Source organism: Metabacillus herbersteinensis (assembly GCF_042433335.1).
Lineage (GTDB): Bacteria > Bacillota > Bacilli > Bacillales > Bacillaceae > Metabacillus > Metabacillus herbersteinensis.
Genome location: NZ_JBHLVO010000004.1, coordinates 1 through 57,671, shown reverse-complemented (window position 1 = coordinate 57,671; position 57,671 = coordinate 1). Strand labels below are relative to the sequence as shown.

Sequence of the window (57,671 nt, the reverse complement as noted above, 5' to 3'; positions counted from 1 at the left end):
TCTTCCTACAAACTCGTAAGCTTCTTCTAAATTATGAATGATTTCACTATCAGGCACTGGCTCGTTTAACTCGTTCATTAATGTACGGAAAAGGTCACGGTCTTCTGCTTTTCTAATGGCTGATAACTTCGTCCCTAAAATTTCAACTTCACACTCATCCAGTACACCACTTTCAGCGAGTTCGACAGCCAGATTTAAACCAGTTTGTCCTCCTAAAGTCGGAACTAGAGCATCTGGTCGCTCTTTTCGGATAATATTACTTAAAAATTCAACATTTAGAGGTTCAATATACACCTTATCGGCTATCTCTGTATCTGTCATAATTGTCGCAGGATTGGAGTTTACTAAAATAACCTCATAGCCTTCTTCTTTAAGTGCCAAACAGGCTTGAGTTCCTGCATAATCAAATTCCGCTGCTTGACCGATAACAATCGGTCCTGAACCGATTACGAGTATTTTCTGGATATCTAGACGTTTTGGCATTGTGTAACCCCTTCTTTCTTGTGAAGTTGAATCATATCTAGAAATTGATCAAATAATCCGTTGGCATCTTCAGGTCCCGGTGAAGCCTCTGGGTGATATTGGACAGTAAAAGCGGGCAATTCCTTGTGCTTTAATCCTTCAACGGTGTCATCGTTTAAAGCGATATGTGTTATTTCTAAGTTTGTCTCATAAACAGATGCATCTGTTACAGTGTACCCGTGATTTTGAGCAGTAATTGCGACTTTTCCAGTTGATAAGTCCTTCACTGGATGGTTTGAGCCCCGATGTCCGAATTTTAATTTTTCTGTATCTGCCCCACAAGCTAGTGCAAATAATTGATGGCCTAGGCAAATTCCGAATAAAGGTACTTCCCCAAGTATTCCTCTAATCATCTCAATTGCTTCTGGAACATCTTTTGGATCTCCAGGTCCATTAGAGAGCATAATGCCATCAGGACGAAGCTACAAAACTTCATTCGCTGTAACATTGTATGGAACAACGACGACATCACAATTCCGTTTATTTAATTCTCTTAAAATGCCGTGCTTCATTCCATAATCAACAAGCACAACTCTGTGTCCTCTCCCAGGGCTTGGGTAAGCGGTCTTAGTTGAAACCTTTCTAACTTGGTCAATGGGTAAGGTACGACCTTTAAGTTTCTCTACAATTTCACGAGGATCTTCATTAATACTGCATATTGCCCCTTTTAAAGCTCCATGTTTACGAATAATTCTTGTTAACTTACGTGTATCAATTCCTGCAATTCCTGGAATATCTTTTAGTTTAAAATACTCATCTAGCGTATATTCACTTCTCCAATTCGAGGGAAACTCACAGAATTCTTTGACAACAAATCCTTCTATAAACGGGATAATGGTTTCAAAATCATCACGGTTAATTCCATAGTTACCAATTAGCGGGTACGTTAAGGTAACAATTTGCCCACAGTAGGATGGATCTGATAAAATCTCTTGATAGCCTGTCATCCCTGTATTAAAAACGACTTCCCCGATTGTCTCTTTTTCACTACCAAACCCTTTTCCGATAAAAACTGTGCCATCTTCTAGTATTAATTGCTTTTTCATGCTGTAACTTCCCCTTTCTCCCAAACGATGTTTCCATTTACAATGGTTAGCGTAGGCCAGCCTTGGCAATCCCAGTTTGTAAAAGGTGTATTTTTACCTTTTGAAACAAAGGTGGACGGATCTATTTTAGTTTCAGTTTGAAGATCAATAATTGTTAGATCTGCTTTTTCACCTATTTGCAATTTTCCTTGCTGCAGTCCAAAAGCTTTTGCTGGTTTTACAGTTAAAAAGTCAACGATTTCCTTTAGCGTAAACTTATTTGTCAACACAAGATGTGTATATAGTAATGGGAAAGCTGTCTCCAAGCCAACAATTCCAAATGGAGCTAACTGCATGCCCTCATCTTTTTCTGTTGCCGTATGTGGGGCATGATCAGTGGCGATAAAATCAATTGTCCCATCTCTTAACCCTTCTAAAAGCGCGGCTTGATCACTTTTACTTCTTAAAGGCGGATTCATTTTATAATTTGGATCCAGTCCAGGAATATCATCTTCACACAATAAAAGATGATGTGGAGTGACCTCTGCAGTGACGTTAATTCCAGCACGCTTCGCATCACGAACGACTCTCACCGATTCCTTCGTACTAATATGGCATACATGATAATGACAGCCTGCTGCCTCAGCCAGTAAAACATCTCTGGCAATATGTACAGCTTCACACACAGATGGAATTCCGTTCAACTCATGTTTCTTGGAAAAATATCCCTCATGTACTGAACCTTTATTAATTAATGTATTTTCCTCACAATGCGCAACGATTGAGACACCTAATTCAGCTGCTACTTTCATCGCTTTTAGCATCATACCAGCTGATTGAACACCAACGCCATCATCTGTAAAGGCAAATGCACCAGCCTGTTTTAACTCTTCAAACTGTGTTAGTTCTTCGCCGAGTTGTCTTGTTGTAATTGCAGCATAGGGTAAAACATTCACGACTGCAGTTTCTTTTATTCTTTTTTGTAGCCACTGCATTTGCTCTTTTGAATCAGGGACAGGACGTGTGTTTGGCATCGGAGCAATTGTCGTAAAACCACCTTTTGCTGCGGCTAAACTTCCAGTTGCAATCGTTTCTTTATGTTCTCCACCAGGTTCGCGTAAATGAACATGTAAATCGATAAACCCAACTGAGATCAATTTCTGAGATACATCAATTTCTTTTGTATTTTCAGAGGATACTGTTTCTGCAATTTCAATGATCACATCGTTTTCGACTTTAACTTCTGCTTTCGTTAGCTCACCCTGATCGTTTAAAATAAGACCATTTTTAAGAACAAATGACATGATTCTTCTCCTCCAATTTTTGCTCGTTTTTTTGTAGCGCACGTTTTAGGACAGCCATTCTGACATACACACCGTTTTCCATTTGTTTAAAAATTCTTGACCGATCACATTCAATAAGTTCACTTGCAATTTCAACGTCGCGATTTACCGGAGCTGGATGCATGATAATTGCATGTTGCTTCATCATACTTTCACGTTGTTTTGTTAAACCAAATTGTTGTAAATAATTCTGCACACTGTTTGACTGGTCATGATGACGCTCATGCTGTATTCTCAAAAGCATTACGACATCAGAACTTGTTATCGCTTCATCCACAGGGGCGTATTCACCATAGGGGTTTGAAGCGTCTTGCCATTCGTCTGGACCAGCAAAAAGCACACGTGCACCCAGCCTTGATAAAACTTCTGCATTAGATCTAGCCACTCGGCTATGTCTGATATCGCCATGAATTGATACTGTTAATCCTTTAAAGTATCCAAACTCTTCTTTAATGGTTAGAAGATCTAACAATGACTGTGTTGGATGATTTCCGCATCCATCTCCAGCATTAATAATTGGAATGCCTACCTTGCCTTCTAATTCCTCAAAATACCGATCTTGTTCGTGTCGAATAACAACTGCGTTTGCCCCTATGGATTCTAGCGTCTTCACAGTATCATAAAGAGTTTCACCCTTTTGAACACTTGAATGCTCTGCTGAAAAATTCAACACGTGTAAACCTAGTTTTTTTTCTGCGACCTCGAAGCTAAATCGTGTTCGAGTACTAGGCTCGAAAAAGAGGTTTGTAACAAAGAGCATCGAATTTGATGTCCAGCCTCTTCCATCTTTGTACGCACCCGCATCTTCAAGAATTGTAAGGATTTCTTCATTTGAAAGCTGATTCATTGTGAGCAGATCCATCATATTTATCGCTCCTTTTTTTGGTTTATAAAAGAAAACACCCTAACTAAGATTGATTAGGGTGTAATAACGATAGCAAAGCAGCCTACAGCTTTGCTTGTTACACCCTTCCTGAGCCTCACTGGACTAGTATTAAAAGGTGACTATACAACTGAAGAATCTTTTCTTTAAATGGTTTCTGTTTCGGTCTGTTTATTAGCACCTGGAAGAACTAGGTTCAAAACGATCCCAATAATTGCCGAAAGTGCCATTCCTTGGAGCTCGAACCCTGGAACCTTTACTAGTGCTCCTCCTATTCCAATGACAAGGATGACAGAAGAGATAATTAAGTTTCGGTTATTTCCTAAGTCCACTTTACTATCAACCATCATTCTAAGACCCGATGAAGCAATAATTCCGAAGAGCAGGATTGAAACGCCTCCCATTACTGGAGTTGGAATTGAACTGATCAGTGCAGTGATTTTTCCAATAAATCCGAAGAGTATAGCTAGTACTGCTGCTCCACCGATAATAAACACGCTATAGACTCTTGTAATCGCAAGTACTCCGATATTTTCACCGTATGTTGTATTTGGTGGTCCACCAATCAAGGATGCGATGATTGTTGCAACACCATCACCTAGAATGGATCGATGTAAGCCTGGTTTTTGAATAAAATCTCTTCCTACCACTTTTCCTAATACAAGCTGATGTCCGATATGCTCAGATAGAGTGACAACTGCTACCGGTACCATAAGTAGAAAAATTTCAAGTGATAATGTTGGACTGTAATTGATAAAAGGAATGATAAAGTCCGGTTTTTCGAAAATTGGTGCTTTGATTACATTTGCGAAATTAACAAGTCCAATTGATAAAGCATAAAAGTAACCTCCTGCTATTCCTAGTAGAACTGGAATCAGGCTGAAAAATCCTTTTAAAAAGATCGAGCATCCGATGGTGATCGCTAGCGTGACAAGTGCCACTGAAAAGTATGTTAGACTGTATTCTCCATCAGGATTATTCATTGCCATATCAACCGCAACACTTGCTAAGCCCAGTCCAATTACGATTATTACAGGGCCAACAACAACTGGAGGCAACAGCTTCATTATCCATTTATAGCCAGCTCCTTTTATCAGGAGAGCTACAATTCCATATACGATACCCGCCATAAAGCTACCAACCATTGCTGCACCAGGGCCTTCGGCTGCCGTTGCAGCGATAATTGGTGCAATGAAAGCAAATGAGGAACCTAAGTAAGCAGGTACCTGACCTTTTGTTATCAGGATAAATGCCAGTGTACCCAAACCGCTTGAAACAAGTGCTACTGCTGGATCAAGACCAACAAGGAAAGGTACTAAGATCGTTGCGCCGAACATTGCGAATAAGTGTTGAAAGCTTAAGGTTAACCAAGTAAAAGGATTTGGTGTTTCATGTACATCAAGGATGATTGAGTTGTCTTTTTTCATTATGGTTTCCTCCATTGCTGATATTATCCCATTAAAAAACCTCTTTGTGAGTTGGCACAAAGAGGTACAAGAAGGTAAACCAATACCCTGATTTTTTGAATGGGTATTGTGCTTCTGTCCCCCTTTGCAGCCTCTCTGGACTGCTTTTAAAAAGGGTTACTTTATTCTTTTTTGAAGATTGATACTTGATCTAATCCATCAACCTCTTTGAGCTCGACAACAATTCTCTCTGAGCTAGCTGTAGGTACGTTCTTTCCAACAAAATCAGCTCGGATCGGAAGTTCACGATGTCCTCGATCGACTAAAACAGCAAGTTGAATTGATGCAGGCCTTCCGATGTCAACTAGAGCATCCATTGCTGCGCGTACGGTTCTACCTGTGTATAAAACATCATCAACTAAAATGACCTTTTGATTTGTTACATCCACGGGTATATCCGAGCCCTTCACAAGTGGTTCTTGATCATCTGTAACTTTAGACAAGTCATCACGGTATAAGGTAATATCGAGTTCACCAATTGAAATTTTCTTACCTTCAATTTGCTCAATTCTCTCGGCAAGCCTTTTAGCTAAGTAAATTCCTCTTGTTTTAATTCCGACTAATACGCTATCCTCAATTCCTTTGTTACGTTCAATTATTTCATGTGCAATTCTCGTTAAAGCGCGACGTATCGCCTGATCATCTAGAACAATCGCTTTTTCTTTTTGTGACATGACCAGCACCTCCTAAAACTGAAATGAAAAACCCTCTCACCGCATGCAGTGAGAGGGTAGATAGACATAGTAAAAGTGAACACGCCTATTAATAATTAGGCATGTGTCTAATCCGCTTCCTTCTCAGCCTCACGGGACTGTATTAAAGGTTCTTATTAACTTAACAATAGTATGTCAAAATAGTGTAGTGTTGTCAACGATTAATTTTGATTTGTTCCATTACATCCAAAAATTCAGTCGGTAATGGTGCTTCGAACTCTAAATACTCTTTGCTTCTAGGATGAATGAAACCTAAAACTCCAGCGTGCAAAGCTTGCCCATTAATGTCTAGAGTTTTCTTTGGACCATATTTTGGATCTCCAACGAGAGGAAAGCCGATGTATTTCATGTGGACACGAATTTGATGGGTACGCCCTGTTTCTAACTGACACTCGACAAAAGTAAAATCATTAAATCGTTCTAGAACTCGAAAGTGGGTAACTGCATCTTTACTACTCACGTTTGTGACCGTCATGCTTTGACGATCTTGTTTGTGACGTCCAATAGGTGCGTCAATCGTTCCATTGTCATGTAAAATCACACCATGAACGATTGCTTTGTACTTCCTTGTAACTGTTTTATTAACTAGCTGATTAACTAACGATTCATGTGCCATATCATTTTTTGCTACCATCAATAATCCAGATGTATCTTTGTCAATGCGGTGTACAATTCCAGGTCTTAAAATACCATTGATCCCAGAAAGATCCTTACAATGAGCCATCAAACCATTAACAAGCGTTCCATTTAAATGCCCTGGGGCAGGATGAACAACCATCCCTTTTGGTTTATTGACAATCAAGACATCAGCATCTTCATAATAAATATCTAGGTTCATCTCTTCAGCAACAACATCAAGGATTTCTGGATCAGGTATATTGACAACAATTGCATCATTTAATTGGCACTTATAATTTGTTTTAATTACTTTCTCGTTTACCTTTACTAATTGATCCTTTATCCATTGCTGAACTTGTGTGCGAGACCAATCATTTTCATAAGTTGAAAGAACTTTGTCAATTCTTTCCCCTTTTAACTCTTCACTTACTTGTATTTCAATGATGTTCATTTATGCTTGCTCCTTCTCTTGTTTCCCTTCACGTACCATTTGTATAAATAACAATCCAACACCTATGCACAAAGATGCATCTGCAATATTAAAAATTGGAAAGTCATATGAAAAAATGAATGTATTAATAAAATCTACAACTTCTTTACGAAATAAACGGTCGATGAAATTACCAATTGCTCCACCTAGCAGTAAGCCAAGTGATACGCCCATTAATACTTGCTGTTTCGTGTACTTTTGAATGTAATAAATGATTCCAACAATCACGATAGAAGTTATAATGTAAAAGAACCACATTTGGCCTTGTAAAATACCCCAAGCAGCTCCTTTATTACGATGAGATGTTATGTATAAGAAATTTTCAATAACAGTTATGCTTTCGCCAAGCTGCATTTCCTTTACAATCAACCATTTTGTTAATTGATCAAGTCCAATTACAATGGCAGCAATCACGTAATACAACACAATTTTCCCCAACTTTCTCTATGTTTAAGTAAAGTAAATCGTCCAAGCTTGAGTTTCAAAGCAAGTTTGGAATAATTTAGCGATAATATCGGTATTTTTTCACCTTTGAATTGTACCATATAAATCCTATATGGCGCTACTTCTCTCCGAATAGAAAAAAATCGAAGTAAAAATACTCGGAGTCCTACAGGATGTAGGTCAGAAAGGCGTTGCGACAGGACGTCGCGTTCTTGCCTGCCCCGAGGTCATTAGGCTGACCAAGGCGCCACGCGCTTTTTTTTAAAAGATAAGAAAGTATAAGTTTTTTGTATACTTAGTTTTTGTGTCTAGCGTAAGGCGCCATCGGTTCGAGGTCATAAGCCGATTAGCGGGCGCCTTGCGCTTTTCTTAACCATTTACTGCAAATGTTCCGTTTCAGTGTAGCTCACTCCCCCATAATACATGTGAGGAAGAGCTTTTTTTTCATAATGGTCTTGATAATAGAAGTCATAAATGCTTCTTGCAGTAGGTAGTACCTTTAGTTTATCTAAGGGAATTTGTTTCCCCGTTTCTTCACAAATCCCGTAAAGTCCACTGTCCATTTTTACTATTGCACGTTCCACATCTTGAAGTTCATCTTTCACATGATGCATAAATGTACTATTTTTTACTAACACTTCGTGATCGATTGACATTCCAAACATACAATGATCAAATAACCTTGTTCTTAATTCCTCACGCATCACTTGTAGCTCATATCGGATTGCATCAAAATGGTTATTCATGATGGACAACTCCTTATATCCTTCTCATGGTGTAACCATAGTGTATCCTAGTAAAAAGCACTCACACTGAAAAGAATTTTCCTGTCTTGGAACTTAGGAGAGAGACCATTGAAAAACCCACCTATATCAAGGTGGGTTCTTTACTTTATGCCGTTGTATAATGCTCTTTTACAATTGATGCACAGCGTGGGCAAAGTGTTGGATGATCTTTGTCTTGACCAACTTCTGGTGTAACAATCCAACAACGATCACATGTTTCGCCTTCTGCTTGTGTAACTACGATTTTCACCGTTTCAAGTGTTTGAGCATCTTGTGGTGCCGTATCAAAATCTCCTGAAATTTCAAAACCTGATACGATAAAGATTTGTTTCAAATCTTCAGAAACAGATTCAAGGAGCTCTCTTGCTTCTTTATTTGGATAAAGAGCAATTCTTGCAGTTAATGACTTCCCAATTACTTTTGTATTACGAGCAACTTCTAATGCTTTTAAAACTTCATCTCGTAAGGACATGAAAGCATCCCACTTTTTCTCTAATTGATCTGCGTTTGGTAGGACTTTACTTTCTGGCATGTCAATAAGCTGAACACTTTCTTCTTTTACTGATTCAATATGAGCCCAAACTTCATCAGCAGTATGCGGAAGAATAGGTGTAACAAGCTTAACTAGAGATAATAATGTGTCATATAGAACCGATTGAATTGCTCGGCGCTCTTTATGATCTGCAGACTCGATATATAAAACATCTTTTGCAAAATCTAAATAAAATGAGCTTAATTCAATCGTACAGAAGTTATGAACGGCATGATAAATTCCTGCAAATTCATAGTCTTCATACGCATTCTTCACACGATCTGTAAGTTTATTGAGCTTCACTAGCATATATTGATCAACTTCACGAAGCTCATCAAATGATAGTGTGTCTCTTTCTGGATTAAAATCAGATAAAGTGCCAAGTAAAAAGCGGAATGTGTTGCGAATTTTACGATACACTTCAGCTACTTGTTTCAAAATCGGATCTGAGACACGAACATCTGCTTGATAATCAACTGAAGCTACCCATAAACGTAAAATATCTCCACCAAGCTGATTCATTACTTTTGCAGGAATGACAACATTTCCAATTGACTTACTCATTTTACGTCCTTGGCCATCTAGAGCAAAACCATGACTAAGCACACCTTTATATGGAGCTTTCCCTGTTACTGCTACAGCTGTTGATAAAGAAGAGTTAAACCAGCCACGGTATTGATCAGATCCTTCAAGATAAAGATCGGCAGGTCTTTGAAGATCATCACGTTCTAGTAGTACAGCTTGATGTGATGAACCTGAATCAAACCAAACATCCATAATGTCATTTTCTTTTGTAAAGTTGCCGTTAGGGCTTCCCTCATGCGTAAAGCCATCAGGTAGAAGACTCTTTGCATCACGTTCAAACCAAATATTTGAACCATGTTCTCTGAAAAGAGCTGAAACATGATCAATGGTTTCATCAGTAATAATCGGCTCACCGTTTTCAGAATAAAATACTGGAATTGGCACTCCCCATGCACGCTGACGTGAAATACACCAATCTCCACGGTCACGAACCATGTTATACAGCCTTGTTTCTCCCCAAGCAGGAACCCACTTTGTTTCCTTAACAGCTGTTAAAAGATCTTCTCTAAAATCTTTAATTGAAGCAAACCATTGTGCAGTTGCACGGAAAATGGTCGGTTTTTTCGTTCTCCAATCATGTGGATACGAATGTGTAATAAAGCTTAGTTTCAGGAGTGCCCCAACTTCTTGTAATTTTTCAGAGATTGGTTTATTCGCTTCATCATAAAATAACCCTTCAAAACCTTCTGCCTCTTTTGTCATATATCCCTTTTCATCAACTGGACATAATACATCTAAGCCATATTTTTGCCCAATAATAAAGTCATCTTCACCATGTCCAGGTGCTGTATGAACACATCCAGTACCAGCTTCTGTTGTCACATGCTCACCAAGCATAACAAGTGAATCACGGTCATAAATAGGATGTTTAGCAACGACATTTTCTAGCTGGCTACCTTTTAATGTTCTACTTACCTTATACTGATCCCACTCCATTGTTTTTGCGACTGACTCAACTAAATCTGAAGCTAAAACAAATTTGTCGTCATTAACATCAACAACACTATATTCTAATTCAGGATGTACACAAATTCCAAGGTTTGCAGGAATTGTCCAAGGAGTCGTAGTCCAAATAACGATCTTTTCTCCATTTGTTAAAACGTTCTTTCCGTCTTTTACTGGAAAAGCAACGTAGATCGATGGAGAACGTTTATCATCATATTCAATTTCCGCTTCAGCTAAAGCAGATTCACTTGATGGAGACCAATAAACCGGTTTTAAGCCTTTATAGATATAGCCTTTTTTCGCCATCTCACCAAATACTTTAATTTGTTGTGCTTCATATTCAGGTTTTAGTGTTACGTATGGGTTCTCCCAATCACCTCGAACGCCCAGTCTTTTAAACTGTTCACGTTGATTTTTGATTTGCTCCCATGCATACTCCTCACAAAGCTTGCGGAATTCTGCAACCGACATTTCTTTACGTTTTACTTTTTTGTTTTTAGTTAGGGCAGTTTCAATTGGCAAGCCATGTGTGTCCCAACCTGGAACATATGGAGCACAAAAGCCACTCATTGATTTGTAGCGAACGATAAAATCTTTCAAAACTTTATTTAACGCATGACCCATATGGATGTCACCATTTGCATATGGAGGTCCATCATGTAAAACAAACAAAGGTCTGTTTTTAGTATGCTCCTGAACTTTTTGATAAATTTTCATTTCTTCCCATTTTTCTTGAAGTTGCGGCTCACGATTTGGCAAGTTTCCGCGCATCGGAAAGTCTGTTTTCGGCATAAGCAGCGTATCTTTATATTCCATTTTCATTCCTCCAATAAATTTATGAACACAAAAAACCTTCTCATCCCATAAGGGACGAGAAGGTTTATCTCGCGGTACCACCCTTTTAGACGATTAACTTCACTTAAAGCTAATTGTCCTCTCCAACATTCGTAACGAGAATGACACGTCTTCGCTTACTTACAAGTTCAGCAAGAAACTCAAGGGTGATTTTTATTCATTCATCTTATGCCGAGCTTTCACCACCCTCGACTCGCTAGAAATAAGAATTGAAAGAACTACTGTCCCTATCAATGTTTTTTCTAATTAAATTCGTATTTGTTTTCAGTATTATATGCGAAAAAAAGGAAGAAAGTCAAGTTTACGCTTTAGCTTCTTCTTCTTCTCCATAGATAGGATCTACTTCATATTGCATAAGGTGATCCCAATCATCATTTTTCAATAAATCAAGTTGTGCTTCGATAAGCATCTGAAATCTGGTACGGAACACTTTTGATTGCTTTTTAAGCTCTTCAATTTCCATCGCAATTTTTCTTGATTTCATTAAAGACTCGTTAATAATTCTGTCAGAATTCTTTTCTGCTTCTTTAACAATCAACTTCGCTTCTTTTTGAGCGTTGCGTTTAACATCTTCAGCAGCTTCTTGAGCGATTAAGATCGATTTATTTAACGTCTCTTCAATATTCGTAAAGTGACCTAATTTCTGAGACAGCTCAGAAACACGAGACTCAAGTTCTTTTTTTCACGGATTATCATTTCATAATCTTTTATGACTTGATCTAAAAACTCATTCACTTCATCTTCATCATATCCACGAAAGCCTTTGTTGAATTCTTTGTTATGAATATCTAACGGTGTTAAGGGCACGAATGCCACCTCCATTATGTAGTAAATTCTACAGTTCTATTCAATATTATAAATCATAATTCGACATCTTTGTAGAAAATCCTGCTAATTTATGAAATTATTTTTGTTTTGTTACATTAATTCTCCACTTGTCTTTCTTCGTTTTACCTTCAATTGTTACTAACTTGCTTCTGCCAAAACCTCTAACAGACAAGGTATCTCCCTCCCTACACTCGAATGATGTAGCTTCAACAGTTTTCCAATTCACCTTCACTAAACCATTTGAAATGAGTGGTTGAACTTTTTGTCGTGAGATGTTGTAGATTGCTGCAAGGATTACATCTAATCTTAGGGAGGCAACAGTCGTTGTTTGTTCAGATAATTCCTCTTTTAGAGTGATGATCTGTTCTAGATTAATTCGTTTCAATGCGATTTTCGAACGACCAACTTGGTTAAAATTCACAGTTAGGTAATCAGAGATTTCTTCTGAAACAATTAGTTGGATTCTTTGATCGTGAAATCTGATATCTCCAAACTTTGCTCGTTTTAGACCAATTGCCATTAAAGACCCTAAGATTTCTCTATGTTCGATGGTCACAAATTTACTAGCGTACTGAATTTCAAATCCCGCTAATCTATAATCTGGCGGGGCTGGGACGTAATATTCTGGGTAGAAGAGAGCGCGCTTTCGTTCTGAATCAACTGCACCTCCAGAGAACTTTACTCTTACCTCCGTGTTCTCGCCGATAATTGTTTGAACGATTTCTTGTTCTCGCGGGTCAAGAAAATCAATTAGTTTTGGCCCATATTGTGTTAAAACATCTTCTTTCCATTCTAATACTTGGTCAATGAAGTGTCTCTCTTCTTCCCGAAAATGCTGATATATTCCGTTCATCATACACAACTCCATTATTTGAAAAATAAAAAGAGGCTGACTCAAAATTTAGTGTCAAACCCCCTGAATTCATATTTAAACTGTCTAGAAAACCCTTAAGCAATCATTCCATACAATGCAAGTAAACCTGACTGTGCTAGTCTTAAAGTGATGATAGCCACGATTGGTGAGATGTCAATCATCCCAATAGAAGGAATGATTTTTCTAAAAGGGTCTAGATATGGTTCACAAATTTTTGCAAGGAATTGACCAAAGCTTGATTCGCGTGCATTTGGAAACCATGAAAGAAGGATAAATATGATAATCGCATACGAATAAAAAGACAATAATGTACTTAATACTTGATATATCGTATAAAGCATAGCTAGTCTACCACCTTTGATGTTCTTCTTCGGCTACTAGTTCCGAGATTGATCCTGATACATCGACATTATCAGGGGTACATAAAAATATATTCATACCAACACGTTGAATATCACCGCCAATTGCGTAAACAGTACCACTCAAAAAGTCGACAATGCGTTTGGCTTGATCTCTTTGGATGCTTTGTAAATTTACAACAACTGCTCGACGGCTTTTTAATTGATCGGCAATTTCTTGTGCTTCAGCATATACTCTAGGTTCACATAAAATAACTTTAGATGATTTTTTTACACTTTGCAAACTTACGACGTTTTGTTTTGAATGAGGTTTTTGAGTCATAGGTTCCTGTTCCTCAAAAATATCCTCTTGCTGCTGTTGTTCGTTCTCTACGTATTCATATTCCTCATCTTCTAGTGCGAAAAAGCTTTTAAATTTATTTTTAATACTCATGGTTAAACACCTCCGCTTTCATTTCCGACAAGAGACGTGCCAATTCGAATAAAGGTCGCACCCTCTTCAATTGCAATATGATAATCATTCGACATTCCCATTGATAACTCTTCACACGGTGCATAATTCAACCGAAGAGTTTGTACACTATTTTGCAGTTGTTTTAATTGTCTAAAACAGTCACGTATAACTTGTTCATTCTCAGTATTGGGTGCCATTGTCATCAATCCTACAATCTGAATATGTTCGTACTCTTTTAATTCATGAATAAAAGATAGTACACTCTCTGGTTTACACCCATGTTTCGAGTCCTCACCTGATACATTGACTTGAATAAAGCATTTCAGAGGTCGGTCGAGACGCTTATTTAGCTCTTTAGCAAGAGAAATTCTGTCTAACGAATGTATGTATGTAACTTTATCAATGATGTTTTTTACTTTTCGCGTCTGAAGGGAACCAATAAAGTGCCATTGCGCAGCATTGCCTATTTCTTGAACTTTCGCTTGAAGTCCTTCTTCCCTATTTTCGCCTAAGTGTGAAACGCCTGCGTTAATAGCCTCAAGCGCACGATTTACACTTACATATTTAGTCACTGCAATAATTTTTACATCGCTTGGATCTCTTCCAACTTTTCGACAAACGCTATCAATTCTGTTTCGTATATGTGCTAGATTTTCTTCTACATTCAAACCTCGTTAAGCCTCCCTTTTAACCCAACATAGCTTAACATTCGCCCTGTTTTACCCTGATCTCTTCGATGTGAGAAAAACAACTTATCTTCACAGCTTGTACACCAATTTGAGACAACAATATTTTTTTCTTTTATTCCTGCTTTAATAAGTAATTGCTTATTAAGTAATTTAAGATTTAATTGATATTGACCTTCTGATACAAGATTGTATGGTAAAAGTTCATTTTGTACTAGTGGTTTTACATGTGAGATTACATGGTCATCGACAATGTAGCAGCATTCACCAATCGCAGGACCAATAACTACTGAAATTTCTTCAGTAAGAACACCTTCATCAGTTTGCCATTTCCTCACCATTTCTCCAGCTATATCCTGCACCGTTCCTTTCCAGCCTGCATGCGCTAGACCAATTAAAGAACGTTCAGGAGCAACGAAATAGAGGGGAACACAATCAGCGTAACACAATGCTAACATCACATTTCTACTATCTGTGTATAAGCCATCACTTTTTAAAATACTATCTTGATAGGAGAAAGCTCCTTGACCTCGATCGTTTTTTGAAACCTTTTCAATTCGATTTGAATGAATTTGATCAGCGAATACCCAGCTTGACAACGGGAATGAAAGAGAATTAGCTAGGATCTCTCGATTTTTTATTACATCAATTGGCGAGTCGTGGACATGTAATCCCAAATTCAACGACTCAAAATGGCCTTTACTTTTTCCACCATGCTTTGATGTAAAACCGGCGACAATATTCTTATTCAATTCATTCCACGTATCTATTTTTAATGAACTGTTCCCACGATCTTGAAACGGTTCTTTAAGCATAAATCACTCAACCCTTTTTTCGACATTTGTTTTACATGTATCGCACTTATTTTACCACATCTTTCCCGTTACGTTTAGCATGAATGTTAAAATTATTCTGTAGTAGCCTCAATATTTCGGTTCATTCTTACCAAAATTACATCTTCGCCTATTTTTACAATGTTTCGCCAAGGTATGACGAATTCCTCGTCTTTCCCAAAAAAGCCCAGAACTCTACCTTGCCCTGAGATAATAATCGCTTGAATTTTCCCAGTTGTAACATTTATATCAAAATCCCCAATATTCCCCAACTTCTTCCCATCCGAAACATCAACAACATCCTTCGTCTGAAACTCCGAAATAAACATCATATCAAAACGTCCCCCTCTAAAAAAGTCTCTACTACAATCTATATGTCAAACAAGTACTCCATACTATAGTTATTTTTTTTTTGCAAAGCAAAAAAAAGCCTAGTTCACGTAAGTGAACCGGCTAGTTTTGGATGTTCTTGTTCATTTGTTTGATGGCAGCTTTTTCAAGACGTGAAACTTGGGCTTGTGAAATGCCAATTTCTTCGGCAACTTCCATTTGTGTTTTTCCTTGAAAGAACCGTTTTCTAAGTATTAGTTTTTCTCGGTCGTTTAGTCGTCGCATACCTTCTTTAAGTGCAAGTTCTTCAATCCAATTGATGTCTCGGTTTCGTTCATCACTTAACTGATCCATCACATAAATAGGATCCCCACCGTCATTATAGATGGGTTCAAAGAGTGAAACTGGATCTTGGATCGCATCAAGTGCAAAGACAATTTCTTCATGAGGAACATCTAGGACCTTTGCAATTTCTTCTGCAGTTGGCTCTTTTGATGTTTTACTCATAAGTTGCTCTCTCACTTGCAAAGCCTTGTAGGCGATATCTCGTAGTGAACGAGAAACTCGGATGGGATTGTTATCTCTTAAGTAACGACGGATTTCTCCAATAATCATTGGTACAGCATATGTTGAGAATTTGACGTTTTGGCCTAGATCAAAGTTATCAATCGATTTCATTAGTCCAATGCAGCCTACTTGGAACAAATCATCAACAAATTCTCCTCTGTTGTTAAATCGCTGGATTACACTGAGTACCAATCTTAAGTTGCCGTTAACCAGCTTTTCTCTAGCTGATAAGTCTCCGCCGCTTTGCATCTGTTTAAACAGTTTTCTCATTTCCTCATTCTTTAGAACTGGAAGTTTTGAAGTGTCTACCCCACAAATTTCGACTTTGTTTCTGGTCACATCTTTCCCTCCTAACAGGAGTTGCTGTACAGAGTTAAGTATCTCCTTAGGTGGGAAAAATATGCACAAGCCTTATGAAAGTATAGACCTCGAAAATCTTCATTTATTTCTATAAAATATGCGAAAAGGCATGTAAAACAACTGTTTTACATACCTTCTTTATTAAAATAATTTTTTTAAACGATACAGGTTGGCCCCTTAAGTTCATTACACCATCTTATTAAATTCTTTTTGAAGGCGCTTAATAATCCGCTTTTCAAGTCTTGAAATATAGGACTGTGAAATCCCTAACATATCTGCTACATCTTTTTGAGTTTTCTCTTCCCCACCGAGCAAGCCAAATCGAAGTTCCATGATTTGTTTTTCTCGCTCATTTAATTGTTGTAGTGCTTTTAATAATAACTTTCGATCAACATTGGCTTCTAAATCTTTTGTAATAATATCATCCTCTGTTCCTAATACGTCAGAAAGAAGAAGCTCATTACCATCCCAGTCAATATTCAATGGCTCATCAAAAGAAACTTCAGAGCGCAGCTTGTTGTTACGACGGAGATACATAAGGATTTCATTTTCAATACATCTTGACGCATAGGTTGCCAACTTAATTTTCTTTTCAGGATTAAATGTGTTAACTGCTTTAATAAGGCCAATCGTGCCAATACTTATCAAATCTTCTATATTGATTCCTGTGTTTTCAAATTTACGAGCAATGTACACAACGAGACGAAGATTTCGTTCAATTAAGATCGCACGTGCTGCCAAGTCTCCACTAGGTAGTTTATTTAATAAAACTTCTTCCTCATCCTTGGATAGAGGTGGTGGTAATGCTTCACTACCACCTATGTAATAAATTTCATCTGTTTTGATTCCTAGCTTAATCAATAACTTATACCATAAATAGGTTAAATGTAATTTTAATTTTTTCATTTTCCTCCCCCTTCTAAAAATAAAATCAACAGAGTAAGATAGTATTAACTTAGTTCTACGATCCAAACTTATGAAACGTGTTGGATAGAGGTGCCTTGAAGCATTTTCGGATGAACTATGCACTCATATTCATCATCTGTTGATAAAGTTGTACGGTTCAACCCTATAATTGTTTTATTCACTTTAATAAGTTCATTTTTTGTTTCAATCACTACTTCATCAGGTTTAAACCCTAACAAGAATTGATGATCCTGACCTACAACTCGGTACGGAATAATTCTTATCCTGTGTTCCCATGAGTGCCCTTTACCATTCTCATTCGTTAATGAACTCATAACATCCTTTTGTATAGCCTGCTTAAAAAGTTGTTCAGGAAGATGTTCTTCAATTTTTTGCGTGTCAATAATCATAACTGGACTTCTTGTTAAAGGATCATAAAGCTGATTTCCACTATCGATTAGACCTCGAACAATAAAATGAGTGTCATCCACTTTGATAGATACACTAACAAGTTGATCGAAGTGAATCTTTTTTGTCTCGATGCCTTCAAGTCGACTTCTAGAAAAAAACCATGCGATTGGAAAACCAATGACAACAAATAACCAACTTATTGGATCACCCAGACCGGTAGAATTGGTCATCATTACACCATTTAACAAAGTCATTTCGGCTTGTAAGAAATAGTGAGTACCAATCATAGCACCACCAACCATAAAGGTGACAAAATAAAAAACAAGTAAACTCTGAAAAAAGGAACGAAATCGTTTAAATCCAAAAGCGATCCACACCATCAACATAGAGACAATCATCTTTCCTATCGGATGGATAACTAAATATGAAAACGGGGTAAACATAAGAACGACAATACTTGAACCAACAATTGCTGCTAAACACAATCGTATCTTATAAACTTTCCTCTTTAAAACAATCGCAGTTAACAAGAGTAGTAACAAATCAAAGGAAAAGTTTAGAAACCAAATTACGTCTAAATAGATAGACACTCGAAACTCCCTTCCTTTGATTAATTATTTAAAGATACCTGCGGTTCTTTCTTTTGGGACATCGTAGATGAGCAAGCTTGTTAGAGTTTAGTATAAACTAGATACAATGGGGAAGTCTGTCACTTACTGCCGAGAGAACCGGGGAATTTTTGATAGATTTAAAGTAATTTTGTCGATAAAAAAAGCGCAAGCGCCTTGGTCAGCCCCGACATGCATAAGCCGATTCTAAATAGAAGGCGTTTTTTGCCTTCAATTTTAAAATTGACTTATGACCTCGAGGCAGTTACAACCGCGACGTCCTCTGTCTCATTGACTGCACTTGCACGTCCTGTGCGTCGGAGCTTGATTCAGTAACGCACACAAAATCTTAAATTAAATACTTTCCGATTCAAGAAAAAAAAGGTATGGTCATGGACCATACCTTTTTACATTATCTACGCTTATTTCGGTTTCTTAAGAAAGTTGGGATGTCTAGTGTATCTTCTGCTTGTTGAACAGCACGATTTGTCATTTCTTGAACAGGCTCTTCTCTTTTCACTTCGCGTTTTGGCTGTGTAGTTGGTTTAGTAGCTGCACCAGCGAACGGACGTGAAGGTTTTATAGGATTTACTTCCTGTTCATTAAATCCTGTAGCGATAACTGTAACAATGATTTCATCTTTAAGATTTTCGTTGATTACCGAGCCAAAAATCATATTAACATCTTGATCAGATGCAGTTGCAACAATATCAGCTGCTTCTTGAACTTCGTATAAACTTAAGTTCGACCCACCAGTAATATTCATAAGAACGCCTTGAGCACCGTCGATTGATGTTTCAAGTAGCGGACTTGAGATTGCCTTTTTCGCGGCTTCTGTTGCTCTGCTTTCACCAGTTGCAACACCAATACCCATCAGTGCAGAACCTTTATTCGACATAATTGTCTTTACATCAGCAAAATCAAGGTTAATTAACCCTGGAGTGGCAATAAGGTCGGAAATACCTTGTACCCCTTGTCTTAGGACATTATCTGCCTCACGGAATGCTTCTAGCATCGGTGTATTTTTGTCAACGATTTCCAACAATCGATCATTAGGAATGACAATTAATGTATCAATTCCTTCCTTCATAGAGGAAATCCCGCCAGCTGCTTGCATTGCTCGCTTACGGCCTTCAAATGTAAAAGGACGTGTTACCACTCCAACTGTTAGAGCGCCTAAATCTTTGGCAATTTGAGAAATAACAGGGGCTGCTCCAGTACCCGTTCCGCCGCCCATTCCAGCTGTAACGAATACCATATCAGCGCCTCTTAACACTTCTTCAATTTGCTCTTTGCTTTCTTCTGCAGCCTTTTTTCCTACTTCTGGGTTTGCCCCTGCACCTAGTCCGCGAGTAAGCTTTGAGCCTATTTGCATTTTTGTTTCGGCTTTTGATAAATTTAGAGCTTGGGCATCAGTGTTAACAGCAATAAATTCAACACCTTTTACACCATGCTCGATCATACGATTAACAGCGTTGTTACCTCCGCCACCGACTCCAATTACTTTAATAGTTGCTAAGCCGTCTATATTTGATTCAAACTCCAACATACGAAATCCTCCTAATCCATCAAATGACCCTTAATGATGTATACCTATTCAAAGAAGTAGCCAAAGAATTTTTTTACTTTATTTATTTTTTTCTCACCTTGTTGTTGGGGTGGTTTAGTACGTTGTTGCTGAGGTTCTTGAGCAGCAGCTACCTCTAGTGCATTTACTGAAACATTCGAACTTATTTTTCTACCTTGTATTTTTGCATTTTTATGTGCAAATTGAATTAATCCAACACCAGTCATATATTTAGGCTCTCTTACACCAATATAGTCTGGACTCGCGATTCGTATGTTGTTTTGAAATACAACTTGAGCTAATTCTAACACTCCAGGCATACTAACGGTCCCACCAGTTAAAACAATACCACCTGGCAAGTCGCGTACACCAAGTCGTCCGATCTCATGATGAATGAGTTCAAACATTTCTTCTAAACGAGCCTCAATTATGTCGGAAATCTCTAATTGATTAAACGTTTGTTTTTGATCAGAACCAATAATTGTCACCTCAAAAACTTCATCCTCTGAGGCGTGATTATAATAGGCATGTCCATATTTCACTTTAATTCGTTCAGCTTCTTCAGTTGAAGTACGAAGACCAATGGATAGATCTTTCGTAATATGTTCACCACCTATTGGGAGAACACTAATTGAAATAAGATGATTTTGTTCAAAAATGGCAATCGTTGTAGAACCACCACCCATTTCAATTAAAGCAACTCCTAAGTTCTTCTCATCTTTAGATAATGCAACAGAACCTGAAGCAAGTGGTTGAAGGCAAATGTCTGTAATTTCTAGCCCAGCACGTTCTACACAACGAAGAAGATTATGTAGGATTGTTTTTGATCCAGTGATAATCGTTCCTTCCATTTCAAGGCGAACACCTAGCATACCACGTGGATCATTGATTTCATCGAGTCCATCTACAATAAATTGTCTTGGGATAACATCAATAATTTCTCGTTCTGGAGGAATCGAAACAACCTGGGCAGCCTCAATTACTCTTCTAACATCTTCATTTGCAATTTCGCGATTATCGCTTGATACAGCTACAACTCCATGACATTCTTGAAGTTGTACATGGTTACCAGTTACCCCTACAACCACTCGCTTAAGAGGCACACCAACCATACGTTCAGCTTGTTCAACTGCTTTCTTTATAGAATGAACGGTTTCATCTATATCGACGATAGAACCTTTTCTTAATCCTTCTGATTTAACGTTTCCAACACCAATAATGTTTAAAGCATCATTAGCCATTTCACCAATAATAACTTTAACACTGGATGTACCGATGTCAAGACTCACGAATATTTCATTGTTGTTCATTCTATGGCACCTCCTTACCAATCCATCATTTCTAAATTTAATTTTATGTGTTTAAGTGCAACAATACAATGAAACTATTATTACATGTTTGTAACAATAAGATTTTTGGGATCTTCTAAATTTTTGCTTGATTTTCGTTATATAAGTGTTTATTCGTCAAATCCTTGATTATCCCTTTTAAAAAATCAACTTTTTTTTAGAATTTCTCTTGATTCACTCCATTTTGAGATAAGAATTCTCCTTATAACCGCAATGTTTTGAAATAATCTTACTCCAAAAGCAAAAACGGCTACTAGATACAAGTCTACACCAAGATGAACACCGAGAAAAGCTAAACTTGCAGCAAGTAAGATATTGAAGAAAAAACCTGAGACAAATACCATTTCATCGTATATGTTTTGCAAAAATGCCCGTATCCCACCAAACAAGGTATCTAATGCGGCAAGAATTGCTATAGATAGATAATTAGCATACTCAGGCGGAATCCTGAACTCAGATAACAACCCAAGAGCAATCCCAAGTATAAGACCAAGTATTGGAAGCCACATTTTATTTTCCTCCTTCGTCGGAATCTAATGGCTTCATGTTTTTCACGCGTATTGTATCTTCATATCCAGATATCGTAAGTTCACTTAATGGCTCCGATACTTTTAAGCTTAAGTTATCAATCGCAAAATCTTCATCAGTTGTTGATGCATTCATCCGATTATATATTTTATCGGCATCTTCAGCGATAATTTTAATTTCAAGTGGAAAACGATTTAGGCTAAAATTATCCATTTTAGTTTCCCCATTTATATCTCTAATTACCGTGGTATTTATGTATCTACGACCGGCAATGGCTATGTGTTCAGCATCGTAGGAGTTAAGCTCATTTATTAGTCGTTTTAACAAATCAGGTGATACATTTTCGATTTTCGTTCCGAGTAGCTCTTCGTCAAACAAGCGATCAATTGTAATAATAATACCCGTTCCAGTTACATCTGTTAATCCAGCTTCTTCTTTAAGAGTTAACAATGTATCTTTTAGAGCAATCTCAGGGTTTTGGTTATTTTCAATCGTATAAGTTTCTATAATTTGATCGTATTTACGAATTTCAGTTAGCAGGTCCATTTGTAACTGTTGTTCTCTCTTTAAATCTTCTCGCAGTTGCCACATATCACGAGTATCTCGTACTTCAGGTTCTTGAATGGATTGATATTGAATGGCTAACATTAAACCAAAAACCGCTGTTAATATCGAAAAACTTAGTCCCTTTTTCCAATTTGTATCCTTCAATTCAACCACCTATCTACTTTCCATTTAAGATGTGGGTTTTTTATCTTGTAAAAGGGGATCCATTTTTACTTCGTCCTTCTCCTCTACGGTTACGATTATGTTGTCATAAACTAATTGATCTGTTACCCCACCTGCAATATTTATAGCAGGAATAAGCACGCCCGGATTTCCAATGGCGGAAATGACGAATGGAGCAGGATATTGGTTTCCGTCAACTGTAACGACTGGACCATTACAATAGATATACGAATCTCTAGCCAATCTTTGTCCATTAATTGAAATTGCGTTAGCACCTGAAATATATAATTCATTAATTACATTAAATAGGTGGCTTTCATGGACAATGTAATTATTCACATTTTCTCCATCAGGAATATAAGATGCATCTTCAAGAGTTATTTGTACACCCTTTCCGACAACACCAACGTCTCCTACGTACATACGGAATTTTTCCACATCTTCAACAAGATTAAAATACACTTGCTTTTCATCTTTTAAATTTTCTTCAACTTTTGTAACTGCTTCCTGCGTATCAAACAGTTCTTGTTGCAATTCTCTATTTCTTTCTTCTTGTTTAATTAAAAGACTTCTTGTTTCGTATTCTTTTTTCCATTGTTCTGATGAGATGCTGCTCGTTGGTCTTTGTTCTTTTGTAAGTTGATAGGAAAATGAAATTAAAAACCCCAGCACAAGAAGAACAAGGGACAAAATGACATACTTACCTTTCAGTTTCATCCTGCTCTTCATTTTCTTCCTCCTGATCTGTATTCGGTGTCTGATTGTAAGCTTCAAAATACGAACCCACCTCTAGATGGATGACACCTTTAACATCAGGTTCAAGCTGTCCAACAATTGAAGGATAGGCAGACATTTTTTTTGAAAACGATCTTACAGATGCACTTACTTCATAACCGTCATTCATATATAAAGTAATGTGCCATGGATCAGTTTTTCCAGGTGTGTGATGAATCTCAGAAATAGAATTTGCTATACTTTTGGGTACCTTTATTAATTCACTTGCCATTACCTGAATCTGGTCATCATTCTGCCAATTAACCATTATTGGTGCATCGGTTGGATACGTTTCCTTAGCATCTGCAAGAACTTGTCCATTTTCTAATATTGGTGAAAAAGCCCCACTCTTTTCTATATACGCGACTCTTTTATATTCGACAATGTTTAGAACAACAGAGTTCGGGAACTTTCTTTCGAGTGTAACATCTTTTATTTCTTGATGGTTCTTTATTGATTTTTTGATGGTTTCTTCACTAAGATTCCACATGCCGGTTTTTTCATCAATATCGCTAAATTCAATAATTGTGTCCGAGTTAACGTGTTGATTTCCCTTAACTTGAACACTTGCTACTTTACTTAATGGAGATTGGAAATAAATCACGAGGAATATAAGTATAAAAAAAACCGAAAGAAAGAGTATCATTCTACGATTAGATTTCTGTTTTCGTTGTTGCTGTAATTTAGGTATGCGGTCTTCTAACGAAACTACTTTTTTCTCCAATCACATTCACCCCACCCTAGAACATCTATTCTAGGCAAATCAATACATGTTTACCTTACTTTTAAAGACATTGATTCTTTCATTTGTTAATAAAAATAAACGGCAGACTCGGATGCCGTTTTATGTTACAACCTGTCATACTTCTCATTATCTAACTGTAGTAATCAGATCTTTTTGCAACTACATTACAGAGTAATTATAGCACAATAAAAGGAAATTTTGGGTAGCAAATTACGAATTCCGACCGATTATTTCAACTTCAGTCTCAATTTTCACTTGATATTTTTTATAAATTGTATCTTTTACGTATTGAATTAAGTCGAGGACATCCTGTGCCTTTGCATTCCCTGCATTGACAATAAAGTTCCCATGCATCTCTGAGATTTTTGCTCCCCCAATTTGATAGCCTTTTAAATTAGCGTCTTCGATCAGTTGACCAGCGTAATTTGGAAGAGGGTTTCGGAAAATACTCCCAGCGCAAGGATAATTCCAAGGCTGTGTTTCTCTCCGGTAATCTTTATTTTTTTGCATTTCTGCTACAATTTCTTCTTTTGTTCCAGTCTTCAATGCTAATACGGCTTCTAAACATATACCTGGTCGTTTCTTTTGTAGCACAGAAGTACGATAAGAAAACTCCATCTCTTCGTTCGATAACCATTCCATCGATCCGTCTTCAAAAAGGATCCGTGCTTTTACTAACACTTTAGACATATCTGATCCATGTGCACCCGCGTTCATGTAAACTGCACCACCTAATGACCCAGGAATGCCGCTTGCAAATTCCAAACCAGATAACCCCTTTTTACTAATCATCGTTGAAAGTTTTACTAAAGAATAGCCTCCACCTACTGTGATCGTGTCCTCTTCAACCAGCAATGAATCGAGACCTGTCCCTAGCTTTATAACTACTCCTTCTATTCCTTCGTCTGAAACGAGTAGGTTTGACCCTCTACCAATCGCTCTCCACTTTGCTCCGTTCTTTTTGACAATCGAGAGCGTTTTAGATAATGAATCTAAGTCTTGAGGCTCAACTAAAAGATCGGCTGGTCCACCTATCTTTATTGTAGTGTGCTTCGCTAACGGTTCATTTTCAATTACCTTTCCTACTTCAGCATCTTGTAAATCAGCAGTTAACTTATTCATGACAACCTCCTTATTTTGATACTTTCTAAGTTGATGGAGACAAAAGCGCAAGCGCCTTGGTCAGCACCTTCAATTTATAATCGTCTTATGAACTCGAGGGGATAGGCGCTGGAGCTGGATGCCGAAACGCTATCTCGGTAATTTGAGATGCTTATTTATCCTTTAAAAGATGTCACAACTTTCGTTTATTACCCTGATCGAAATACTTTTAAACGACAATTTAATAGGATAGTTTATGCTTTAGCTTTCAACTAGGACATTATCTGTTAGTAATCTTCTTCATTAAGTTATAAAGTCTAGCTGCCGCATCGGGAATACCTAATTTAGTAGATGCTTGTTTCATTCTACCTAGCTTAATATCATCTAATAAAATGGTATCGATTGTGGTTTCTAATTCTGATCCAGTTAATCCTTGTTCCAATAACATGATTGCTGCATCATGGTCACTTAGTGAGCGTGCATTTTTTTCTTGATGATTGGCCGTTACATATGGGCTTGGAATCAGAATACTTGGTAGTCCAAGCGCGGTAATTTCAGCAAGTGTGGTTGCTCCCGCTCTAGAAACAATTAAATCAATAGCAGAAAGTACTTCATGCATATTATGTATAAATGGTTTAACGATGACATTACTAGGAAGACCGACTTTTTCTACTTCTCTCATAACTGAATCAAAATGAACCTCGCCTGTTACATACACCACTTGATAGTTTTTATCTTTAATTGTTGGAAGCATTTCAAGAACAGCGTTGTTAATCGCTTTCGCTCCACGACTTCCTCCAAAAATTAACACAGATTTTTTATCATGCTGAAGCCCTAGTGTATCTTTTCCTTTTAAGCGGTCATGACCTAGCACCTCTGATGCACGTGGGTTTCCAGTTAAAACAACTTTGTCGTTTGGAAAAAAAGAAGCTGCATCTTTAAAGCAGATCGCCACTTTATCCACGTATTTCGCTAGGAATTTATTCGTTAAACCCGGAAGACTGTTTTGTTCATGGATAATTGTTGGTATTTTCAACTTTGCTGCTGCATAGACAACTGGTCCACACACATAGCCACCAGTACCAATCACAACATCTGGGTTAAATTCTTTTAAATACTTCTTACTCTTCTGAACGCCGTTAATAAAGCGCATAACTGTTTTAACATTATCCATAGAGAGCTTTCTTTTAAAGCCTGTTATTTCAATCGATTGAAAAGGAATACCTGCTCGTGTCACAATTCCTTTTTCTAAACCTTTCTCAGTGCCAATATATAAAAATTCGACAGTGTCGTCATTTTTTTTAATTTCATTTATTAAGGCAAGAGCCGGGTAGATGTGACCACCTGTTCCTCCACCACTCACAACAACTTTCACATATACTCCCCCTATAGAATTAGCTTAGCAAGCTTAATAAATCCTGCTAGCAATAGTCGTTTTTCAGACCAGGGTATTTCATTTTTCACAGATAAACAGTATTGACCCTGTTATATGATCAACAGGGTCAATACTTCATATTATAACGGAAAAACAAGCATGATCGATACTTTAATTTAGTAAAAATGATTAAAAGTAATTATCTAATACCGAGAATACCGGCTTATATTTAGCAATACCCCTATCGCCATCAGCATAAGCGTCAAGGATGACCCTCCATAACTTAAGAAAGGCAGGGTGATCCCTGTAACTGGCATAAGTCCTGTTACAACACCGACGTTAATCATGACTTGAATGGCGACCATTGAAATGATCCCGATTGCTAAAAAGCTACCATACAAATCTGGTGCTCCAAGGGCAATTCGGACTCCTCGCCAAAGTAATAAGCTAAAAAGTAAAAGCACCAAGGACCCTCCGATAAATCCTAATTCCTCCGCTAAAATGGCAAAGATAAAATCGGTTTGTGGCTCAGGTAGATAAAAGAACTTTTGTCGACTTTGACCAAGCCCAAGACCAAACAGTCCACCAGGACCTATCGCGTATAATGATTGAATGATTTGAAACCCACTTCCTAGAGGATCTTCCCAAGGATCTAGAAAAGAAGTGATTCGTTTTATTCGATAGGGTGCTGATAAAACAAGCGCTACAAAGCCTGCCACACCGAGTAATGCTAGCCCTGCAAAGTGGCTAATTCTTGCACCTGCTACAAAAATCATTACGATACAAGTACCAACCATAACGGTACCAGTTCCGAGATCTGGTTGTAACATGATGATTCCAAATGCGGCGAAGACCAATGCTAGCGATGGAACTAATCCCTTTTTGAAAGAAGTGATTTTCTTCTGATTTTCTGCTAAAAACTTCGCAAGAAAGGCAATCATCGCGAGCTTCATAAATTCAGAAGGCTGTATGGAAAATGCCCCTACGCCAATCCAGCTTCGCGATCCGTTTCTTTCCATTCCGATTCCAGGAATTAAGACAGCAATTAAGAGAAAGAAACAGATGATAATCAACATCTTTGCCCATGATCTCCATGTCCAATAATCCACATTCATTAAAAAAAACATTGCAATTACGCCGACACCAGCAAACAACAGCTGACGTTTTGCAAAGAAAAAGGAATCTTCAAATTTATACGTTGCCCACACCGCACTGGCGCTATAAACCATGATAAGGCCAACAGTTAAGAGTAGTAACGTAAGTATGACTAAAACGAAGTCTGGTGTAGACTTTTTTGCTGTCACCGCTATAACACCCCAGTACCATGTATTAAAGGCTTTTATGCGTATTGCCCTGCAAAAATTGACTGCAAGATGTACGAGCCCTTATTTAAGGTTATGCACGGCGTTTATAAAAATGTCTCCTCTTTGTTCAAATGTTTTATATTGATCCCAGCTTGCACACGCTGGGGAAAGTAGGATAACATCTCCTTCGTTAGAAGAGCTAAACGCAGCGTTAACCGCTTGTTCCACATTATCGACACGTTTAACTACTTCTATTCCTGCCTCCGCAGCAATACGTTCAAGCTTAGGGGCTGTTTGCCCAAACGTAATCACTGCTTTTACATTTTGTAAAAAAGGGATTAGTTCATCAAATTCATTTCCTCGATCAAGTCCACCCGCAAGCAAGATGGTCGGAACCTTGAATGCTTGCAGCGCTTTGCTTGTAGCTAATATATTCGTAGCTTTCGAATCGTTATAAAATCTTCTTTCCTTAATAGAATCAACATATTGAAGGCGATGTTTTACACCTGTAAAAGTTGTGAGAACTTTTGTAATAGCTCCATTTGATACTCCTCTCATCTTGACAGCAGCAATGGATGCTAAAATATTCTCTAAATTATGCTTTCCTGGTAATACGACATCGTTTAAAGATACAACCATTTCATCATTGAACCAGATGTGATTATCTTTAATATACGCTCCATTTTCTAGCACTCTAGAGGTCGAAAAATAAACTTTAGTAGCATCTGAAGCTTCAGCAAGATGACAGACTTCTGAATCCTCAAGATTCACAATCCCGACATCACCTGAACGTTGATTTTTATAAATCAACCCTTTTGCTCTTATATACTCATCTTTCGTACCATGATAGTCTAGGTGTGCTTCAAACAAATTGAGAATGAGCGCAATCTTCGGCTTGAATTCGATTGTTCCGAGTAATTGGAATGAAGACAGCTCCATGACAATAACTGAATCAGCTGGAGCCTTCTGTGCAACTTCACTGGCGACTGTTCCAATATTTCCAGCAATTAAAGCTTTTTTTCCGTCGGCGATTAACATTTCATGTATTAAGGTTGTTGTCGTTGTTTTTCCATTCGAACCAGTGATGGCAATAATATCTGCTTCTGAGACTTTGTATGCTACTTCTACTTCTGTAATGATCGGAATCTCTAGTTTAACTGCCTCCTGCAAGAGTGGATTGGAATATGGAATTCCAGGGTTTTTCACAATCAAGTCAGTGTTTTCAAGTAAGTAGCTTGGATGACTACCACAAATTACCTTCATCCCTAACTTCTCAAGCTCTACTGCAGATGGATTCTCTTCTTTTGGTTTCATGTCATTTACCGTGACATTTGCCCCTAATGTTTGCAATAATTTAGCGACCGCTAAGCCGCTTTTTGCCAATCCAAGCACTAAGACATTTTTATGTACGTAATCGTTCGTTTTCTTCACTTATAACCACACCTCAATATAGATTCCAAGGACTGCAAATAGCAAACCTACCGACCAGAATGTAACGACAACACGCCACTCAGACCATCCGACTAATTCATAATGATGGTGAAGCGGGCTCATTTTAAAGATTCTTTTCCCAGTTGTTTTGAACGAAATCACTTGAAGGATAACTGATAGTGTTTCAATAACAAAAACGCCTCCAATTAACACAAGCATGATTTCTAATTTTGTTAAAATAGCAACTGTTACAATCGCTCCACCTAGAGCAAGTGACCCCGTGTCACCCATAAAAACTTTTGCAGGATGGGCATTGAAGACTAAAAAGCCTAACACTGCCCCGACTACAGCAACTGAGAAAATCGCAACATCATATTGTGATTGATTCCATGCTAAAACTGCAAATGCCCCAAATGCGATAGCAGCAGTTCCTGAAAGAAGTCCATCTAAACCGTCTGTTAAATTTACTGCATTAGATCCCCCAACTAGCATAAAGACAACAAGAATCACATAACCCCAGCCAAGGTCAAAAGAAAATTCAGTTCCCGGGACTACAATCTCAGTGGAAAAACCATATTGTGTATAAACTAAATAAAAAATAGCTGCGATCATAATCTGACCTAGTAATTTCTGTTTAGATGTTAAACCAAGATTTCGCTTCATCACCACTTTAATAAAATCATCGAGAAATCCTAATAAACCATATCCCAGTGTCACAAAAAGCAACAAATACATTTCAACGCTGAGCTCTGAAAATTTCCCGGTCATCACAAGCGTTGTAATGATAATTGAAAAAATGATCATTACTCCTCCCATTGTAGGAGTACCGGATTTTTTTTGATGTGATTTTGGTCCTTCTTCACGAATACTTTGCCCGAATTTCAATCTTCTTAGGAATGGAATAAAGACAGGAGAGAGTAATACACTGATTAAAAAGCCCATCATGATTGTAAATAAGATCACTTGTTCTATCATGCTATTCCCGCCCTTCTCTTACTAGCATGAATTTTACGGAATAATCATATGATAGTAATTTTAGATTATGTTTTTGTGCTTTATAGTATTTCATTATTATCAACTTCTCTTTCTGTTCCTATATTACTTATCTTTATGTTGTCCTTTGAAACTAATTCCCTAATTGCTTTAACTGCAATTTCTCGGTCATCAAAATCAAACGTTTCATTGCCTATTTGCTGATACGTTTCATGTCCTTTGCCTGCTATAAGAACAACATCGCCCTTTCTAGCATTCGCGACTGCAAAAAAGATCGCCTGTTCTCGATTCACGATTGAATGATAATATTTCCCAGTTACCCCTTTTTCCATATCACCTAAAATGGACATCGGGTCTTCACTACGTGGATTATCAGATGTAAAAATAGGTTCATTACTATATTTAGTTGCAATTTCAGCCATAAGAGGTCTTTTCGTTTTATCACGATCTCCCCCACAACCTACCACTGAAAAAACCTTACCTTCAGCAAACTGTCTTATTGTCAATAAAACATTTTCAAGACTATCTGGTGTATGAGCATAATCTACAATAACAGTGAAGTTCTGACCGGCGTCAACCACCTCAAATCGGCCTCGTACACCTTCCATTTCTTCAATCGCAGCGATTATTGTATGTAAGTCAATTTTAGAAACCAGAGTAGCTGATACTGCAGCTAAAATATTATAAATACTGAATTTTCCTACCATGTTGATATGGACGGTTTTCGTATCAAGAGGAGTAACTAAGTCAAATTTCGTCCCACGAGCAGTCATCACGATGTTTTTAGCCATTACATCTGCAGTATGATCAATACCATAAGTAAAAACTTTTGCAGATGTCATTTTTATAAACTCTTCAGTTGCACGTTCATCTGAATTTAAAACGGCGTACTTGGCTTTGTCATGGTGAAATGTATTGCCTAATTGTGCAAAAAGTAAGCCCTTTGCAAATTGATAAGCTTCCATTGTTTCATGATAATCAAGATGATCTTGAGTTAAATTGGTGAAAACAGCAACGTCAAAATCACAGCCGTGGATGCGTCCCTGATGTAATGCATGAGATGAAACCTCCATCATTGCATGAGTTACCCCTTTGTCTAGCATTTCCTTAAAGGTTCTATGTAGAGTTAAGCTTTCAGGTGTTGTATTTTTAACGCTATATTGCTCTTCGTCTATTTTTATGTACATCGTTCCAATAAGCCCCGTCTTTTTAGAAGCTTTGTTTATTATTTTTTCAATAATATGTGTCGTTGTTGTTTTTCCATTTGTTCCAGTAACTCCGATTAAATGGAGAGCTTGAGTAGGTTGGCCGTAGAACACATCTGCTAAAACAGCCATGGCTCTTTTGGTGTCCTTTACAATAATAACTGGTACACTCACATCGAGTGGCTTTTCTGAAAGTATTGCTGCTGCACCCTTAAGTACTGCTTGATGAGCATAATCGTGTCCATCAACCGTAAATCCGTTAATACAGATAAATAAACTACCCTCTTTTACAACACGCGAATCCATTTCAATTGAATTAATTTCAGGATTAGCATCAATTTGTAATGAAAGTTCATGCAAATATGTAAGTAAAGCTTCTAGCTTCATCTTCACCAAATCCTCTCACCTATCTCGGTTTATGTGAAGAACTCTTGATTGTCTTCATCATTTTTTAAACGTACAGTTCTTATTCTAGCTTAATTAAGAAAAAAGAGCTATAAAAGCTTGTTTGAAAATACGATTATCCACCTTACTTTTCTCTAAAAAGATGTATTTTGCTCACTCAACTTTGTTATTATCTGCAAAAAAACAAAAGAAGCGTGACATCGCTCGCGAAAAATAGCAAATGCCATGCTTATTTTTGTTGAATCCTTTTAGTCCTCTTTGCTCTTCGTCTTATCTTCACCAAGATATAAGCGTAGTGTTGAACCTTCTTTCACTTTTACCCCTTCAGCAGGAGATTGTTGAACAACAACTTCTCCTTCTCCAGCAACATCAAGTTTCAAGTTAACCATTTGCTCAATGATCTCATGTTTTGACAACCCTAAAACATTCGGTACTTCGACTAATTTTGTGTCCAACCACCGGTATTCTTTTTCAAGCTGGCCCTTGCGTGGTTTTACACCTAATTCTGGTAAACTATCTCTCATAATGTTCCCAACAATTGGTACCGCGACTGTTCCACCGAATTGGGTTATTCCTTTAGGATTATCAACTGCAACATACACAACAATTTGCGGATCATCAGCTGGTGCAAAACCTACAAATGAAACAATGTGGTTATTCTTCATATACACGCCATCTTTTACTTTTTGTGCTGTTCCCGTTTTTCCACCTACACGATAACCATCTACAAATGCATTCCGACCAGATCCTTTTGCAACAACACTTTCTAATGCATAACGGATTTCTTTTGAGGTTTCTTCTGAAATGACCTTTCTTTTCGCTTCTGGAGTTCGTCTACTAATTACTTCTCCAGTTATAGGATCCAACCATTCTTTTGCAATAAATGGTGTGTATAGAGTACCCCCGTTTACCGCAGCCGACACTGCTGCGACTTGCTGAATAGGTGTGACGGATACACCTTGACCAAAAGCTGTTGTTGCTTGCTCAAGTGGTCCGACTCGATCTATGTTAAACAAGATCCCTTTACCTTCCCCTTGAAGATCAATCCCTGTTTTCTCCCCAAAACCAAAGTTCTTAATATACTTAAAAAGCGTTTCTTTTCCCAGACGATCACCTAATTCAACAAATCCAGGGTTACATGAGTTTTGGACTACCTCTAGAAAGGTTTGATGACCATGTCCACCTTTCTTCCAACATCTCAGTCTAGTACCAGACACTTCAACAGATCCTTTGTCAGTGAATGTGTCTTTTTGTAAATTAACCTTTTGTTCCTCTAATGCCGCAGCTAAAGTAATAATTTTAAAAGTGGATCCAGGCTCGTACGTACTCCAAACAGGTAAATTACGATTGAAAACCTTTGAATCAACCTCTTGAAAATTAGCAGGATCAAAGTCTGGTCGACTCGACATTGCCAATATTTCACCGTTTTTAGGGTTCATCGCAATCGCAATAATTGCATCAGGGTTATACATAGCTTCGGCATTCTCCAATTCACGCTCTAGGATTGTTTGAACACGTGAATCAATCGTAAGTTTTAAATTCATCCCATCAACAGGAGCTGTATAATCATCTGCTTCATCTGGCATTCTCTTGCCTTTAGCATCCGAATAAAATTTCACGTATCCCTTTTCACCTTGAAGTTGTTTGTCATAATAAGACTCTAAACCTAGTAATCCTTGATTATCGATACCTGCGAAACCAAGCACGTGCGACAAATAACTGCCAAATGGGTAGTGTCGTTTTGAATCCTCTGCTATGTAAACTCCTTTTAAATCGAGTGCTCGTACTTCTTTTGCTTTTTCATGGGTTATTTTACGACCTTCTCCATCAATTCGTTGTATGGAAACCGACTTTGTAAGATACTCATATGCTTTTTCCTTTGACATATTAAGAATTCCAGCTAGTTTCTCAGCAGTGTCTGCGGGATCTTTCACTTGCCGTGGCACTACATAAATCGTTGGGGCACTCTTATTCGTTGCAAGCTCCACACCATTTCGATCTAAAATTTCACCACGCTCAGGTTCAAACGGAATATTCCGGCTCCATAAATCTTTCGCCCCTGCAGTTAATGTGTTACCTAAGAAAAATTGAACATATCCTAAACGGATGTCAATAATTAAAAAAATTAAGAAACCAAACAGTAAGGTAACAGCTAATCTCTTTCTAACGGTTACATTTGAAACCCGCATATACTCATACTCCCCCTTGATTAGGCTCGTTCAAATATATGCTTGTACACTTCCAAATAGAACAAGTAAAAAGGGACAGGCAAGATCATACCTTCTTTCAATATCTATACAGAAAAAATGCCCCGACTTATATCAAGGGCACTCACGATTTTCATTTACTCAGTCTCAGACTCAGCTTTGTCTTCTTGTTTTTGTGAATTTTCATCTCTCTCAGTGGTCTGCATGGTAATGTTCAAAACATCACCTTTTTTCAACTGAGTATCCTTTGTTATCGATTGTTTTACTACATATCCATGTCCAGAATACTTCACTTCCAAATCAAGAAGTGCTGATAGTTTCATTACATCTCGTTTAGACCAACCTATTAGATCAGGGATTTTAATAGAATCTGACGTTTGGACAAGAACCCGTTCATTTGCAATAATACTTGTCCCTTTGTCAGGAAATTGAGAAATAACTTCCTGGCCATTTCCTAAAATGGTTACCTTTAAATTCAAGGATTCTAGTTGTTTTGTTACATCTCCAACTTTATTCCCAACGTATGAGGCTAATTCTTCGCCTTGTTTCGTTTCGGTTTGTTTTGTTTTCTTCTCTATTTCCTCTGACGGCTGAATGTGAAGATATTGAAGACTATTTTTCATTACCGTATTAAATACCATTGAAACAGGCGTAGATCCTGCTTTTCCTTTGAGCTTTGGCTTTTGAACAGCGACGTAGACTAGAAGTTCAGGATTCTCTTTTGGTGCCATTCCCAGGAAGGAGAAAACGTGATTGTCTGCACCTGTTAAGTAACCGCCTTTAGGATTTGCTATTTGAGCTGTACCTGATTTACCCGCTACTTCATACCCTTCGATACGGTAAGGTTTTCCTGTCCCTTTTTCAGAGCTCACAACTGTTTCCAAAATATTAAGCACTTCTTTTGAAGTATTTTCAGATATTGGTTGTCCAATAACTTCTGGTTTTTGTTGTTTAACGACTTCGTTATCATCTGTATCGACTATTTTGTCAATAACATAAGGCTTCATCATTTTTCCACCGTTTGCAATCGCTGTAGCGGCTTGAATTTGTTGAATCGGTGTAATCGCAATACTTTGTCCAAAAGCAGTGGATATTTTGTCACCTTCTGTTTTGAAGTTGATGGTACTTCCGGCTTCATTAGGTAAATCAATTCCTGTTTTTTCTTGAAAACCAAATTTGTTAAAGTACTGGTACAATCGATCAGTACCAAGCTTTTCTTTTGCAATGATTGAAAATGCAACATTCGACGATCGCTGTACACCCTCATTATACGTAATAGGGCCCCAGCCTGTTTTATTGTGATCCCTGATTATTCTAGGTCCAACAGTGAAAGACCCCGACAAAAAGGTGTCATTGCCATTATAAACCCCTTCTTCGATCGCAGCTGCTAATGTAAAGATTTTCATTGTGGACCCTGGTTCAAAAGGATACGCTACTGCATCATTGTAGTAGTAGCCAATATCTCGTGTGTTAGGATCAAAGCCTGGTCGTTGACCCATCGCAAGGATTTTACCCGTTTTAGGATCTGCAACAATTCCAATAATCTTCTCTGGTTCATATTCCTTTACAACTTGATTCATAGCATCTTCTAAAAACGTTTGGATTTTTTGGTCAATCGTTAAATAGACGTCTGAACCGTTTTTCGGTGGCGTTATCTCTTCATTACCGTTAGGAAGTTTCCATCGATAACGATCTTGCTCGTACTTTAAAAATCCATCTTCTTCAACTAGGTATTTCTCAAGACTTTTTTCGATTCCCATCATACCTTTGGTAACTCCGTCTTCGTCTTGTTTTTGAGCATAACCAATTAAGTGTGAAGCAAAGACACCATTAGGGTAAAAACGTTTAGTATCACGCATAAACCCTATTCCTGGTAATTTTAAATCGGCAATCTTTTGTTTAATGGAGTGACTAATATCGCGACCAGCTGAACCAAACTCCACTTGTTTTGCCTCTTTTGTTAAGATTTTTTCGACTTCGCTAACTTCCATCTCGAGAAGTGGCGCAAGCTTTTGAGCTGTTTCCTGGGGATCCACTACATGTTGCGGGTTATCAGCATCTGTTGTTAATGTATCGTCAAGAACTGCTCTAACAGTATAAGACGACGTATCCTCGGCAATGACTTCACCACGGCGGTCTAGGATAGAGCCTCTGTTAGCTTCAATTGTCCTCTGATTTTCGTATTGTTGCTCAGCCTTTGCCGCTAAAGCTTCTCCATGAACCGTCCCTGTAGCTTGTATATAGAAAAAACGTGCAATTAAGATAAAAAAGAGCAATGCAAATATTAAAGATAATAATGCTGCTCCTCTGTTCATATTTGTATTTTTTTTTGTTAGATTAGACATCCTAATCAATCCTGTACAGTTTTTACATTATTTTGATCTAATGTAAGACCAAGCTGCTTCGCTTTTTCCCAAATTCGGTCATATGTACTGAGTTCTTCAACTTGTACATGTAAGTCACTATTTACTTTCAGTTGATCTTCAATTTTCGCTTCTGTTTTTTGAATTTCAATGCTTGTCTCGTAAACGGCAAAGCTATTTGAAACAACTTTTACTGAACCTATTAATAAAAGTGATACAAAAAGGACGATTAACACCTTTTCCCCGAGTGTTACCGATGCTCTTCTTTTTATAACGACCGTTTGCTGCTTTTCTGTACTTTGCTGATGTTGTTCCTGCTGTTGTTGCTGTAACTTCATTGCTAAATTACTCATACATATAACCTCCTTCTTAAATGTCTGCTAGCTTATTTTAATTTCTCTGCTATTCTTAGTTTTGCTGAACGTGCACGTTTGTTTTCTTCTACCTCTTCTTCTGACGGTCCTATTGGTTTTCTCGTAATAATTTTTATTTCGGGCTGATATTCGTAAGGTAAAAATGGCATATTAGAAGGAATTTCTGGAGTGTCTGCAGCTTGTTTAAATGCAGACTTGCAAATTCGATCTTCTAAAGAATGAAACGTGATCACACTTACACGACCATGTGGGTTCAAAATTTCAATTGCTTGCCCAATCGCCTCTTCAAAAACTTTCAACTCATCGTTTACAGCAATTCGAATCGCTTGGAAAATCCGTTTAGCAGGGTGTCCACCTTTTCTTCTTGCGGGTGCGGGTATTGTTTCTTTTATAAGTTCGACTAGTTCACCAGTTGTTTTTATCGGCTGGATGGCTCTAGTTGCTTCAATTTTTCTAGCAATTTGCTTTGAAAATTTTTCTTCACCATATAAAAAGAAGATTTTCACAAGTGCTTGATAGGACCACTCATTTACGACATCGTAAGCAGATACTGTGGCATTTTGATCCATTCTCATATCAAGAGGTGCATCATGGTGATAGCTAAATCCTCTCTCTGGTGTATCAAGTTGTGGAGATGAAACTCCTAAGTCAAATAAAACGCCATCTACTTTTTCTATACCGAGTTCTCCAAGACTTTCTTTTAAGTAGCGAAAATTGCTTTTTATAAAGGTAACTTGACCTTCATATTCTGCTAGCTTTTCTTTTGCGTGTGCTAAGGCAACATCATCTTGATCAAATGCATAAAGTCTTCCTTCTTTTGAGAGTTGCGATAGTATGTATGTGCTATGACCTGCTCCACCAAGTGTGCAATCTACATATACACCATCTTCTTTAATATTTAATCCATCTACTGTTTCTTTTAGTAAAACTGTTTTATGTTCAAACAATGCTGTAACCACCTTTTTTTATCGTCTTAAGTTAGAATGAACGCTAGTCCTTTTAGAAAAGTATTTACCTTCATTGTGCTCACAGAAGAAGATTATATATCAAAATCAATCATATTTTCAGCGATTTCTTCAAAAGAATCTTCTTGTTCAGCAACATATTTTTCCCAATTAGACTGACTCCATAACTCAATCCGATTTGAAACGCCGATCACAACGCATTCTTTTTCTAGTTTTGCATACTGCAAAAGCGGTGATGCGATATTTACACGACCTTGCTTATCTAGCTCACATTCAATTGCTCCAGAAAAGAAAAACCTTGTAAATGCACGTGCATCTTTCTTTGTTAAAGGGAGTGCTTTTAGTTTCTCTTCGATGACTTTCCATTCACTCATGGGGTAGCCAAAAAGACAAGAATCAAGACCTCTAGTGAGGACAAACGTTTCTCCAAGCCCATCTCTAAACTTAGAAGGCACGATCATACGGCCTTTAATATCGATGGTGTGATGGTATTCTCCCATGAACATGCTCGGTGTCCCCACTTTCTTTCCCTATCTCACCACTTTCCCCCACTTATCTCCACTTCCTATTTTACACTCTTTGAAAACAAAAAAAAACCCTGTATTTACAGGATTTTTAAAAAAGTTTACTTTAAATTTTGACAAGTTTATGCTTTCCATTAAAGGAATATGACAAGTTTGTCAATTCTCCAACAAATTCCGGGCCGAATTTGTTGAGATAGTAATATATATTCCAAATTCTTTCTTGTGGTTGCGCATTTGGGTTAAGTGACATTTCAATTCTTCGATACGTTGATAATTCCCCTTCATGTTTCTCTCTTAAACGCTTTTCAACTGCCTTATGAAGAAAATCTAATTGATGTTGGATAAATGCAGCATTCTTTTCTAGCAATGGCTCCAAATTTGAATCAACTGTTAGTGCTGCATCGACAAGTTTTTGGTGAATTGCCGCAACCTCACTTTTTGCTTCCTTCACCAGGGGTTCCATTTCAACTGGAGCTACATTTTTTAAGTATTCTTCACGAATAATTTCTAGCTTGTTCTCTAGAACTAGTTCTAGAGATAGTGAGATATCAGTCATTTCCCGTTCAATTGATCGTTCCAAAATCGTTAGGTTAAGTCTAGGTAGGACTGGGGGCATTTTAAATCCAAAAAGGGAAAAGGTGTTTTTGAATTCAGCCCAATAGTTGATTTCTCCTGGCCCCGCAATAAAAGCGAGTGTAGGAAATAAGTATTCTTGCATAAGCGGCCTCGTGACAACATTATTACTAAGTTTTTCAGGTGTCTCAGCTGCAATTTGGTGTAATTCATGCTTTTTGAATGATACATTTAAGTCAGGAACAAAAAAAACCTCCTCATCTACTCGTTCCATGAGGAATCTCTTTTTGCTATCATGAAAAAATAGATTTGCACTCGTATTATGCATGTCAACAATTGGGTTATAGTGATAAGTCTGCATTAATTTTTGCTGAGTGAGAACGTCGTTACTGATATGGTGATTTTTTTCAATAAGTTCTGTAAAAAAATCCTTTTCAAGCTGCCTTAATTGATGATCTCCTGAGTTAATCAATACAAGTCCTTGATCTTTAAAGAGATTCATTATAAGTTCTTCGAAAAACTGAACGTATGTTGTCGAGCGTTCGATACAACATTCTAGCTGCTGTAACAATTCATTTGTATAATCACTTTCACCGTAAGTCTCAATCACTTGTTTTACCCATTCTAAGCAAACTTTGCGATCTAAGGCTATTTCTGAAACAGGAATCTTAGGTTCTACAGCCTGTTTAATTGTCGATTTTTTAACTAGGTTGTTTTTTTCTACAAAAACATGATTAATCTCTAGAAAATCGTGATCTTCCCCAGCAATCCAAAAAACAGGGATTACAGGAATGTTTAGCTTCTCTTCTTGCTCTTTTGCTAAGGTGATAATTGAGATAATTTTATGTATTGTATATAACGGTCCTGTTAATACTCCCGCTTGCTGCCCACCAATAACGACAGTGCTGTTAGAATTTCTTAGTTTTTCAATACTTTTAATGGTTTCAGGATGAGTTTCAGAAAATCGTTTGTTGTACTGTAATAAGTAATTTGCAAGCTTTTCACGCTGAAAGGATCGGCTTTGCAAGTCTATTGCTCTTTGCTTAAAAACATCAGTGGAATGAATATTATAATCGAAAAAAAGTTCATTATGTAAGGTGTTTTTATATAAATCAGTTAAGAATAAATTAGAAGAATTCAGGGAGAGTTCTATAATCTCCATATAGGTAACTTCCTTTCTCTCGGTTATGTTGCTTCCGAGAAAAGTATAGCACTTTCTTTCATGAAACAAAAAAACTTTGCCTAGGATGGATTAAGAAAGATTTTGTTGGACAATTCCGGATGCTATCCCAATGATCGTTAGCAACAAATAACCAAAGATGAAAAGGAAGAATGAAAAACGCCAAGTTCGCTTTGTTACTCGTTTCCAGGAAACATTGTTTGCTTTTTTGTAGTCTATGTATAAGAAGATGAGCGTGAGTATGAGTAAAGAGAAAACAATATGTAGAGTGAACGAGCGTTGAAAAATGGTGATAAGTTGAAAGTGAACGGCAACGATAAAAATAAATGTAGATAGATCAGCTGTCCATAAAAATTTTTTCTTCTTACTTTTGACTTTTATAGATAAGAGTAAATAGAAAAAAGGTAAGCTTAAAAAAGGAATCATAACGAGTACAGAGATAAACCATATCCACAAATTCATCATTCTTCCCCTACCTCAAGGCCTTTTATGGCATGAAATAAAAATGTACTGTGTGGCACCTGGAGGTTAAGGCGTTTCGCTTCTCTAAGGACATAACCTACAATTGCCTCAACTTCTGTTTGTTTTTTTGCTTGAACATCTTTGTACATGGAAGATTGATTTTTAGCTGTTACTTCACAAATTGTTACCACATGATTCCAGAACATTTCTTTGTTTTTTAGCTCCAAAACGACGAACACTTCCTCGAATAGGGCTCTAAGTATTACCTTATAATATTCATTTTCAATAAGTGCACCATTTTTCACATGTAATAATGCAGTTAAAGGATTGATGGTTGCATTAACGATAAGTTTCTCAGCCATCATTTCATACCAATTTTCTTCATATTTAAAAGGAAATGAAGGAATTTGATCATTTAAAATGCTATGAATGAATTGATGATTGGGTTCATTGTAAGAGGCGAATTTTGATTGACCGATTCCTGTTTGCTCTACAGTATGATCATTCATACGCATGGCACCATGCTCAACGACACCTATTAGTAGTCGATGATGAGAAAGTTTCGGGAGGTATTTCAGATGATCCATTCCATTTTGTAAAAATAGAATCGTTTTAGACGGACTGTTTTGAAGTCTTTCAATGATTGATTGGAGATGATACTGCTTAACCGTAACAACGAGAAACTCTTCTTCGTAGCTTGGATGTTGTTTGGCCTGAAGTGAGGTATGAAGAATTTCCCCATCTCGAACTAAGCTCAATCCTTTTTCCCTGATAACACTCGCTTGGGCCTCACCTTTTGTATAGAGTGTTACTGAATGTTTTCTAGATAAGTAATAACTAAATAGTAAGCCAATTGCACCTGAGCCAATAACACCTATTTTCATGTTCATTCCCCTATTCACTCTTTCTAGCTCTACTATATCAAACTATTTTTACAAATATCCACAAACTCGATTTCTACACTAAAAAAGCTAGAGAAAATTCTCTAGCTTTTTTCTTAAACTGGATATACCGGATGTTTTCTCTGTCCTAATGGTAATACCTTTGTTTCGTACTGTTCAAAACGAGTAATCAATTCAGTTCTAAGATCATTTGCAGCAACAATATCATCGACAATCATTTCAGAAGCAAGCTTATATATGTCGATGTGCTCTTTATATTCTTGCTGTTTTTCAATTACAAATTGCATACGCTCTTTCGGGTCTTCAATTTCATTTATTTTGTTGGAGTAAACAGCGTTCACAGCGGCTTCCGGACCCATTACCGCAATTTGTGCGGTCGGCAACGCAATGCAGCAGTCAGGTTCAAACGCGGGACCTGCCATTGCATATAGACCTGCTCCATATGCTTTTCGAACGATGACTGATATTTTTGGTACAGTAGCTGAGCTCATCGCCGCGATCATTTTAGCGCCATGACGAATGATTCCCGCACGTTCCACCTTTGTTCCAATCATAAATCCAGGTACATCAGCCAGGAACAAGAGGGGGATATGAAATGCATCACAAAGTGTTATGAATTTCGCAGATTTATCTGCTGAATCAACAAATAAGACGCCACCTTTTACCCTTGGCTGATTGGCAATAATCCCAACAACTTTTCCATCTATTCTAGCGAGCCCAGTAATCAATTCAGGAGCAAATAACTTTTTAATTTCAAAAAAACTACCTTCATCAATTAGTGCACCAATACATTCATACATGTCAAATGGCGCATTCTGATTTTCTGGAACAATTTCACTTAATGATCTTCCACTTATCGGTGATACAGATGAAACTGGTGCTGTCTTTTCTTGGAAATTTCGAGGGAAGTAGCTTAAGTAACGGCGCGCTTCACTTATCGCTTCTTCCTCTGATTTAGCCAAGATATCTCCACAACCACTCACAGAACAGTGCATTCTTGCACCACCCATTTCTTCAAGGCTTACTTTTTCACCGATAACCTTTTCGGCCATCCTAGGTGAACCTAAATACATAGATGCATTTCCATCAACCATGATGACAATGTCACAGAAAGCTGGGATATAGGCTCCTCCAGCTGCTGATGGACCAAATAACAGACAAATTTGAGGAATCATTCCCGAGAGCTTCACTTGATTGTGAAAGATTTTTCCTGCACCTCTTCGATTAGGAAACATATCAATTTGATCGGTAATTCTTGCACCAGCAGAATCAACTAAATATAAAAGTGGTACTCTTAATTTTTCTGCAGTTTCTTGAATACGAATGATTTTTTCTACCGTTCTTGCACCCCAAGAACCGGCTTTAATCGTAGAATCATTTGCCATGACACATACAGTTTGTCCATTGATTTTACCTGTAGCCGTAACAACTCCATCAGCAGGTAAATCCCCCGCTTGGTTGTTCGCAAATTTAGCGTCCTCTGTATATTGACTATTATCAAATAATCTATTTAGTCGCTCGCGAACGAACAGCTTATTTTGTGTTTTTAGTTTTTCATGATATTTTTCATGTCCGCCAGAATCAATATCCGCAATTTTTTCAGCTAACTGACGTTCAAGCTCTTCTGTTTTAAGCATATCTGTTATCCCTCCAATCACACTGATAAAACGATTAATACATCGCCTTCGTTTACAAAATCACCAATTACAACCTTTACTTCTTGAACGGTACCATTTGATTGGCACTCAACAGGTATTTCCATTTTCATTGATTCTAAAATGGTAACATCCTGCCCAACTTGCACCTCTTGACCTTGCTCTACCAAAATAGTTAAAACAGTTCCAGCCATACTTGCTTTGATTTCTACCATGTTATATTCCTCCATTCATGATGTATATAAGATGTTTTTTGTATTAAATACTTGGAGCTCCGTTGACTTTCTTTCCATTTAAAAAAGATGTGGTGTAGTACCCCTCTTGAAATGATGAATCTCCTAGAATGTTGATGAATAATGGTAAATTTGTTTTAACTCCTTCAATTTCCACTTGAGTTAAGTAGTTTTTCGCCTTTTCAATTGCCTTTGTTCGATTGTCATCATGAACGATTACTTTTGCAAGTAATGGATCATAAAAAGGCGTTACACTATTTCCCTCTGTGTAGGCTTGATCGATAATGACTCCATCAAAATGAGGATATGAAAAAGCTGTGATTTTTCCTGGTGATGGTAAAAATTTAACAGGATCCTCTGCATAAATTCTAAATTCTATGGCATGCCCAAGGTGGTCAATCTCATCCTGTTGTAAAGGAAGTTTTTCACCACTTGCAATTAAAAGCTGCCACTTTACTAAATCAAGGCCTGTCACCATTTCAGTTACTCTATGTTCGACTTGTAACCTTGTATTCATTTCTAGAAAATAAAAATTTTCCTTTTCATCAACAATGAATTCGATGGTGCCTGCATTTACATAATTCACCGATTTTGCAGCTAGTAGTGCAGCGTCACACATTTTTTGTCTTGTTTTTTCCGTTAATAACGGAGAAGGAGATTCTTCAATTACCTTCTGATTTCTGCGTTGAATTGAGCAGTCTCGTTCAAATAAATGAACGATGTTTCCATACTGATCACCAAATAACTGAATCTCTACATGTCTAGCATCACTTATAAACTTTTCAATAAATACCTTTTCATTTCCAAAGTAAGCTTTTGCTCTTCCCTTCGTCGTTTGAAAGGCATTCACTAAGGAAGCTTCATCTTCACAGCGTTGCATGCCGATTCCACCACCACCACCGGATGCCTTGAGCATTACTGGATATCCAATCTCACTAGCCAAGAGACATGCTTGTTCGACTGTATCAGTACTTTTTTCAGTTCCAGGAACAACAGGAACTCCCGCTTCCACCATTGTAGCTCTTGCGGCAACCTTATCGCCCATCAGTGATAAAACATCGGATTTCGGACCGATAAAGGTAATTCCTTTCTCTTCGACTGCTTTGGCAAAAGATGCATTCTCTGAAAGAAAACCATAGCCTGGATGAATGGCATCTGCTCCTTCTCGAACTGCAATATCCAATATGACCTCTGTTTGCAAATACGACTTAGCAACAGGAGGCTCTCCAACTCGAAATGCAATAGTTGCTTCCTTGACATAAGGAAGATCCTTGTCAGCATCCGAATAAATAGCGATCGTCTCAATTCCGAGTTCATGACACGTTTTTAAAATACGATGTGCAATTTCACCCCGGTTTGCAATTAATACCTTTTTCAATCCTTCTTCCCTCCCCTTAATAAGCGCAAGCACTTTGTTAGAAGACATAGGTCCACTATTAGGATTTCTACATATTTTTTAATATTCCTCCTCCTAACTGAAAACGCTTTCTGAATTTATTTTCAACTAGCCTATCTCATGATATAATGAAGTTATAAAAATTTTAATAAGATTTTGTTTTTTCTATTTAATAATTTAAGGAATTCGTAATAACTTTAAACTTCTAGGAGGAATGACAAATGTACAAGGTTGAAAGATTGTTAGTGAACTATAAAACATTAGAAGAATTTAAAAAATTCAGGGAATACGGGATTCAAGAATTATCGATGTTAGAGGATCTTCAAGAAAATTTTATTGAAAATGACAGCGACTCACCATTTTACGGAATCTATTTCGGGGATAAGTTAGTTGCGCGAATGAGTTTATATAAAGTGGATGCAAAATATGATCAATATTTTGACCCTAAACAAGATTATTTAGAGCTATGGAAGTTAGAAGTGTTACCTAACTATCAACGAAAAGGCTATGGCGATGCACTTGTAAACTTTGCAAAATCATTTGGACTCCCAATTAAAACAAATCCAAGAGTTAAGTCTGAAGAGTTTTGGTCAAGAATGAACTTTGAAGCTGTTAAATATGACATGGACCGCGACAAAGGAGAAAACCCACTGATTTGGTATCCTGCTAGTATTTTAGAACAATCGGATCAGTCAGAGTCAGCTTAACATATCGCAACCAGAAAAAGACCGCACATAGTGTGGTCTTTTTCTGGTTGCAGAACTTTTTAAATTAGCTGATTATATTCTATTTTTCTACTCTCTCTAAGTTTCCATTTCGATCCATTTGAAACTTTACTTTTCGATTTCTTTCATCTTCTTGCAGAACAACCATTTTTCTTGCACGATCCATCAATTCAGTGAGTGCATGATAATCCTCTTCAACCACTTGTAAATGATTCACAAGCGATTGTTTTTCTTGGATAAGTTTTTCAACTTTCTTTTCTAACCCAATAACTTTTTCGCACAATTCTTCATTTTCAAGTTGTATATCTTGAGAAGTTGAATCATTTTCAAACTGCTGAAGAAATTGAATCACATCATTCAGTGACAGAGCAGCGGATTGTTCTGAATGTGCCACAGCAACTTCGATTTTCAATTCTGGCTCATTCTCCACATTTGACTGAACGGGTTGCTTTCTACCTTCTTTTCGCTGCTTTTTTGCTAATTCAATTCCTGTTTTATACTGCTTTCTTACATGTGAATTCCATCGAAAGCCGCAAGCAGCAGCTGTTCTTGATAATTTGCGCCCCACTTCTTCAAAAGCAGCTAACTGTGTTCCGCCATCACGAATATGCCTTAATACCACTTCGGCTAGCAACAAATCTTCATCTTGTGTCCATGCATCTTGTCGAGTAGTAGTCATCTTCCATCCCTCCATAGTCACTTTTTGTACATATATATGCGACTGATAGAGTAGATAGACTAATTACACGGCTGCAGTTTATGTAACTATTTTATTCTGTTAATAAAGGAATCTACGGCTTTATGATGTTCTTCACTAACCCAAAGCTCTGCACACTGATCAATCTCAGCGATCATTTTTTCCTTTAACCCTTTTTGTACCCATTCCTTTATTTTGACTTTTTTATAAGCCCCTAGTACTGAGGGGTGTTTTACAAGAGAATTCTCTATAAACTGATAAGCGTCTTGGCGAAATGTTTCTTGTTGAAACACTTCATGAATAAAACCTTGTCGGATTCCATCTTCAGTTGTGAATTTATTCGCAGAAGTTAGTAGTAACAGCGCTTTGTCGTATGCTAATTTTTCAAATAGCATCGTTGCTCCGCCCCAACCAGTTGTAATGGCCAAATTCCCCTGAATAAAACCCATTTCAATATCAGCTTTTGCCAACCTTATATCACAAGCCGTAGCAATTTCACAGCCACCACCCAAAGCCATTCCACCCAGTAAAGCAAAGGTCGGTATAGGTAATGTCATTACCTTATATAATACCTCACCCATACTCGATAGCATTTTAAAGGCTTCTTCTTTAGTTTTCAAATCGTGAAATGCTTTAATATCGCCCCCAGAGCAAAATGCACGCTCTCCTTCCCCTGTAATGACAACTGCTCTAATTCGATGCGGATGGTCGTTTATGTACTCAATATGTTTCTTCAACTCTTCAATTGTTTCAAAATCAATTGCATTATGTTTTTCAGGTCTATTTATTTTTAGTTCATATATTCCATTGCCTTTTTCTGTAAGGATTACTTTTCTCATTTTTCCAAACACCCAATCTAAGCAAGAGTATACATCCTATGAAAATCATAACGATTTTTAACCAAAATTAAAAGCGTAAGGAAATGAATCCTTACGCTCCATAAGTACGAAAAAATCGTTCTTATTATTTGCTGACAACTTCTCTACCCTTGTATTGTCCGCAAGCTTTACATACACGGTGAGCTAATTTCACTTCACCGCAGTTTGGGCAGTCTACCATACCAGGCACTTGTAATTTAAAGTGAGTACGACGTAGTCTTTTTCTTGTTTTAGAAGTTCTTCTAAATGGTACAGCCATTATTCCCACCTCCTTAAAGAGCATTACATTTTAATGAAGCCGGTCAAACCGGGTTCTTCTTTTGTTAAGAAACTAAATCAATTAGTCTTCTTTTCCGAAGAATTTCGCCAGATCTGCAAGCCTTGGATCGACCTTGTTATTCTGATCTTCTTCAGAAATAACTTCCCAGTCTTTCCCTGCTTGAGGAGCAGCTCCTTCTTCTTCAGTCACATTATCACAAAATACCTGCATTGGAATTTCTAATAAGAGAATTTCTTTAATAATCGGGGTTAAGTCAACGACATCCCCTTCTATTTGATGAAGATCCTCTTCACTATCAAATTCTGCTGGTTTTAATAAAAATGTTTCGGTTGTATCAATTGAGTACGGATAGTGAACATCCACTAACGTTCTAGAACAAGGAAGAACCAATGAACCTGAAAGATTTAAGTGAAAGGTAACCTTTGAATGACTAACGTCAGCTCTTCCAGTTACTTTAACAAAGGTAAGATCACGCAATTCAGAGTGAGCTTTTGTTAATTCGCTCAAATCAATTTCTTCGTCGATTATAAAGTCCTTACTTTGTAATTGATGTAATTGTCCAATCGTCCATTTCAACATGTATCACCTCAATGCAACAAAGGTAATTATAGCTTTCGCAATAATATTTGTCAATATTTTTTCTTTACACTATAATGTAGGCAGCATCTATACTCTACCATGTTTTTAACAAAATACAAAATGAGTGGTGGTGAAAGTTTGAAAGCACTTGGAGTGGTTGTTGAATACAACCCATTTCACAATGGACATCTTTATCATTTACAACAATCCGTTAAGGAAACGGACGCTGATGCTGTGGTTGCTGTGATGAGTGGAAACTTCCTGCAACGCGGTGAGCCTGCACTTGTTTCAAAGTGGACAAGAACCAAAATGGCACTTCTCGGTGGTGTTGATGTTGTAGTTGAGTTACCTTATGCTTTTGCGACTCAAAAAGCTGAAATCTTCGCATCAGGAGCTGTTAGTTTATTAGAGTCCTTAAAATGTGACTCCCTCTGTTTTGGAAGTGAACTCGGGGAGATTGAACCATTTTTACATACCTATGAACATATTCAAAACCACCTGGACTCCTACAACAAACTCATTAAAGAAAACATGAAATTAGGAGTAAGCTATCCAAAGGCATCCTCTCTAGCTTTTCAGGAAATCGCAACAAATCAACAAGTCATTGATTTGTCTTTACCAAATAACATATTGGGATTTCATTATGTAAAGGCTATGATTGTTCAAAAAACAATGATGAAACCCGCTACGATTAAACGAACTGCTGCAGGATATCACGATCAGTCATTCTCATCAGCAACAATTGCTAGCGCTACAAGTATTCGCAAAGCACTTTTTTCAAACGACGAGCAGTCACTTACAAAAAACTTTGTTCCAGAAACGACTTGGTCCTGTCTCGACGACTATAACCGCACCAATACCATCTTGCATAATTGGGAACACTATTTTCAGTTATTAAAATATAAGATCGTGACAATGAGCAAACAACAATTGCTTGAGATTTACGAGATGGAGGAAGGACTGGAAAATCGGGTTGCTACTTCCATCCAGAATGCTACAAGCTTTCAGGAGTTTATGGAAAAACTCAAAACAAAACGCTATACGTGGACAAGGCTACAGCGCCTGTGCACACATCTTTTAACCAATACAACTAAACAGCAGATGAAAAGTGTTGAAACCGATGTAAAAGCGCCTTACATTCGACTTTTGGGGATGTCACAAAAAGGGCAACACTATTTAAATACAGTAAAAAAAGACTTAGATGTTCCACTTATTGCAAAGCTATCTTCTTTAGAGAATCACTTACTCGATTTAGATATAAAAGCAGCACAAACCTATCAGATGGTTTTTACAGAACCTCTTCGTTCGAAATTGCTACAAAAAGAATATGCAACGCCTCCACTTCGGTTTAACGAAATGGATGGCTCCTTTAGTGAATGAAAAACGGTAAGGGACACTTAGTATCCCTTACCGTTTTTCATCTAGATCAGTTAAATACACTACAGCTTCTTCAAAAGTATCTACTGGAACAATCTTCATTGTTGCATTAATTTTCTCGGCTGTCTTAACAGCTTCATTGTAATTTGAAGTCGGAATATCTTTTTCATTTGGAGCTAAGAAAATATCAACACCTGCATTGTCAGCTGCTACAATTTTTTGTGAAATCCCCCCGATTGGGCCTACTTCACCATTCGTAGCAATCGTTCCTGTTCCTGCAATTTTGTAACCCTTTGTTAAATCTTCTTTTGTCAGTTGATTATATATTTCAAGTGTCATCATGAGACCTGCTGAAGGGCCGCCTATCTTTTCTGTATTTAATGTTATTTCAGGCTCAACAATTATTTCTCGATCGGTTAAAAGTGAGATTCCAATACCAGACTTATTTGGATCCTCTGGAAAGGGTGCTAGCTTTACAGCCGTTTCTTTTTCATCACCATTGCGTTCAAAACTGATTAGGACATCTTTGCCTACTTTTATTCCACTCACATATTCGATAAATTCATCAGAAGTTTCAAATTCTTGATCATTAACTTTATAGATTCTATCACCAGCCTCTAATTTTCCAGCAGCTGGCATATCTTTAAGTACATTTAGTACGTATACACCGTGAAATTTATAGTCAACTTCTTTACCAGCCTTCTTATAAGCTACTGTAATCGCTGACTCTTGCGATGTTTCCATCATATGTAATTGGCGGTTTAAATACTCTTCGTCACTTTCATCCTCACCACGAATTTCTTCAAGAGGGTGAATATAATAAAATTCATTGAATTGTGCCCATAAATAGGTAAGCGGGTTAGCTCTTCCAAATCGAACAGTTGTTAATGAAAAGCTTCCCCTTTCATCATACCCGTTCTCTACTTCAACAATTGGCGCTAACTCTGTAGCCATTCCTGGTTGAGTAATATAGTAAGGCAGCTTGATAAATGTTAACACAGCTGCCACAATGGTCAAAATAATTAGAGACCTAATGATCGTTTTATTCCTCATGTTTATGTTTCTCCTTCCATTGACTAATTAGGTCGACTATTTTATCTACATGCTGTTCTGCTTCTTTTTCACCAATCTCAATAATTTCCTGTATGTTTGTAAATGCTCTTGAGCTGTATTGTTCAACACGTGGTCGAATCATGACATCTGAAGCAATCTTGCGGTAGTGCACTAACTCATCCTGCATAATGTCCAAGCTTTGCAAAATCACATCAAATATAGAATTGATGTCTTCTGTTCGTTTTACATTAGATACATCTACAGCAATAACAATGTCTGCTCCCATCTCTTTTACAACAGAGACAGGGACCCGATCAACGACTCCCCCATCCACCAGAAGCTTTCCATCAATTTTTTCTGGAACAAAAATCCCAGGTATCGCGATACTTGCTCGAACGGCTTCTGCAACCGGACCTTTTTTAAAAACGACCTTTTTTCCTTCGTACAAATCTGTTGCAACAATTGCTAAAGGTATGTCTAATTCCTCAATATTTTTCCCATGTGTAAATAAACGAATCAAATCTTTGACACGATTTCCTGCAACAAAGCCCATTTTAGGGACTGTAAAGTCAAGATAGTATTTCCTTTTAAACGCAATTGCAAATTTGTAAAGTCTGTCAATATCTATACCCGCTGCATAAAAGCTTCCAACTAGAGCTCCCATGCTACTACCGGCGATCAAGTCAACTTTAATTCCAGCGTTATTAAGTACCTTTAAAACACCTAAGTGTGCAAACCCTCTCGCACCACCAGCGCCCAGTGCAAGACCAATTTTAGGCTCTTTTGCCAAGGAGAACCCCCCTTTTTTTATCCGCTTATCTTTTTTATTAGAGACTCAAACTTTTAGGATGAATCCGTTTAAAAAAACAATCGTGTAATAGTCATTCTTATGGTCTAAAGTGGTGCCCTATTCTCGTATATTAAATTACTGAGGTTGTACACAATCCTTTTTACACCTTCCTAATTCTATCATTCAATTAGAGTAAATGCATGAGACATATGCTGTAATATAGGAGGCACGCTATTTGAGTCAATCAATGCTTAAAACAATCATAATAGCTTTTTTCATTTCAGGCATTACAATTGCTATCATTGTAAACCCCGGGGAATCCCTAGTTGCTTCAAAGACAGGTCTTACAATGTGGTGGGAAATTGTTTTCCCCTCTTTACTTCCATTTTTTATTGTATCAGAACTTTTAATTGGATTTGGAGTTGTTCAGTTTATCGGAGTGTTACTTGAACCATTTATGAGACCCGTATTTCGAGTACCGGGTGTTGGAGGCTTTGTTTGGGCAATGGGGATGGCGTCTGGTTTTCCTGCAGGCGCAAAACTAACAGCTAGATTAAGACAAGAAAAGCAAATTTCCGCTTTAGAGGCTGAACGACTCGTGTCATTTACGAACTGTTCGAATCCTATTTTTATCTTTGGTGCAGTTGCCGTTGGTTTTTTTAACAATCCAGCTTTAGGGGTTCTATTAGCAGCAGCACACTATTTGGGAAATCTTTTCGTTGGGTTAACCATGAGGTTTCACGGGGCACATGAAAAGAGACATTCCCCAACACGAGAACGATTTTATATTCCTTCAATTCGAACTGCTTTTAAAGAATTACATCAAACACGAATTCAAGATGATCGACCGATTGGAAAAAAAATTGGAGATGCAGTGTTAACATCCATTCAAAGCTTGTTAATGATTGGCGGTTTTATCATTTTATTTTCAGTGTTTAATAAATTGTTAATGGTCATTCATCTAACAGAGTATTTAGGAATTGCACTTGGAGGATTACTTACTCTTCTAGGCATCGCATCAGACCTGAGCGTTCCTTTAATTTCAGGAATCTTTGAAATCACTCAAGGAAATAATCTTACGAGTGATGCAAATGCAGACTTGCTTGACAAAGCTATTATTGCGAGCTTTATTTTGGCTTTTAGTGGCTTATCCGTTCAAGCGCAAGTAGCAAGTATTTTAGCTGAAACAGATATAGGGTTTAAACCCTTTTTTATCGCAAGAATCCTACAGGGAATATATTCTTCCATCTTTGCATTTGTTTTATTTAAACCACTTTATTTAAATTTAGAAAGCCAACTACCCTCTGAATACCCTGTTTTCTTTATGCAACAAACTCCAGAATGGGCTACCCTGTATTGGAATGTACTTACAGAGATCGGACCAATTGTTACACTGATCTCGCTAACTGTGTATCTTGTCATTTATGGAAAAAGAACTCTATTATCAAAGACTATATAAAATGCAAAAGGGTGAGAACTAACCTCACCTTTTTAACACACCAGAATTTATATAATTCTAAGACACAGTAAGCGTTTCGCAAGTCCAGCTCCGACGCACAGGACGTGCTAGTGCAGTCATGGCGATTGACGGCGCGTCTTTGACTGCCAGCGCCTAGCCCCTCGAGGTCATAAGTCAATTCTAAATTGAAGGCAAAGAAAACCTTCTACCCTAGAATCGCCTTATGCTATGCCTAAGGCTGAACAAGGCGCCCCGCGCCTTTTTAAATTTCACTGTATTTACTTTTTAAAGCACGCTCTACAGCCTCGGGTACTAGTTCTGAAATATCCCCTTTATACTTAGCTACTTCCTTCACAATGCTAGAGCTTAAGAAAGAGTATTGATTGTTTGTCATCATAAAAAATGTCTCAATTTTGTCGTCTAAAACTCGGTTCATAGAGGTAATTTGCATTTCATATTCAAAGTCAGATACCGCGCGAAGACCTCTTAAAATTGTTTTTGCATTTTTTTCGTGTACATAATCAACTAACAAGCCCTTATACGACTCAACGACAACGTTTGGCATATTTTTAGTCACTTCACGAATTAACTCAACCCGTTCTTCAACAGTAAATAATGACTGCTTTGATGAGTTATTTAATACGCATATATAAACCTTTTCAAACACATTAGCCCCACGTTTAATAATATCTAGATGACCGAGCGTAACAGGATCAAAGCTACCAGGACAAACTGCAATACTTGCCATCGGTTATTACTCCCCCTTTTGACCTTCTTTTTTTCCATAAATACTAATAGCGGTATCTCCGTATGTTTCAAATTTAAGGATATTAAATTGTCCGATTTCCCTAGGTAATTCCATATCTGTGCCGTGCTCAGCTACGATAAAACCGTTCGGACTCAAAAGGTTATTTTCACTTACTGTATGTATAAGCGCTTTCATTTTTTGTTGTTTGTATGGTGGATCCAAAAAGATTAATTGAAACTGAAGTTCTCGTTTAATAATGGCTTTAAGTGCCCTTTCAGAATCGTTCCGATAAACCTCAGAATACTCTTCTAGCTGACATGCTTCTAAATTATTCTTAATCGTACTAATTGCTTTTGGTTCGCGATCAACGAAAATGCAAGTCTGGATTCCACGACTTAACGCTTCGATTCCTAATCCGCCGCTACCAGCAAATAAATCAACAGCAAGCCCACCTTCAAAATAAGGTCCAATCATATTAAATATTGCTTCTTTGACTTTGTCTGTTGTTGGTCTTGTTGTTGTACCAGGAACAGCCTTTAGTGGCCTTCCTTTACATATACCAGAAACAACTCTCATAACTATTCACCACAGCTTCTATAAATTCCTAACTTTTGCAACACTAATCGTAACATAGCAATAATTATGAAACAATATAAATAACTATATAAAACAACCGTTTTCGTCATCTTTTAATTTTTTTTTTTTTGAAATGTATACACAAAAACCATTTGGTGATAATGGTAGTAACAACATCTATTCGTGATGTTGTTGCCAACCGCGGAGAAGACTTACGTTTCCCCATAAGTTCTTCCTCCGGTTTCTCCTCTCCCTTTGCCTTCTATCCTAAGTGTTTCCTTAGGATTAGAAGGACCCTGCAGGTTTCCTGTAGGGGTTTTTTTGTGTCTACTTATACCGCAGTATTTCTTCTCATCTAATGTATTCAATGGTACAATAGGTATTAAAGACACGGTCTAGGAGGATTAATATGATTCAACGATTTATTGAATTAGGCGAAGGATATTCTGATCTTTATGAATTAATTGAAACCGCTAAAGCAAACAAAAACAGGGTTGCAAAATTACTCGCTTTACATACAAATATAAATAATAAATCTGTAACATCGGTTGTCGTCGTCATGAAACCAACCGACCCAGGGAAATTTCAAGCCATGTATATAAGTAGAGAAGGCATTCCAAACCCACACGTAAAGGAAAACAAACGTTTCCTACTTTTTCAGGAACTAGCTACATTCCTTGAAAAAGAGATCATCCAAATCGACGTAAAACCCTCTTCAACCTTTAATGAAAAAGATCTCTATTATCAATACCTAACAGGCATCTTCCGCCTAAACCACTACATCCCACCGTTGCAGTGAAAGCTTTCGCGAATTTTTTATAATAGCCTAATGCTTAATATAGTTTAGTGTTTATTTTTTGTTCATTTCCGCTTAAATACAAAAATGCAAAAATGAAAACGAGTTTTCATTTTTGCATTTTTGATTTAAGAAGCCTTCCTCAACGATCATGAATCCCTATAAAACATATCTCACGCAACCCACCAAACAACTTCAAACTCCAACTTTGTTCCCACAAGGAACAAAAGGCCGCATTCTAAAAGAGTCCGCCTACAGGCCGACCTTGTAATCATACTCTTTTGCCTTGTCAATCTTCGACTCGAATTCCAGTTTTAGAAAAGGCTTGTAGGATGGTTCTGCGTGTTTTACAAATGAGTAGGATGTTACTTTTTGAATGGTTTGCTCTACAGCATCCATGTCGCAGTATAAAACAACATATTTTAGGCGCTTAGAAACATAATGTACATTCCCAAACTTCCGTAACATTTTAATATGTTTTAATGAATGCAACCAAACTACGATTCCTTGGCGTTTTTCGTACATAACCATTCTCCCTCTTATCTGTATCTATCCTTATCTACAAGAGAAACTTGTCTATAAATAATTAATTCTATAAAATTTATCAATAAAAATTATTTGTGATAATAAAGGATTTGATGAAGATGAACTTAGAGACAAACTATGACTCTTGTCTTCGCTAGCTACTTCAACTTCACTCGTTAGCACAACTTATATAAAAAAATATCTGGTATCCCTTTTTTATACATTGAAGTAAAAAAATTCCGGTTCTTGTTTTTTATTACAGTTGATTGATCATGGCATCTCGAAAAGCGATGGTAGGTAAAAAAATTATAAAAGAGACCATCTACCTACGTGAAGACAAGCTTACCTATGTATTCAGGCACCGTTTTTATGTTCCACTGGAAAAGATGTTTTGCTGTGGAAATTTGTGTGAAGATTGTATTCGGCTACGTAAAAAATTAAAACGAGGTTTACAACCTCGTTTTAAGAAACTTTACACCCACATCCGCCACCAGTGCCACATCCACCACCAGTACTACATCCACCACTGCTTGATGAATCAAAGAACGGATTACCTGTAGGAACCATTACATGTTCTGACACAGCTCGACCTAGCACAATACTAATTTCATCTAGTAAAGATTGAAGATTATTTTCTGCTTTTTTGAAATCAGCTATATTTTCATGTAAATCAAGTTCCCTTTTAATTTCTCTCATTTCTTTTGAAATACGTCGATAATCAGGATGGTATTTACCAAAACGCTGAACATCCTCATACAAATCCTTTGTTTTTGTAAATTTTGATATGATTTGTTGAGCTTCCTGATCATTTCTTAATCTATTTAAACTCTTACGATATTCTTCTATTGGTTCTGACTGAAGAACTAGATTTGCTAAATCTTCAGCTACATCCTGTAATAACATACTTTCAGACGTTACAAACATAGAGAGTCAACACCTCCAAAATCATTTTAACACGATTCTTTTGAAATGGACAATGCTGACGCTATATTTTCTACTTGAAAATTATTAAATCTCCACTTTCCAGGTTTTCTTGATGTGATAACTTGTCGAGTCATTATGTACCAACTCAATCTTAATCGTATGAGCCCCATTTTCAAGCCCTTTGATCACAAAAGCAGCAGTGGCTATTTCATCCACCTTTTTGCCATCAACATATACATTTAAATAACCTTCCCCATTTTTTTTCGTTTGTTTATTACCTTTAAACGAAAAATTAGAAACAAAGCATTCCACATATACGTTATTCCCTTTAATATGATGATTTACAGTCATTACACGTTTTTGATCTAAGCTAACGACTTCTAAAGCTTCCTCACGAAGGACAGTAATTTGTAAAGGGTTTACTTCAATCTTTCCTTCTGGCCTTGGCTTTTCATTCGAACATCCCGAAATTACTCCTAAACATGCGAATAATAATAGAAAATGTCTCAATTTAGCGACCTCCTTTTTTATAGTGTTTGCACGAAAGGAGAAAAACATGAATTGATCCTTTAAAATCGAGTAGAGGGAAAATAAACTAGTTTATTTTCGCCCCTCTCACAACACCGTACGTACGGATCGCGTATACGGCGTTTCAATTTATATTACAGTGTGTACTTTTAGATAATGATCTAAAGCAGAGGGGATTCCCCGCTGCTTTAGTCTTTTATTTGAGATTGCTCTTTGAACTACTTTCGATAATCCGATGTACCGGTAGCCTTTTCGGCAGAACGTTAACCCTTTCGCTTCTTCTTCGGGTATTCCCAGTTGAATGAGCGTTTTGATTTGTTTTCTCGGTACCTTCCACTGTTTCCAAATGATTACCCTTATTCTTGAGCGTAGCTTCTCATCAATTCGTCTTATCACCGTTTTCATATTGGCGATTCTGAAATAATTCACCCATCCGAATATGACTTGTTTCAGTTTCGCAATTCGAAAGTCTAACGAAACACTCCAGTTTCGCTTTGTCAGTTGTCGCAGCTTTCTTTGAAATTTCTGTACTGATTTTGGGTGAGGTTTCACTTGGTATCTCTCGTTTTTGAAATCGTAATAATATCCAAATCCTAAGAATTTTAATTCTTTTGGGGGAGAGATTCTACTCTTTTCGGTGTTGACGATCAACCCTAACTTCTCTTCGATAAACTTCACGATTGATTTCATCACTCTGTTCGCTGCTTTCTCGCTTTTCACAAATACAAGGGCGTCATCAGCGTATCTCACGAATCGGAGTCCTCTACTTTCTAGTTCCTTATCGAGTTCATTCAACATAATATTACTCAACAGTGGGCTGAGGTTACCTCCTTGTGGAGTCCCAACTGGTGTTTCTTCATATTTCCCATTCACCATGACCCCACTGACTAAGTACTTTCTTATTAGCGAAATGAGATCTCCATCATCTATTGTGTTGGATATGATTCGCATGAGTTTATCGTGGTGAACTGTAT

General features: G+C 37.4%; 57 protein-coding genes, 2 pseudogenes and 1 other annotated feature (1 of these 60 running past the window's edge). Of the genes and pseudogenes, 4 read left to right on the top strand and 55 right to left on the bottom strand.

Annotation, left to right across the window (positions count from 1 at the left end; genetic code table 11):
• The 43 genes and pseudogenes from carB to ACFFIX_RS06945 form a co-directional block, all read right to left on the bottom strand.
• Positions 1–483, bottom strand: the beginning of a protein-coding gene (carB, locus tag ACFFIX_RS07155; protein WP_378932031.1) for a carbamoyl-phosphate synthase large subunit. 2,730 nt of this gene lie to the left of the window's left edge; only the first 483 of its 3,213 coding nucleotides appear in the window; it begins with the start codon at positions 481–483; its stop codon lies off the left edge, out of view.
• Positions 468–1,568, bottom strand: a pseudogene (locus tag ACFFIX_RS07150) (carbamoyl phosphate synthase small subunit). The gene carB and the pseudogene ACFFIX_RS07150 overlap by 16 nt, the downstream one beginning before the upstream one ends.
• Entirely contained in the window at positions 1,565–2,851 is a 1,287-nt protein-coding gene (gene pyrC, locus ACFFIX_RS07145; RefSeq protein WP_378932029.1) for a dihydroorotase, read from the bottom strand. The pseudogene ACFFIX_RS07150 and the gene pyrC overlap by 4 nt, the downstream one beginning before the upstream one ends.
• Positions 2,835–3,755 (bottom strand): aspartate carbamoyltransferase catalytic subunit, encoded by a 921-nt coding sequence (locus tag ACFFIX_RS07140; RefSeq protein WP_378932027.1) that lies wholly within the window; start codon positions 3,753–3,755, stop codon positions 2,835–2,837. Before ACFFIX_RS07140 ends, pyrC begins: the two co-directional genes overlap by 17 nt.
• 164 nt (positions 3,756–3,919) lie before the next feature.
• The gene (locus tag ACFFIX_RS07135) at positions 3,920–5,200 is read right to left on the bottom strand and encodes a solute carrier family 23 protein (protein ID WP_378932025.1); all 1,281 of its coding nucleotides are present in this window, start codon (positions 5,198–5,200) and stop codon (positions 3,920–3,922) included.
• Between the two features lie 161 nt (positions 5,201–5,361).
• Positions 5,362–5,913, bottom strand: coding sequence for a bifunctional pyr operon transcriptional regulator/uracil phosphoribosyltransferase PyrR (gene pyrR / locus ACFFIX_RS07130; RefSeq protein WP_378932023.1), 552 nt, complete (start codon positions 5,911–5,913; stop codon positions 5,362–5,364).
• Between the two features lie 193 nt (positions 5,914–6,106).
• Positions 6,107–7,021, bottom strand: coding sequence for an RluA family pseudouridine synthase (locus ACFFIX_RS07125; RefSeq protein ID WP_378932021.1), 915 nt, complete (start codon positions 7,019–7,021; stop codon positions 6,107–6,109).
• Positions 7,022–7,486, bottom strand: coding sequence for a signal peptidase II (gene lspA / locus ACFFIX_RS07120; protein ID WP_378932019.1), 465 nt, complete (start codon positions 7,484–7,486; stop codon positions 7,022–7,024). It lies immediately after the preceding gene.
• Positions 7,487–7,881: 395 nt separating this feature from the next.
• Positions 7,882–8,250, bottom strand: coding sequence for a TraR/DksA family transcriptional regulator (locus ACFFIX_RS07115; RefSeq protein WP_378932017.1), 369 nt, complete (start codon positions 8,248–8,250; stop codon positions 7,882–7,884).
• Between the two features lie 145 nt (positions 8,251–8,395).
• Complete coding sequence (gene ileS, locus ACFFIX_RS07110; protein WP_378932015.1) at positions 8,396–11,167, bottom strand: isoleucine--tRNA ligase; 2,772 nt, start codon at positions 11,165–11,167, stop codon at positions 8,396–8,398.
• A gap of 47 nt (positions 11,168–11,214) precedes the next feature.
• Positions 11,215–11,449 (bottom strand) — a binding site (T-box leader).
• 58 nt (positions 11,450–11,507) lie between these two features.
• Positions 11,508–12,013, bottom strand: a pseudogene (locus ACFFIX_RS07105) (DivIVA domain-containing protein).
• A 97-nt stretch (positions 12,014–12,110) separates the two neighbouring features.
• Positions 12,111–12,887, bottom strand: a complete 777-nt coding sequence (locus ACFFIX_RS07100) for a YlmH family RNA-binding protein (RefSeq protein ID WP_378932013.1) — start codon at positions 12,885–12,887, stop codon at positions 12,111–12,113.
• 95 nt (positions 12,888–12,982) lie between these two features.
• The gene (locus ACFFIX_RS07095; protein ID WP_378932011.1) at positions 12,983–13,249 is read right to left on the bottom strand and encodes a YggT family protein; all 267 of its coding nucleotides are present in this window, start codon (positions 13,247–13,249) and stop codon (positions 12,983–12,985) included.
• Positions 13,250–13,256: 7 nt separating this feature from the next.
• Positions 13,257–13,700 (bottom strand): cell division protein SepF, encoded by a 444-nt coding sequence (locus ACFFIX_RS07090; RefSeq protein WP_378932009.1) that lies wholly within the window; start codon positions 13,698–13,700, stop codon positions 13,257–13,259.
• Between the two features lie 2 nt (positions 13,701–13,702).
• Complete coding sequence (locus ACFFIX_RS07085) at positions 13,703–14,389, bottom strand: YggS family pyridoxal phosphate-dependent enzyme (RefSeq protein ID WP_378932007.1); 687 nt, start codon at positions 14,387–14,389, stop codon at positions 13,703–13,705.
• Positions 14,386–15,222, bottom strand: coding sequence for a peptidoglycan editing factor PgeF (gene pgeF / locus ACFFIX_RS07080; RefSeq protein ID WP_378932006.1), 837 nt, complete (start codon positions 15,220–15,222; stop codon positions 14,386–14,388). The genes ACFFIX_RS07085 and pgeF overlap by 4 nt, the downstream gene beginning before the upstream one ends.
• Before the next feature lie 92 nt (positions 15,223–15,314).
• Entirely contained in the window at positions 15,315–15,572 is a 258-nt protein-coding gene (locus tag ACFFIX_RS07075; RefSeq protein ID WP_378932004.1) for a YlmC/YmxH family sporulation protein, read from the bottom strand.
• Between the two features lie 121 nt (positions 15,573–15,693).
• Entirely contained in the window at positions 15,694–16,518 is an 825-nt protein-coding gene (gene sigG, locus ACFFIX_RS07070) for an RNA polymerase sporulation sigma factor SigG (RefSeq protein ID WP_378932420.1), read from the bottom strand.
• Between the two features lie 165 nt (positions 16,519–16,683).
• A complete protein-coding gene (gene sigE, locus ACFFIX_RS07065) occupies positions 16,684–17,403 on the bottom strand; it encodes an RNA polymerase sporulation sigma factor SigE (RefSeq protein ID WP_378932002.1) in 720 nt (239 codons plus the stop codon).
• 68 nt (positions 17,404–17,471) lie between these two features.
• On the bottom strand, positions 17,472–18,404 hold the full coding sequence (spoIIGA, locus tag ACFFIX_RS07060; protein WP_378932000.1) for a sigma-E processing peptidase SpoIIGA: 933 nt from the start codon (positions 18,402–18,404) through the stop codon (positions 17,472–17,474).
• 430 nt (positions 18,405–18,834) lie between these two features.
• On the bottom strand, positions 18,835–19,971 hold the full coding sequence (gene ftsZ / locus ACFFIX_RS07055; RefSeq protein WP_378931998.1) for a cell division protein FtsZ: 1,137 nt from the start codon (positions 19,969–19,971) through the stop codon (positions 18,835–18,837).
• A 44-nt stretch (positions 19,972–20,015) separates the two neighbouring features.
• Entirely contained in the window at positions 20,016–21,299 is a 1,284-nt protein-coding gene (gene ftsA, locus ACFFIX_RS07050) for a cell division protein FtsA (RefSeq protein WP_378931996.1), read from the bottom strand.
• A 185-nt stretch (positions 21,300–21,484) separates the two neighbouring features.
• Positions 21,485–21,847: a small basic family protein gene (locus ACFFIX_RS07045; protein WP_378931994.1), complete on the bottom strand. Its 363-nt coding sequence runs from the start codon at positions 21,845–21,847 to the stop codon at positions 21,485–21,487.
• A gap of 1 nt (position 21,848) precedes the next feature.
• Entirely contained in the window at positions 21,849–22,577 is a 729-nt protein-coding gene (locus ACFFIX_RS07040) for a DUF881 domain-containing protein (RefSeq protein WP_378931993.1), read from the bottom strand.
• A 24-nt stretch (positions 22,578–22,601) separates the two neighbouring features.
• On the bottom strand, positions 22,602–23,306 hold the full coding sequence (locus tag ACFFIX_RS07035) for a DUF881 domain-containing protein (protein WP_378932418.1): 705 nt from the start codon (positions 23,304–23,306) through the stop codon (positions 22,602–22,604).
• Positions 23,296–24,093 carry a cell division protein FtsQ/DivIB gene (locus ACFFIX_RS07030; protein WP_378931992.1) on the bottom strand — a complete coding sequence of 266 codons (798 nt, stop codon included), beginning with the start codon at positions 24,091–24,093 and terminating at the stop codon, positions 23,296–23,298. The genes ACFFIX_RS07035 and ACFFIX_RS07030 overlap by 11 nt, the downstream gene beginning before the upstream one ends.
• Before the next feature lie 231 nt (positions 24,094–24,324).
• Positions 24,325–25,236 carry a UDP-N-acetylmuramate dehydrogenase gene (gene murB / locus ACFFIX_RS07025; RefSeq protein ID WP_378931991.1) on the bottom strand — a complete coding sequence of 304 codons (912 nt, stop codon included), beginning with the start codon at positions 25,234–25,236 and terminating at the stop codon, positions 24,325–24,327.
• Between the two features lie 259 nt (positions 25,237–25,495).
• Positions 25,496–26,590, bottom strand: a complete 1,095-nt coding sequence (gene murG, locus ACFFIX_RS07020; RefSeq protein WP_378931990.1) for an undecaprenyldiphospho-muramoylpentapeptide beta-N-acetylglucosaminyltransferase — start codon at positions 26,588–26,590, stop codon at positions 25,496–25,498.
• A gap of 203 nt (positions 26,591–26,793) precedes the next feature.
• The gene (gene spoVE / locus ACFFIX_RS07015; protein WP_378931989.1) at positions 26,794–27,894 is read right to left on the bottom strand and encodes a stage V sporulation protein E; all 1,101 of its coding nucleotides are present in this window, start codon (positions 27,892–27,894) and stop codon (positions 26,794–26,796) included.
• 81 nt (positions 27,895–27,975) lie between these two features.
• On the bottom strand, positions 27,976–29,325 hold the full coding sequence (gene murD, locus ACFFIX_RS07010; RefSeq protein ID WP_378931987.1) for a UDP-N-acetylmuramoyl-L-alanine--D-glutamate ligase: 1,350 nt from the start codon (positions 29,323–29,325) through the stop codon (positions 27,976–27,978).
• On the bottom strand, positions 29,326–30,300 hold the full coding sequence (mraY, locus tag ACFFIX_RS07005) for a phospho-N-acetylmuramoyl-pentapeptide-transferase (protein WP_378931985.1): 975 nt from the start codon (positions 30,298–30,300) through the stop codon (positions 29,326–29,328).
• Positions 30,301–30,380: 80 nt separating this feature from the next.
• A complete protein-coding gene (locus ACFFIX_RS07000) occupies positions 30,381–31,910 on the bottom strand; it encodes a UDP-N-acetylmuramoyl-L-alanyl-D-glutamate--2,6-diaminopimelate ligase (RefSeq protein WP_378932416.1) in 1,530 nt (509 codons plus the stop codon).
• A 266-nt stretch (positions 31,911–32,176) separates the two neighbouring features.
• On the bottom strand, positions 32,177–34,117 hold the full coding sequence (locus ACFFIX_RS06995) for a stage V sporulation protein D (protein ID WP_378931984.1): 1,941 nt from the start codon (positions 34,115–34,117) through the stop codon (positions 32,177–32,179).
• Positions 34,118–34,272: 155 nt separating this feature from the next.
• The gene (locus ACFFIX_RS06990; RefSeq protein ID WP_378931982.1) at positions 34,273–36,480 is read right to left on the bottom strand and encodes a penicillin-binding protein; all 2,208 of its coding nucleotides are present in this window, start codon (positions 36,478–36,480) and stop codon (positions 34,273–34,275) included.
• A 5-nt stretch (positions 36,481–36,485) separates the two neighbouring features.
• The gene (ftsL, locus tag ACFFIX_RS06985; protein ID WP_378931981.1) at positions 36,486–36,851 is read right to left on the bottom strand and encodes a cell division protein FtsL; all 366 of its coding nucleotides are present in this window, start codon (positions 36,849–36,851) and stop codon (positions 36,486–36,488) included.
• Between the two features lie 32 nt (positions 36,852–36,883).
• Complete coding sequence (rsmH, locus tag ACFFIX_RS06980) at positions 36,884–37,819, bottom strand: 16S rRNA (cytosine(1402)-N(4))-methyltransferase RsmH (protein WP_378931979.1); 936 nt, start codon at positions 37,817–37,819, stop codon at positions 36,884–36,886.
• 92 nt (positions 37,820–37,911) lie between these two features.
• On the bottom strand, positions 37,912–38,343 hold the full coding sequence (mraZ, locus tag ACFFIX_RS06975; protein WP_378932414.1) for a division/cell wall cluster transcriptional repressor MraZ: 432 nt from the start codon (positions 38,341–38,343) through the stop codon (positions 37,912–37,914).
• Between the two features lie 124 nt (positions 38,344–38,467).
• Complete coding sequence (bshC, locus tag ACFFIX_RS06970; RefSeq protein ID WP_378931977.1) at positions 38,468–40,096, bottom strand: bacillithiol biosynthesis cysteine-adding enzyme BshC; 1,629 nt, start codon at positions 40,094–40,096, stop codon at positions 38,468–38,470.
• 90 nt (positions 40,097–40,186) lie between these two features.
• Positions 40,187–40,576: a DUF3397 domain-containing protein gene (locus tag ACFFIX_RS06965; protein ID WP_378931975.1), complete on the bottom strand. Its 390-nt coding sequence runs from the start codon at positions 40,574–40,576 to the stop codon at positions 40,187–40,189.
• Positions 40,576–41,460, bottom strand: coding sequence for a 2-dehydropantoate 2-reductase (locus ACFFIX_RS06960; RefSeq protein WP_378931974.1), 885 nt, complete (start codon positions 41,458–41,460; stop codon positions 40,576–40,578). The genes ACFFIX_RS06965 and ACFFIX_RS06960 overlap by 1 nt, the downstream gene beginning before the upstream one ends.
• Before the next feature lie 113 nt (positions 41,461–41,573).
• The gene (locus ACFFIX_RS06955) at positions 41,574–43,115 is read right to left on the bottom strand and encodes an acyl-CoA carboxylase subunit beta (protein ID WP_378931972.1); all 1,542 of its coding nucleotides are present in this window, start codon (positions 43,113–43,115) and stop codon (positions 41,574–41,576) included.
• Positions 43,116–43,132: 17 nt separating this feature from the next.
• The gene (locus ACFFIX_RS06950; RefSeq protein WP_378931970.1) at positions 43,133–43,348 is read right to left on the bottom strand and encodes an acetyl-CoA carboxylase biotin carboxyl carrier protein subunit; all 216 of its coding nucleotides are present in this window, start codon (positions 43,346–43,348) and stop codon (positions 43,133–43,135) included.
• A gap of 43 nt (positions 43,349–43,391) precedes the next feature.
• Entirely contained in the window at positions 43,392–44,744 is a 1,353-nt protein-coding gene (locus ACFFIX_RS06945) for an acetyl-CoA carboxylase biotin carboxylase subunit (protein WP_378931968.1), read from the bottom strand.
• A gap of 239 nt (positions 44,745–44,983) precedes the next feature.
• Here ACFFIX_RS06945 and ACFFIX_RS06940 point away from each other — a divergent pair, with 239 nt between their 5' ends.
• Positions 44,984–45,469 (top strand): N-acetyltransferase, encoded by a 486-nt coding sequence (locus ACFFIX_RS06940; RefSeq protein WP_378931966.1) that lies wholly within the window; start codon positions 44,984–44,986, stop codon positions 45,467–45,469.
• 79 nt (positions 45,470–45,548) lie between these two features.
• Here the strand turns inward: ACFFIX_RS06940 and gerR are convergent, their stop codons facing one another.
• From gerR to ACFFIX_RS06920, 4 genes are all read right to left on the bottom strand, one after another.
• Positions 45,549–46,166: a sporulation-specific transcriptional regulator GerR gene (gene gerR / locus ACFFIX_RS06935; protein ID WP_378931965.1), complete on the bottom strand. Its 618-nt coding sequence runs from the start codon at positions 46,164–46,166 to the stop codon at positions 45,549–45,551.
• A gap of 86 nt (positions 46,167–46,252) precedes the next feature.
• Entirely contained in the window at positions 46,253–47,023 is a 771-nt protein-coding gene (locus ACFFIX_RS06930) for an enoyl-CoA hydratase/isomerase family protein (protein WP_378931963.1), read from the bottom strand.
• A gap of 124 nt (positions 47,024–47,147) precedes the next feature.
• Positions 47,148–47,321 carry a 50S ribosomal protein L32 gene (rpmF, locus tag ACFFIX_RS06925; protein ID WP_378931961.1) on the bottom strand — a complete coding sequence of 58 codons (174 nt, stop codon included), beginning with the start codon at positions 47,319–47,321 and terminating at the stop codon, positions 47,148–47,150.
• Between the two features lie 81 nt (positions 47,322–47,402).
• Positions 47,403–47,918 (bottom strand): YceD family protein, encoded by a 516-nt coding sequence (locus ACFFIX_RS06920; protein ID WP_378932412.1) that lies wholly within the window; start codon positions 47,916–47,918, stop codon positions 47,403–47,405.
• Positions 47,919–48,059: 141 nt separating this feature from the next.
• Here ACFFIX_RS06920 and ACFFIX_RS06915 point away from each other — a divergent pair, with 141 nt between their 5' ends.
• Complete coding sequence (locus ACFFIX_RS06915) at positions 48,060–49,301, top strand: nucleotidyltransferase (protein WP_378931959.1); 1,242 nt, start codon at positions 48,060–48,062, stop codon at positions 49,299–49,301.
• Between the two features lie 27 nt (positions 49,302–49,328).
• Here ACFFIX_RS06915 and ACFFIX_RS06910 read toward each other — a convergent pair whose 3' ends face one another.
• Together ACFFIX_RS06910 and ACFFIX_RS06905 are read right to left on the bottom strand one after the other, a co-directional pair.
• A complete protein-coding gene (locus ACFFIX_RS06910; RefSeq protein ID WP_378931957.1) occupies positions 49,329–50,351 on the bottom strand; it encodes a SepM family pheromone-processing serine protease in 1,023 nt (340 codons plus the stop codon).
• Positions 50,341–51,141 (bottom strand): patatin-like phospholipase family protein, encoded by an 801-nt coding sequence (locus ACFFIX_RS06905; RefSeq protein WP_378931956.1) that lies wholly within the window; start codon positions 51,139–51,141, stop codon positions 50,341–50,343. Before ACFFIX_RS06905 ends, ACFFIX_RS06910 begins: the two co-directional genes overlap by 11 nt.
• Positions 51,142–51,376: 235 nt before the next feature.
• On the opposite strand from ACFFIX_RS06905, the gene spoVV reads away from it, so the two are divergent.
• Positions 51,377–52,600, top strand: coding sequence for a dipicolinic acid transporter SpoVV (spoVV, locus tag ACFFIX_RS06900; RefSeq protein ID WP_378931954.1), 1,224 nt, complete (start codon positions 51,377–51,379; stop codon positions 52,598–52,600).
• 262 nt (positions 52,601–52,862) lie between these two features.
• On the opposite strand, the gene coaD is transcribed toward spoVV, so the two are convergent.
• The gene (gene coaD, locus ACFFIX_RS06895) at positions 52,863–53,348 is read right to left on the bottom strand and encodes a pantetheine-phosphate adenylyltransferase (RefSeq protein WP_378931952.1); all 486 of its coding nucleotides are present in this window, start codon (positions 53,346–53,348) and stop codon (positions 52,863–52,865) included.
• A gap of 6 nt (positions 53,349–53,354) precedes the next feature.
• Positions 53,355–53,924 carry a 16S rRNA (guanine(966)-N(2))-methyltransferase RsmD gene (gene rsmD / locus ACFFIX_RS06890; protein ID WP_378931950.1) on the bottom strand — a complete coding sequence of 190 codons (570 nt, stop codon included), beginning with the start codon at positions 53,922–53,924 and terminating at the stop codon, positions 53,355–53,357.
• Positions 53,925–54,333: 409 nt separating this feature from the next.
• On the opposite strand from rsmD, the gene ACFFIX_RS06885 reads away from it, so the two are divergent.
• Positions 54,334–54,723 carry a DUF7147 family protein gene (locus ACFFIX_RS06885; protein ID WP_378931949.1) on the top strand — a complete coding sequence of 130 codons (390 nt, stop codon included), beginning with the start codon at positions 54,334–54,336 and terminating at the stop codon, positions 54,721–54,723.
• A 249-nt stretch (positions 54,724–54,972) separates the two neighbouring features.
• Here ACFFIX_RS06885 and ACFFIX_RS06880 read toward each other — a convergent pair whose 3' ends face one another.
• From ACFFIX_RS06880 to ACFFIX_RS06865, 4 genes are all read right to left on the bottom strand, one after another.
• Positions 54,973–55,245 carry a YlbG family protein gene (locus ACFFIX_RS06880; protein ID WP_378931947.1) on the bottom strand — a complete coding sequence of 91 codons (273 nt, stop codon included), beginning with the start codon at positions 55,243–55,245 and terminating at the stop codon, positions 54,973–54,975.
• A 462-nt stretch (positions 55,246–55,707) separates the two neighbouring features.
• Positions 55,708–56,169: a YlbF/YmcA family competence regulator gene (locus ACFFIX_RS06875; RefSeq protein WP_378931945.1), complete on the bottom strand. Its 462-nt coding sequence runs from the start codon at positions 56,167–56,169 to the stop codon at positions 55,708–55,710.
• Positions 56,170–56,253: 84 nt separating this feature from the next.
• A complete protein-coding gene (locus ACFFIX_RS06870; RefSeq protein ID WP_378931944.1) occupies positions 56,254–56,679 on the bottom strand; it encodes a hypothetical protein in 426 nt (141 codons plus the stop codon).
• 147 nt (positions 56,680–56,826) lie between these two features.
• On the bottom strand, positions 56,827–57,671 hold an 845-nt coding region (locus tag ACFFIX_RS06865), incomplete at its 5' end, for a reverse transcriptase domain-containing protein (protein ID WP_378931943.1).

Excerpts from the sequence above, each read along its gene's own strand:
- pyrC (WP_378932029.1), bottom strand. The coding sequence starts at position 2,851 with ATGTCATTTGTTCTTAAAAATGGTCTTATTTTAAACGATCAGGGTGAG.
- ACFFIX_RS07140 (WP_378932027.1), bottom strand. The coding sequence starts at position 3,755 with ATGATGGATCTGCTCACAATGAATCAGCTTTCAAATGAAGAAATCCTT.
- ACFFIX_RS07135 (WP_378932025.1), bottom strand. The coding sequence starts at position 5,200 with ATGAAAAAAGACAACTCAATCATCCTTGATGTACATGAAACACCAAAT.
- pyrR (WP_378932023.1), bottom strand. The coding sequence starts at position 5,913 with ATGTCACAAAAAGAAAAAGCGATTGTTCTAGATGATCAGGCGATACGT.
- ACFFIX_RS07125 (WP_378932021.1), bottom strand. The coding sequence starts at position 7,021 with ATGAACATCATTGAAATACAAGTAAGTGAAGAGTTAAAAGGGGAAAGA.
- ACFFIX_RS07115 (WP_378932017.1), bottom strand. The coding sequence starts at position 8,250 with ATGAATAACCATTTTGATGCAATCCGATATGAGCTACAAGTGATGCGT.
- ileS (WP_378932015.1), bottom strand. The coding sequence starts at position 11,167 with ATGGAATATAAAGATACGCTGCTTATGCCGAAAACAGACTTTCCGATG.
- ACFFIX_RS07100 (WP_378932013.1), bottom strand. The coding sequence starts at position 12,887 with ATGAACGGAATATATCAGCATTTTCGGGAAGAAGAGAGACACTTCATT.
- ACFFIX_RS07095 (WP_378932011.1), bottom strand. The coding sequence starts at position 13,249 with ATGCTTTATACGATATATCAAGTATTAAGTACATTATTGTCTTTTTAT.
- ACFFIX_RS07090 (WP_378932009.1), bottom strand. The coding sequence starts at position 13,700 with ATGAGTATTAAAAATAAATTTAAAAGCTTTTTCGCACTAGAAGATGAG.
- pgeF (WP_378932006.1), bottom strand. The coding sequence starts at position 15,222 with ATGCTTAAAGAACCGTTTCAAGATCGTGGGAACAGTTCATTAAAAATA.
- ACFFIX_RS07075 (WP_378932004.1), bottom strand. The coding sequence starts at position 15,572 with ATGATGTTTATTTCGGAGTTTCAGACGAAGGATGTTGTTGATGTTTCG.
- sigE (WP_378932002.1), bottom strand. The coding sequence starts at position 17,403 with ATGAAAAAATTAAAATTACATTTAACCTATTTATGGTATAAGTTATTG.
- ftsZ (WP_378931998.1), bottom strand. The coding sequence starts at position 19,971 with ATGTTGGAGTTTGAATCAAATATAGACGGCTTAGCAACTATTAAAGTA.
- ftsA (WP_378931996.1), bottom strand. The coding sequence starts at position 21,299 with ATGAACAACAATGAAATATTCGTGAGTCTTGACATCGGTACATCCAGT.
- ACFFIX_RS07045 (WP_378931994.1), bottom strand. The coding sequence starts at position 21,847 with ATGTGGCTTCCAATACTTGGTCTTATACTTGGGATTGCTCTTGGGTTG.
- murB (WP_378931991.1), bottom strand. The coding sequence starts at position 25,236 with ATGAATAAGTTAACTGCTGATTTACAAGATGCTGAAGTAGGAAAGGTA.
- mraY (WP_378931985.1), bottom strand. The coding sequence starts at position 30,300 with ATGATAGAACAAGTGATCTTATTTACAATCATGATGGGCTTTTTAATC.
- ACFFIX_RS07000 (WP_378932416.1), bottom strand. The coding sequence starts at position 31,910 with ATGAAGCTAGAAGCTTTACTTACATATTTGCATGAACTTTCATTACAA.
- ACFFIX_RS06995 (WP_378931984.1), bottom strand. The coding sequence starts at position 34,117 with ATGCGGGTTTCAAATGTAACCGTTAGAAAGAGATTAGCTGTTACCTTA.
- ACFFIX_RS06990 (WP_378931982.1), bottom strand. The coding sequence starts at position 36,480 with ATGTCTAATCTAACAAAAAAAAATACAAATATGAACAGAGGAGCAGCA.
- ftsL (WP_378931981.1), bottom strand. The coding sequence starts at position 36,851 with ATGAGTAATTTAGCAATGAAGTTACAGCAACAACAGCAGGAACAACAT.
- mraZ (WP_378932414.1), bottom strand. The coding sequence starts at position 38,343 with ATGTTCATGGGAGAATACCATCACACCATCGATATTAAAGGCCGTATG.
- bshC (WP_378931977.1), bottom strand. The coding sequence starts at position 40,096 with ATGGAGATTATAGAACTCTCCCTGAATTCTTCTAATTTATTCTTAACT.
- ACFFIX_RS06965 (WP_378931975.1), bottom strand. The coding sequence starts at position 40,576 with ATGAATTTGTGGATATGGTTTATCTCTGTACTCGTTATGATTCCTTTT.
- ACFFIX_RS06960 (WP_378931974.1), bottom strand. The coding sequence starts at position 41,460 with ATGAAAATAGGTGTTATTGGCTCAGGTGCAATTGGCTTACTATTTAGT.
- ACFFIX_RS06955 (WP_378931972.1), bottom strand. The coding sequence starts at position 43,115 with ATGCTTAAAACAGAAGAGCTTGAACGTCAGTTAGCTGAAAAAATTGCG.
- ACFFIX_RS06950 (WP_378931970.1), bottom strand. The coding sequence starts at position 43,348 with ATGGTAGAAATCAAAGCAAGTATGGCTGGAACTGTTTTAACTATTTTG.
- ACFFIX_RS06940 (WP_378931966.1), top strand. The coding sequence starts at position 44,984 with ATGTACAAGGTTGAAAGATTGTTAGTGAACTATAAAACATTAGAAGAA.
- gerR (WP_378931965.1), bottom strand. The coding sequence starts at position 46,166 with ATGACTACTACTCGACAAGATGCATGGACACAAGATGAAGATTTGTTG.
- ACFFIX_RS06930 (WP_378931963.1), bottom strand. The coding sequence starts at position 47,023 with ATGAGAAAAGTAATCCTTACAGAAAAAGGCAATGGAATATATGAACTA.
- rpmF (WP_378931961.1), bottom strand. The coding sequence starts at position 47,321 with ATGGCTGTACCATTTAGAAGAACTTCTAAAACAAGAAAAAGACTACGT.
- ACFFIX_RS06910 (WP_378931957.1), bottom strand. The coding sequence starts at position 50,351 with ATGAGGAATAAAACGATCATTAGGTCTCTAATTATTTTGACCATTGTG.
- coaD (WP_378931952.1), bottom strand. The coding sequence starts at position 53,348 with ATGGCAAGTATTGCAGTTTGTCCTGGTAGCTTTGATCCTGTTACGCTC.
- rsmD (WP_378931950.1), bottom strand. The coding sequence starts at position 53,924 with ATGAGAGTTGTTTCTGGTATATGTAAAGGAAGGCCACTAAAGGCTGTT.
- ACFFIX_RS06885 (WP_378931949.1), top strand. The coding sequence starts at position 54,334 with ATGATTCAACGATTTATTGAATTAGGCGAAGGATATTCTGATCTTTAT.
- ACFFIX_RS06880 (WP_378931947.1), bottom strand. The coding sequence starts at position 55,245 with ATGTACGAAAAACGCCAAGGAATCGTAGTTTGGTTGCATTCATTAAAA.
- ACFFIX_RS06875 (WP_378931945.1), bottom strand. The coding sequence starts at position 56,169 with ATGTTTGTAACGTCTGAAAGTATGTTATTACAGGATGTAGCTGAAGAT.